At 68.3% G+C, this 55,406-nt stretch carries 55 protein-coding genes, 1 pseudogene and 2 riboswitches (1 of these 58 cut by a window edge); of the genes and pseudogenes, 16 read left to right on the top strand and 40 right to left on the bottom strand.

Features of this window, described 5'->3' with window-relative positions:
• Positions 1-138: 138 nt before the first annotated feature.
• From argR to AAG092_RS18775, 8 genes are all read right to left on the bottom strand, one after another.
• On the bottom strand, positions 139-1,125 hold the full coding sequence (gene argR / locus AAG092_RS18810) for a transcriptional regulator ArgR (protein ID WP_110682143.1): 987 nt from the start codon (positions 1,123-1,125) through the stop codon (positions 139-141).
• Between the two features lie 16 nt (positions 1,126-1,141).
• Positions 1,142-1,906: an arginine/ornithine transport ATP-binding protein AotP gene (gene aotP / locus AAG092_RS18805; protein WP_110682144.1), complete on the bottom strand. Its 765-nt coding sequence runs from the start codon at positions 1,904-1,906 to the stop codon at positions 1,142-1,144.
• Between the two features lie 19 nt (positions 1,907-1,925).
• Complete coding sequence (locus AAG092_RS18800) at positions 1,926-3,038, bottom strand: succinylglutamate desuccinylase/aspartoacylase family protein (protein ID WP_110682145.1); 1,113 nt, start codon at positions 3,036-3,038, stop codon at positions 1,926-1,928.
• A 13-nt stretch (positions 3,039-3,051) separates the two neighbouring features.
• On the bottom strand, positions 3,052-3,750 hold the full coding sequence (locus AAG092_RS18795) for an ABC transporter permease (RefSeq protein ID WP_110682146.1): 699 nt from the start codon (positions 3,748-3,750) through the stop codon (positions 3,052-3,054).
• 10 nt (positions 3,751-3,760) lie between these two features.
• Positions 3,761-4,450, bottom strand: a complete 690-nt coding sequence (locus AAG092_RS18790) for an ABC transporter permease (protein ID WP_110682147.1) — start codon at positions 4,448-4,450, stop codon at positions 3,761-3,763.
• A 114-nt stretch (positions 4,451-4,564) separates the two neighbouring features.
• Positions 4,565-5,341: an ABC transporter substrate-binding protein gene (locus AAG092_RS18785; RefSeq protein ID WP_110682148.1), complete on the bottom strand. Its 777-nt coding sequence runs from the start codon at positions 5,339-5,341 to the stop codon at positions 4,565-4,567.
• Between the two features lie 476 nt (positions 5,342-5,817).
• Positions 5,818-7,773, bottom strand: coding sequence for an acetate--CoA ligase (gene acs / locus AAG092_RS18780; RefSeq protein ID WP_110682149.1), 1,956 nt, complete (start codon positions 7,771-7,773; stop codon positions 5,818-5,820).
• A 322-nt stretch (positions 7,774-8,095) separates the two neighbouring features.
• Positions 8,096-9,649 carry a sigma-54-dependent transcriptional regulator gene (locus AAG092_RS18775; protein ID WP_110682151.1) on the bottom strand — a complete coding sequence of 518 codons (1,554 nt, stop codon included), beginning with the start codon at positions 9,647-9,649 and terminating at the stop codon, positions 8,096-8,098.
• A gap of 218 nt (positions 9,650-9,867) precedes the next feature.
• Between AAG092_RS18775 and phhA the strand changes: the two genes are divergently transcribed.
• From phhA to AAG092_RS18760, 3 genes are all read left to right on the top strand, one after another.
• Positions 9,868-10,692 (top strand): phenylalanine 4-monooxygenase, encoded by an 825-nt coding sequence (gene phhA / locus AAG092_RS18770; RefSeq protein ID WP_258371505.1) that lies wholly within the window; start codon positions 9,868-9,870, stop codon positions 10,690-10,692.
• 167 nt (positions 10,693-10,859) lie between these two features.
• Positions 10,860-11,216: a 4a-hydroxytetrahydrobiopterin dehydratase gene (locus AAG092_RS18765; RefSeq protein WP_110682153.1), complete on the top strand. Its 357-nt coding sequence runs from the start codon at positions 10,860-10,862 to the stop codon at positions 11,214-11,216.
• Positions 11,213-12,412 carry an amino acid aminotransferase gene (locus tag AAG092_RS18760; protein WP_373387879.1) on the top strand — a complete coding sequence of 400 codons (1,200 nt, stop codon included), beginning with the start codon at positions 11,213-11,215 and terminating at the stop codon, positions 12,410-12,412. The genes AAG092_RS18765 and AAG092_RS18760 overlap by 4 nt, the downstream gene beginning before the upstream one ends.
• A 45-nt stretch (positions 12,413-12,457) precedes the next feature.
• Here the strand turns inward: AAG092_RS18760 and AAG092_RS18755 are convergent, their stop codons facing one another.
• From AAG092_RS18755 to selD, 3 genes are read right to left on the bottom strand one after another with little or no spacing between them, the layout of a single operon-like run.
• On the bottom strand, positions 12,458-12,814 hold the full coding sequence (locus AAG092_RS18755) for a hypothetical protein (protein WP_110682155.1): 357 nt from the start codon (positions 12,812-12,814) through the stop codon (positions 12,458-12,460).
• Positions 12,811-13,917: a tRNA 2-selenouridine(34) synthase MnmH gene (gene mnmH / locus AAG092_RS18750; RefSeq protein WP_373387878.1), complete on the bottom strand. Its 1,107-nt coding sequence runs from the start codon at positions 13,915-13,917 to the stop codon at positions 12,811-12,813. Before mnmH ends, AAG092_RS18755 begins: the two co-directional genes overlap by 4 nt.
• Positions 13,917-14,951: a selenide, water dikinase SelD gene (gene selD / locus AAG092_RS18745; protein ID WP_373387877.1), complete on the bottom strand. Its 1,035-nt coding sequence runs from the start codon at positions 14,949-14,951 to the stop codon at positions 13,917-13,919. The genes mnmH and selD overlap by 1 nt, the downstream gene beginning before the upstream one ends.
• 160 nt (positions 14,952-15,111) lie before the next feature.
• Between selD and AAG092_RS18740 the strand changes: the two genes are divergently transcribed.
• The 4 genes from AAG092_RS18740 to phnE are packed head-to-tail and all read left to right on the top strand — an operon-like array spanning position 15,112 to position 18,342.
• Positions 15,112-15,963: a putative selenate ABC transporter substrate-binding protein gene (locus tag AAG092_RS18740; protein WP_373387876.1), complete on the top strand. Its 852-nt coding sequence runs from the start codon at positions 15,112-15,114 to the stop codon at positions 15,961-15,963.
• Entirely contained in the window at positions 15,960-16,757 is a 798-nt protein-coding gene (locus AAG092_RS18735; RefSeq protein ID WP_373387875.1) for a phosphonate ABC transporter ATP-binding protein, read from the top strand. The genes AAG092_RS18740 and AAG092_RS18735 overlap by 4 nt, the downstream gene beginning before the upstream one ends.
• Entirely contained in the window at positions 16,751-17,578 is an 828-nt protein-coding gene (locus tag AAG092_RS18730; protein WP_373387874.1) for a PhnE/PtxC family ABC transporter permease, read from the top strand. The genes AAG092_RS18735 and AAG092_RS18730 overlap by 7 nt, the downstream gene beginning before the upstream one ends.
• Positions 17,575-18,342: a phosphonate ABC transporter, permease protein PhnE gene (gene phnE, locus AAG092_RS18725; RefSeq protein WP_110682161.1), complete on the top strand. Its 768-nt coding sequence runs from the start codon at positions 17,575-17,577 to the stop codon at positions 18,340-18,342. The genes AAG092_RS18730 and phnE overlap by 4 nt, the downstream gene beginning before the upstream one ends.
• Before the next feature lie 188 nt (positions 18,343-18,530).
• Here phnE and AAG092_RS18720 read toward each other — a convergent pair whose 3' ends face one another.
• From AAG092_RS18720 to edd, 7 genes and pseudogenes are all read right to left on the bottom strand, one after another.
• Complete coding sequence (locus AAG092_RS18720) at positions 18,531-19,505, bottom strand: sensor domain-containing diguanylate cyclase (protein WP_373387873.1); 975 nt, start codon at positions 19,503-19,505, stop codon at positions 18,531-18,533.
• A 55-nt stretch (positions 19,506-19,560) separates the two neighbouring features.
• Positions 19,561-19,974 carry an alternative ribosome rescue aminoacyl-tRNA hydrolase ArfB gene (gene arfB / locus AAG092_RS18715; RefSeq protein ID WP_373387872.1) on the bottom strand — a complete coding sequence of 138 codons (414 nt, stop codon included), beginning with the start codon at positions 19,972-19,974 and terminating at the stop codon, positions 19,561-19,563.
• A gap of 39 nt (positions 19,975-20,013) precedes the next feature.
• Entirely contained in the window at positions 20,014-20,442 is a 429-nt protein-coding gene (locus AAG092_RS18710; RefSeq protein WP_373387871.1) for an acyl-CoA thioesterase, read from the bottom strand.
• 121 nt (positions 20,443-20,563) lie between these two features.
• Positions 20,564-20,980 (bottom strand): VOC family protein, encoded by a 417-nt coding sequence (locus tag AAG092_RS18705; protein ID WP_373387870.1) that lies wholly within the window; start codon positions 20,978-20,980, stop codon positions 20,564-20,566.
• Positions 20,981-20,989: 9 nt separating this feature from the next.
• A complete protein-coding gene (locus AAG092_RS18700) occupies positions 20,990-21,412 on the bottom strand; it encodes a YciI family protein (protein WP_110682166.1) in 423 nt (140 codons plus the stop codon).
• 306 nt (positions 21,413-21,718) lie between these two features.
• Positions 21,719-22,431: pseudogene (gene pgl / locus AAG092_RS18695) on the bottom strand (6-phosphogluconolactonase).
• Positions 22,428-24,251: a phosphogluconate dehydratase gene (gene edd / locus AAG092_RS18690; RefSeq protein ID WP_373387869.1), complete on the bottom strand. Its 1,824-nt coding sequence runs from the start codon at positions 24,249-24,251 to the stop codon at positions 22,428-22,430. Before edd ends, pgl begins: the two are co-directional and overlap by 4 nt.
• A 134-nt stretch (positions 24,252-24,385) precedes the next feature.
• Between edd and AAG092_RS18685 the strand changes: the two genes are divergently transcribed.
• Entirely contained in the window at positions 24,386-25,429 is a 1,044-nt protein-coding gene (locus AAG092_RS18685; RefSeq protein ID WP_373387868.1) for a metal-dependent hydrolase, read from the top strand.
• Positions 25,430-25,474: 45 nt separating this feature from the next.
• On the opposite strand, the gene AAG092_RS18680 is transcribed toward AAG092_RS18685, so the two are convergent.
• The 19 genes from AAG092_RS18680 to AAG092_RS18590 form a co-directional block, all read right to left on the bottom strand.
• Positions 25,475-26,863 carry an amino acid permease gene (locus tag AAG092_RS18680; RefSeq protein ID WP_373389620.1) on the bottom strand — a complete coding sequence of 463 codons (1,389 nt, stop codon included), beginning with the start codon at positions 26,861-26,863 and terminating at the stop codon, positions 25,475-25,477.
• Between the two features lie 152 nt (positions 26,864-27,015).
• Positions 27,016-27,753: an adenosylcobinamide-GDP ribazoletransferase gene (locus AAG092_RS18675; protein ID WP_373387867.1), complete on the bottom strand. Its 738-nt coding sequence runs from the start codon at positions 27,751-27,753 to the stop codon at positions 27,016-27,018.
• Entirely contained in the window at positions 27,753-28,325 is a 573-nt protein-coding gene (gene cobC, locus AAG092_RS18670; protein WP_076579136.1) for an alpha-ribazole phosphatase family protein, read from the bottom strand. Before cobC ends, AAG092_RS18675 begins: the two co-directional genes overlap by 1 nt.
• A complete protein-coding gene (gene cobT, locus AAG092_RS18665) occupies positions 28,322-29,377 on the bottom strand; it encodes a nicotinate-nucleotide--dimethylbenzimidazole phosphoribosyltransferase (protein WP_373387866.1) in 1,056 nt (351 codons plus the stop codon). Before cobT ends, cobC begins: the two co-directional genes overlap by 4 nt.
• Positions 29,374-29,895: a bifunctional adenosylcobinamide kinase/adenosylcobinamide-phosphate guanylyltransferase gene (cobU, locus tag AAG092_RS18660; protein ID WP_021701662.1), complete on the bottom strand. Its 522-nt coding sequence runs from the start codon at positions 29,893-29,895 to the stop codon at positions 29,374-29,376. The genes cobT and cobU overlap by 4 nt, the downstream gene beginning before the upstream one ends.
• 10 nt (positions 29,896-29,905) lie before the next feature.
• Positions 29,906-31,357 (bottom strand): cobyric acid synthase, encoded by a 1,452-nt coding sequence (locus AAG092_RS18655; RefSeq protein ID WP_373387865.1) that lies wholly within the window; start codon positions 31,355-31,357, stop codon positions 29,906-29,908.
• Positions 31,345-32,340, bottom strand: a complete 996-nt coding sequence (gene cobD, locus AAG092_RS18650; RefSeq protein WP_373387864.1) for a threonine-phosphate decarboxylase CobD — start codon at positions 32,338-32,340, stop codon at positions 31,345-31,347. The genes AAG092_RS18655 and cobD overlap by 13 nt, the downstream gene beginning before the upstream one ends.
• Positions 32,333-33,238 carry an adenosylcobinamide-phosphate synthase CbiB gene (gene cbiB, locus AAG092_RS18645; RefSeq protein WP_373387863.1) on the bottom strand — a complete coding sequence of 302 codons (906 nt, stop codon included), beginning with the start codon at positions 33,236-33,238 and terminating at the stop codon, positions 32,333-32,335. The genes cobD and cbiB overlap by 8 nt, the downstream gene beginning before the upstream one ends.
• Positions 33,235-33,885 (bottom strand): 5,6-dimethylbenzimidazole synthase, encoded by a 651-nt coding sequence (gene bluB, locus AAG092_RS18640; RefSeq protein WP_373387862.1) that lies wholly within the window; start codon positions 33,883-33,885, stop codon positions 33,235-33,237. Before bluB ends, cbiB begins: the two co-directional genes overlap by 4 nt.
• Positions 33,882-35,174, bottom strand: coding sequence for a cobyrinate a,c-diamide synthase (locus AAG092_RS18635; protein WP_373387861.1), 1,293 nt, complete (start codon positions 35,172-35,174; stop codon positions 33,882-33,884). The genes bluB and AAG092_RS18635 overlap by 4 nt, the downstream gene beginning before the upstream one ends.
• A gap of 115 nt (positions 35,175-35,289) precedes the next feature.
• Entirely contained in the window at positions 35,290-35,901 is a 612-nt protein-coding gene (cobO, locus tag AAG092_RS18630) for a cob(I)yrinic acid a,c-diamide adenosyltransferase (RefSeq protein ID WP_373387860.1), read from the bottom strand.
• 108 nt (positions 35,902-36,009) lie between these two features.
• Positions 36,010-36,216: riboswitch (cobalamin riboswitch) on the bottom strand.
• A 32-nt stretch (positions 36,217-36,248) separates the two neighbouring features.
• Entirely contained in the window at positions 36,249-36,569 is a 321-nt protein-coding gene (locus AAG092_RS18625) for a hypothetical protein (RefSeq protein ID WP_278956646.1), read from the bottom strand.
• A gap of 4 nt (positions 36,570-36,573) precedes the next feature.
• The gene (locus AAG092_RS18620) at positions 36,574-37,236 is read right to left on the bottom strand and encodes a class I SAM-dependent methyltransferase (RefSeq protein ID WP_373387859.1); all 663 of its coding nucleotides are present in this window, start codon (positions 37,234-37,236) and stop codon (positions 36,574-36,576) included.
• Positions 37,233-37,748, bottom strand: a complete 516-nt coding sequence (locus tag AAG092_RS18615) for a C40 family peptidase (protein ID WP_373387858.1) — start codon at positions 37,746-37,748, stop codon at positions 37,233-37,235. Before AAG092_RS18615 ends, AAG092_RS18620 begins: the two co-directional genes overlap by 4 nt.
• A 77-nt stretch (positions 37,749-37,825) precedes the next feature.
• Positions 37,826-38,437, bottom strand: coding sequence for a C40 family peptidase (locus AAG092_RS18610; RefSeq protein WP_110682183.1), 612 nt, complete (start codon positions 38,435-38,437; stop codon positions 37,826-37,828).
• Between the two features lie 69 nt (positions 38,438-38,506).
• Entirely contained in the window at positions 38,507-39,274 is a 768-nt protein-coding gene (locus AAG092_RS18605) for an NAD-dependent deacylase (protein ID WP_373387857.1), read from the bottom strand.
• Positions 39,275-39,306: 32 nt separating this feature from the next.
• Positions 39,307-39,978, bottom strand: coding sequence for a DNA-3-methyladenine glycosylase I (locus tag AAG092_RS18600; RefSeq protein ID WP_142134883.1), 672 nt, complete (start codon positions 39,976-39,978; stop codon positions 39,307-39,309).
• A gap of 46 nt (positions 39,979-40,024) precedes the next feature.
• Positions 40,025-40,774 carry a precorrin-4 C(11)-methyltransferase gene (gene cobM / locus AAG092_RS18595; RefSeq protein ID WP_373387856.1) on the bottom strand — a complete coding sequence of 250 codons (750 nt, stop codon included), beginning with the start codon at positions 40,772-40,774 and terminating at the stop codon, positions 40,025-40,027.
• A complete protein-coding gene (locus tag AAG092_RS18590) occupies positions 40,771-41,175 on the bottom strand; it encodes a cobalamin biosynthesis protein (RefSeq protein WP_373387855.1) in 405 nt (134 codons plus the stop codon). Before AAG092_RS18590 ends, cobM begins: the two co-directional genes overlap by 4 nt.
• A 94-nt stretch (positions 41,176-41,269) precedes the next feature.
• Positions 41,270-41,507, top strand: a riboswitch (cobalamin riboswitch).
• Positions 41,508-41,602: 95 nt separating this feature from the next.
• Between AAG092_RS18590 and cobW the strand changes: the two genes are divergently transcribed.
• The 5 genes from cobW (at position 41,603) to cobF (ending at position 48,940) form a co-directional block, all read left to right on the top strand.
• A complete protein-coding gene (gene cobW, locus AAG092_RS18585; RefSeq protein ID WP_373387854.1) occupies positions 41,603-42,655 on the top strand; it encodes a cobalamin biosynthesis protein CobW in 1,053 nt (350 codons plus the stop codon).
• 1 nt (position 42,656) lies between these two features.
• On the top strand, positions 42,657-46,391 hold the full coding sequence (cobN, locus tag AAG092_RS18580; RefSeq protein ID WP_373387853.1) for a cobaltochelatase subunit CobN: 3,735 nt from the start codon (positions 42,657-42,659) through the stop codon (positions 46,389-46,391).
• A gap of 94 nt (positions 46,392-46,485) precedes the next feature.
• Positions 46,486-47,487 carry an ATP-binding protein gene (locus AAG092_RS18575; RefSeq protein WP_373387852.1) on the top strand — a complete coding sequence of 334 codons (1,002 nt, stop codon included), beginning with the start codon at positions 46,486-46,488 and terminating at the stop codon, positions 47,485-47,487.
• Positions 47,469-48,176 carry a VWA domain-containing protein gene (locus AAG092_RS18570; RefSeq protein WP_373389619.1) on the top strand — a complete coding sequence of 236 codons (708 nt, stop codon included), beginning with the start codon at positions 47,469-47,471 and terminating at the stop codon, positions 48,174-48,176. The genes AAG092_RS18575 and AAG092_RS18570 overlap by 19 nt, the downstream gene beginning before the upstream one ends.
• Positions 48,173-48,940, top strand: a complete 768-nt coding sequence (gene cobF / locus AAG092_RS18565; RefSeq protein WP_373387851.1) for a precorrin-6A synthase (deacetylating) — start codon at positions 48,173-48,175, stop codon at positions 48,938-48,940. The genes AAG092_RS18570 and cobF overlap by 4 nt, the downstream gene beginning before the upstream one ends.
• Before the next feature lie 156 nt (positions 48,941-49,096).
• Here cobF and AAG092_RS18560 read toward each other — a convergent pair whose 3' ends face one another.
• Positions 49,097-50,860, bottom strand: a complete 1,764-nt coding sequence (locus tag AAG092_RS18560) for a PAS domain S-box protein (protein ID WP_181418757.1) — start codon at positions 50,858-50,860, stop codon at positions 49,097-49,099.
• 306 nt (positions 50,861-51,166) lie between these two features.
• On the opposite strand from AAG092_RS18560, the gene AAG092_RS18555 reads away from it, so the two are divergent.
• Both AAG092_RS18555 and AAG092_RS18550 read left to right on the top strand, forming a co-directional pair.
• Entirely contained in the window at positions 51,167-51,676 is a 510-nt protein-coding gene (locus tag AAG092_RS18555; protein ID WP_373387850.1) for a ProQ/FinO family protein, read from the top strand.
• Positions 51,677-52,076: 400 nt separating this feature from the next.
• Positions 52,077-52,646, top strand: coding sequence for a flavin reductase family protein (locus tag AAG092_RS18550; protein WP_373387849.1), 570 nt, complete (start codon positions 52,077-52,079; stop codon positions 52,644-52,646).
• A gap of 4 nt (positions 52,647-52,650) precedes the next feature.
• Here AAG092_RS18550 and AAG092_RS18545 read toward each other — a convergent pair whose 3' ends face one another.
• Positions 52,651-53,262 (bottom strand): LysE family translocator, encoded by a 612-nt coding sequence (locus AAG092_RS18545; protein WP_373387848.1) that lies wholly within the window; start codon positions 53,260-53,262, stop codon positions 52,651-52,653.
• Between the two features lie 94 nt (positions 53,263-53,356).
• On the opposite strand from AAG092_RS18545, the gene AAG092_RS18540 reads away from it, so the two are divergent.
• Entirely contained in the window at positions 53,357-54,331 is a 975-nt protein-coding gene (locus AAG092_RS18540; RefSeq protein ID WP_373387847.1) for a GlxA family transcriptional regulator, read from the top strand.
• 2 nt (positions 54,332-54,333) lie between these two features.
• Here the strand turns inward: AAG092_RS18540 and cobJ are convergent, their stop codons facing one another.
• Positions 54,334-55,406: the 3' portion of a precorrin-3B C(17)-methyltransferase gene (gene cobJ, locus AAG092_RS18535; RefSeq protein WP_373389618.1), read on the bottom strand. It continues 574 nt past the right edge of the window; only the last 1,073 of its 1,647 coding nucleotides appear in the window; the start codon falls outside the window, past its right edge; its stop codon occupies positions 54,334-54,336.

Genomic DNA, 55,406 nt, shown 5'->3' with positions numbered 1-55,406 from the left:
GCCGGATGTCGGGGGCAAGCGTTTTTGGTTACTTTTTCCGCGACTGGAAAAAGTGACCCGCCCAGCAGGGCGGAACAGAAGCATCGAACAGCAAGCTAAACAGCTGCTGCACAAAAAGGCTAGCGCCAGCTGCCAGCCTCAGCCGCGCTCAACGGAAGCAGGAGCAATCTCGAACGGACTGGCACTACGCCGCTGATTGCGATCCTCCCGCGGGGTCGCCCCGAAGAAGTTGCGGTAGGCGCTGGAGAAGTGCGGGCCGGAGGAGAAGCCGCAGGACAGGCCGATCTGGATGATCGACTTGCTGGTCTGCATCAGCAGTTGGCGCGCCTTGTTCAGGCGCAGCTCCAGGTAGTACTGGCTGGGCACGCGATTGAGGTACTGCTTGAAGATGCGCTCCAGCTGACGCCGCGACACGCACACATGCTGGGCGATCTCGTCGGTGGTCAGCGGCTCCTCGATGTTGGCCTCCATCAGCAGCACCGCCTGGGTCAGCTTGGGATGGCTGGAGCCGATGCGGTTCTGCAGCGGAATGCGCTGGCGCTCGCCGCCCTCGCGGATGCGCTCGACCACCAATTCCTCGCTCACCGCGCCGGCCAGTTCGGCACCGTGGTCGCGGGCCAGCACCGCCAGCAGCAGGTCGAGCACGGCCAGGCCACCGCAGGCGCTGAGACGGTCGCGGTCCCAGTCGAACAGGTGGCTGGTGGCGATCACCTTGGGGAAACGCTCAGTGAAGTCGTCCTGCCAGCGCCAGTGCACGGCGGCGCGGTAGCCATCGAGCAGACCGAGCTGGGCCAGCGGGTAGACACCGGCGGACAGGCCACCGATGGCGATGCCACTGCGGGCCAGCTGCTTGAGGGCCGAGGCCAGGGTCGAGGCCATCTGCGCCGGCGGCTCGTCGGCCAGCAGGAACAGCTTGCTGCAGCCTTCCAGGCGCCCGGCCCAGGGCTCGCCAGGCAGACGCCAGCTCCCCTCGGCAGGCGCTTCGGCCTGGAGGAAACGCAGCTCGTAGGACACCTCCGGGTGAACGCGCTGCGCCACGCGCAGGGCCTCCTCGGCCAGGGCCAGGGTCATGGGCCTGGTTTCCGGCCAGATCAGGAAGGCGATGCAGTGGGCAGTCGAAGTCATGGAGGCAGTCTAGTGCTTACTTCAGGCTGCCGGAAAGGAACTGCTTGAGGCGATCCGACTGCGGGTTGGCCAGCACCGTCTTCGGGCAGCCGGTTTCTTCCACCAGGCCCTTGTGCAGGAAGATCAGCTGGTTGGACACCTCGCGGGCGAAGCCCATCTCGTGGGTCACCACCACCATGGTGCGGCCTTCCTGGGCCAGGTCCTGCATCACCTTGAGCACTTCGCCGACCAGCTCGGGGTCGAGCGCCGAGGTCGGCTCGTCGAACAGCATCACTTCCGGCTCCATGGCCAGGGCGCGGGCGATGGCCACGCGCTGCTGCTCGCCGCCGGACATGTGCGCCGGATACGCGTCTTTCCTGTGTGCCACGCCGACCTTGGCCAGGTAGTGCTCGGCCTTCTCCAGGGCTTCCTTCTTCGGCACGCCGAGCACGTGCACCGGCGCCTCGATGACGTTCTCCAGGGCACTCATGTGCGACCACAGGTTGAAGTGCTGAAACACCATGGACAGGCGCGAGCGCATGCGCTGCAGCTGCTTGGCATCGGCGGCCTTGAGCGCGCCGTCCCTGTTGGCCACCAGCTTGAGCTCCTCGCCGTTGAGCAGGATCTTGCCGCCGTGCGGCTGCTCGAGCATGTTGATGCAGCGCAGGAAGGTACTCTTGCCCGAGCCGCTGGAGCCGATGATGCTGATCACGTCGCCGGCCTTGGCGGCCAGGGACACGCCTTTCAGCACTTCGTGGTCGCCGTAGCGTTTGTGCAGATCCTGAACTTCGAGTTTGTACATGGTTGGGCTCTCGTTTGGCTCAGTCGCTCAGCAGGCGACCCTGACGGATGGGTTGTTGGCCGGCCACCTTGGCCAGCCAGAGTCCGGGTTGGGCGAAGCGCAGGCGCTCGCGCACATACAGCACGCCGGAAGTGGACGCACGCACGATGCTGTGGCGGTCCTCCAGCGGATCTATGACTTCGAACAGCGGATCGCCCACCTCGACGCGGGCGCCGACCGGCTGCAGGAAGCTGACCACGCCGGCGTGCGGCGGGTAGGCGTACTGCGCACCGGCGAAGGGTGTCGGCTGGCAGCTGGGCGCCGGCGCGGCCGGCCAGTCACCGCTGATCAGGCCCTGCTCGGCGAGGAAGGCGAGGATGCCCTCGGCGCTGGCCATGGCCCGTTCGCGCTCGGTATCCAGCATGCCGCCCAGCTCCACGGTCGCCGCCTGGCAGGCCAGCGGTACCACGGCCTCGGGGAAGCGCCGCGCCAGGCGCAGCCAGGCCATGGAGCAGGCCTCGTCGAAGGAGCTGCCGCCGGTGTCCTCGGCCACCAGCACGGCGCCGGCACCCAGGCGCGCCGCCAGGCCGGCGAAGGCCGCGGCCTGCTGCGGGATCATGTACAGGTGCACCACGGCATCGAAGTCGCAGTGCAGGTCGAGCACCACATCGGCGTCGCAGGCATGACGGAGCAGCAGGCGCTGCAGGCCCTGCAGCTCGGAGCCAGCCGGCGCCAGGCCGTCCAGCGCGGCCAGCATGGCCTGACGGATCAGCCGCACGTTGGCCGCGCCATCGGCACCCAGGCGCCCATCCAGGGCGGGGGCGACCAGCTCGGCCAGGTCGGCGAAGTCGCGGTTGAAGTTCTTGCCGCTGCCCAGCTCGAAACGCCCCTGGCTGGTGGCCTGGAGCATCTGGCCGAGGCCAATGGGGTTGGCCACCGGCACCAGCTCGATCACCCCGGTCAGGCGCCCCTGCCCTTCCAGCTCGGCCAGACGGCGCTTGAGCTCCACCGCCACGCGCATGCCCGGCAGCTCGTCGGCGTGCAGGCTGGCCTGGATGTAGGCCTTGCGCTCACCCGCACCGAAGCGGAACAGGCTGAGCTTGCGCTCGGTGCCGGGGCAGCCCCAGGGCAGGATGTGGTCGATACGTTGCATGCTCGTCGTGACCTCAGTGCTTGCGCGGGGCCAGGTAGGCCAGCCAGCGACGCTCACCCAGCTTGAACAGGCGCACCAGGACGAAGGTCAGCACCAGGTAGAACAGGCCGGCAGTGATGTAGGCCTCGAACGGCAGGTAGTACTGCGAGTTGACGGTCTTGGCCGCGCCGGTGATGTCGATCAGGGTCACCACCGAGGCCAGGCTGGTGGTGTGCAGCATCATGATCACCTCGTTGCTGTACTGCGGCAGCGCACGGCGCAGCGCAGACGGCAGGAGGATGCGGCGGTACAGCTTGGCGCGCGACATGCCCATGGCCTTGGCCGCCTCGATCTCGCCATGCGGGGTGGCCTTGAGGCTGCCGGCAAGGATCTCGGCGCTATAGGCGCTGGTGTTGATGGCGAAGGCCAGGCAGGCGCAGAAGGTGGCATCGGACAGATAGGGCCACATGAAGCTCTCGCGCACCGCTTCGAACTGGGCCAGGCCGTAGTACAGCAGGTACAGCTGCACCAGCATCGGCGTGCCACGGATCACGTAGGTGTAGAGCCAGGCCGGGAAGTTGATCAGCGGCTGCTTGGACACCCGCATCATCGCCAGCGGCACGGCCGCGAGCAGGCCCAGGGCCAGGGAGATCACCAGCAGTTTGAGGGTGACCAGCACACCGCCGAAATACAGCGGCAGGCTGTCGATTACCACGTTGTAGTCGAAAAGCATGGCGGCTCCCTCAGATTTCCATGGCCTTGACGCCGACCGAATAGCGGCGTTCGAGGTAACGCAGCACCAGCAGCGACACACTGGTCAGCGCCAGGTAGATGGCGGCGGCCAGCAGGATGTAGGTGAACGGCTCGCGGGTCGCGTCGCCGGCGCTCTTGGCGCGGGCCATCATGTCCTGCAGGCCGACCAGGGAGATCAGCGCGGTGGCCTTGACCAGCACCAGCCAGTTGTTGGTCACGCCGGGAATGGCCAGACGCACCATCTGCGGCACCAGGATGCGGAAGAACACCCGCAGCGGGCTCATGCCGTAGGCCATACCGGCCTCGCCCTGTCCCTTGGGGATGGCCATGAAGGCGCCGCGGAAGGTTTCCGACAGGTAGGCGCCGTAGATGAAGCCCAGGGTACCGACACCCGCCACGAAGGGATTGATGTCGATGTAGTCCTCATAGCCCACCAGCGGGGCAATGCGGTTCACCAGATCCTGGCCGCCGTAGAAGATCAGCAGGATCAGCACCAGATCGGGAATGCCGCGGATCACGGTGGCATAGGTTTCGCCCATCAGCGCCAGCCATTTCAGGGGCGACAGGCGGAAGGCCGCGCCAAGCAGGCCGAGCCCGATGGCCACCGCCATCGAGAACAGCGCCAGCTGCACGGTGAGCCAGGCACCGTCGAGAATGGTCGAGCCGTAGCCGTTGAACATGGAATCTATCCTCTGGAACACACAGGAGGAGGCCCTCAGCGAGGGCTGGAGGCGCAGGCACTGGGCCCCGCGACACCCACCCTCCCCACTCCGGGGAGGATGGATGGGACGGCGTTACTCGCCGTAGACGTTGAACTGGAAGTACTTGTCCTGCACTTCCTTGTACTTGCCGTTGGCACGGATGGCGGCGATGGCGGCATTGATCTTCTCGGCAGTGGCGGTGTCGCCCTTGCGCACCGCGATGCCGGCACCGTTGCCGAAGTACTTCTCGTCGGTGTAGTCCGGGCCCACCAGGGCGAAGCCCTTGCCGGCGTCGGTCTTGAGGAAGCCGTCATCGATGTTGACCACGTCAGCCAGGGTGGCGTCCAGGCGGCCGGCGGCCAGATCGAGGAAGATCTCGTTCTGCGAGCTGTAGCGCACCACTTCCACACCGGCCGGGGCGAACACCTCGGTGGCGTAGCGGTCGTAGATGGAGGCGCGCTGCACACCGACCTTCTTGCCCTTCAGGTCGACCAGCGGGTCCTTGATCTCGGTACCGGCCTTCATCGCCAGCTTGGCGGGGGTGTGGTAGTACTTGTTGGTGAAGTCCACGGACTTCAGGCGCTCTTCGGTGATGCTCATCGACGACAGCACGGCATCGAACTTGCGCACCTTGAGGGCCGGGATCAGGCCATCGAACTCCTGCTCGATCCACTGGCACTTGACCTTCATCTCCTCGCACAGGGCGTTGCCGATGTCGTAGTCGAAGCCGGTGATGTTGCCTTCCGGGGTCTTGTAGGCGAAGGGCGGGTAGGCCGCCTCGATACCGATGCGCAGGGGTTTGTCTTCTGCCTGAACCAGCGCACTGAAAGCGCTCAGCGCCAGCGCGCCGAGAAGTACGATCTTCTTCATCTTGTGCTCCTTCGAATGGGTACAGCGTTTGGCAGAATGAAGTTCGCCATGGCCAGGGTGAATTGTAGAAAGTGTCACCGTCTTTGCCGGCTGCAACAGCATGGCAAGAGGGTTGGCCAAGTGGGCGGCATTCTATCGACCGGGGGTAGGTCGATATTTCCTCAAAGCGACAACAAATTACAGAAGCACAGGAGCGGCATCGAAGCCGTATTGACAGGTCAGCCAAAACGTGACCAGCGAGACAAAAAGCACAGCCGATAGATAAAGCAATAGTCGAGCCACATCCGCGAAACCCAATAGATTCGCGGTATTCCTCGATCTTTTACGGACTGCAGCGCCCCCTCAGACGACCGGAGTGTTCCCTCTCGCCCCGAATCGGCGCCCAGTGTTACAGCGAGGTTACATCGGCTCGCCGCCACCCAAAAAACAAACCCCGGCTTGTGGCCGGGGTCGTGCACGTCCGCGAAACCGCCCGGTCAGGCGGCCTGCATGGTGCGATGGGTATCGATGAGGTGCTGGACCACGCCAGGATCGGCCAGCGTGGAGATGTCGCCGAGGGCATCGTATTCGGCGACGGCGATCTTGCGCAGGATGCGGCGCATGATCTTGCCCGAGCGGGTCTTCGGTAATCCCGGAGCCCACTGGATGACGTCCGGCGAGGCGATCGGGCCGATCTCCTTGCGCACCCAGTTCTTCAGTTCCTGACGCAGTTGCTCGGAAGGCTCCTCGCCGGCGTTCAGGGTGACGTAGACGTAGATGCCCTGGCCCTTGATGTCGTGCGGCACGCCGACCACGGCGGCCTCGGCGACTTTCGGGTGGGCGACCATGGCGCTCTCGATCTCGGCGGTGCCCATGCGGTGGCCGGAGACGTTGAGTACGTCGTCCACCCGCCCGGTGATCCACCAGTAGCCGTCCTCGTCGCGGCGCGCGCCGTCGCCGGTGAAGTACATGCCCTTGAAGGTCTTGAAGTAGGTATCGACGAAGCGGTCGTGGTCGCCGTACAGGGTGCGCGCCTGCCCCGGCCAGGAGTCGATGATCACCAGGTTGCCCTCGGCGGGGCCGTCGATGATGTTGCCCAGGTTGTCCACCAGGGCCGGCTGCACGCCGAAGAACGGCCGCGCGGCGGAACCCGGCTTCATCGCATGGGCGCCCGGCAGCGGGGTCATCAGGCAGGCGCCGGTCTCGGTCTGCCACCAGGTATCGACGATCGGGCAGCGGCCCTGGCCGACATTCTCGTAGTACCAGTGCCAGGCCTCGGGGTTGATCGGCTCGCCGACCGAACCGAGCAGGCGCAGGCTGGAGCCGTCGGCGCCCTGCACCGCGGCCTTGCCATCGGCCATCATGGCGCGGATGGCGGTGGGCGCGGTGTAGAGGATATTGACCTTGTGCTTGTCGATGATCTTGGCCACGCGGGTAACGTCCGGGTAGTTCGGCACGCCTTCGAACATCAGGGTGGTGGCGCCGTTGGAGAGCGGGCCGTAGATCAGGTAGGTGTGGCCGGTGACCCAGCCGATGTCGGCGGTGCACCAGAACACCTCGCCCGGACGGTAGTCGAACACCCGCTCATGGGTCAGCGAGGCATACACCAGGTAGCCGCCGGTGGTGTGCAGCACGCCCTTGGGTTTGCCGGTGGAGCCGGAGGTATAGAGGATGAACAGCGGCTCCTCGGCGCCCATTTCCTTCGGTGCGCAGGTGGAGCCTGCGACCTTCATCAGGTCCTCGTACCAGATGTCGCGATGCTGGTTCCACTTGATCGCCGAGCCGGTGCGCTTGACCACGATGATCTTCTGCACGCTGGCGGTTTCCGGGTTGGTCAGCGCGTCGTCGACGTTGCTCTTCAGAGGGACCTTCTTGCCGCCGCGCACGCCTTCGTCGGCGGTGATCACCACCTTCGACTTGCAGTCGATGATGCGTCCGGCCAAGGCCTCCGGCGAGAAGCCGCCGAACACCACCGAGTGGATGGCGCCGATGCGCGCGCAGGCCAGCATGGCCACCGCCGCTTCCGGGATCATCGGCATGTAGATGGTCACCACGTCGCCACGGTGCACGTCCTGGCCACGCAGGGCGTTGGCGAACTTGCACACCTGCTCGTGCAGCTCGCGGTAGGTGATTTCGCGGTGCTCGGACGGGTCGTCGCCTTCCCAGATGATGGCGATCTGGTCGCCACGGGTTTCCAGGTGACGGTCCAGGCAGTTGGCCGAGAGGTTGAGGGTGCCGTCGGCGAACCACTTGATGTCGACATGGTGGTCGTCGAAGGAGGTCTGCTTGACCTTGGTGAACGGCTTGATCCAGTCGATGCGCTTGGCCTGCTCGCGCCAGAAACCGTCCGGGTTGATCACCGACTGCTGGTACATCGCCTTGTAGGTAGCTTCGTCGGTCAGCGTGTTGGCGGCCACCTCGGGGCGGACCGGATAGAGGGAAGCAGCAGTCATGGGGATACCTCGGTGGGGCGGTTGTTTTTGTATGCTGCCTTTTGTATCCCCCGACACCCCGTGGGGCCATTCGACCATGGTCTTACCGCTCTACGACCATGGTCTCGGCCGCGAAGAAGCGTGCCCGGCAACGCCGGGAACCCCTGCCGACGACGCCCCGCACCGGCACGCGGGGCGGACATAAAAAAAGGGCGACCCTAGGGTCGCCCGCCAATTCATTCCGGGGAAGGAATGTCAGAAACGCATCCGGGTATCGCAGGAGCCGGATGCGCACTTTGTACGCCCTCGCCCGCCACGTGGCCATTGCACCAAGGTCGTAGCCTTACTCCTTGCCCAGGCCGTGCTGGCGCAGCTTGTTGGCGATGGTGGTATGCGACACCCCCAGGCGCTTGCCCAGCTGGCGACTGCTCGGATGCTCGGCGTACAGGCGCTCCAGCACCGCTTTCTCGAAGCGGCCGAGGATGGCATCGAGGTCACCGTCGATGGAGAAATCGCCCAGCGGCTGCGGCGCACCGTAGTCCGGCAGACGGATATGCTCGGCCTTCACCGTCCCGCCGTCGCACAGCGACACGGCCTGGAACAACACGTTCTCCAGCTGGCGCACGTTGCCCGGCCAGTGATAGTGGGCCAGGCGCTCGAAGGCCTGCGGCGCCAGCTTGGGCAGCGGGCAGCCGATCTGCCGACTGGCCGAATCGAGGAAGTGCTCGACCAGCGGCGCCAGGCCGTCCAGGCACTCGCGCAGCGGCGGGATATGCAGGCTGAGCACATTAAGGCGGTGATACAGGTCCTGGCGGAATTCGCCCTTGGCGCACAGCTCGGACAGGTCGACCTGGGTGGCGCAGATCACCCGCACATCCAGGTACACCTCCTCGTCGCTGCCCACGCGGCGGAAGCAGCCGTCCTGCAGGAAGCGCAGCAGCTTGGCCTGTAGGCGCGGGCTCATTTCGCCGACGCCGTCGAGGAACAGCGTGCCGCCGGCGGTCAGCTCGAGCAGGCCGAGCTTGCCTTCCGGGCGCGCGCCCTCGAAGGCGCCGGGGCCGTAGCCGAACAGCTCGGTCTCGGCCATGGATTCCGGCAGCCCCGCGCAATTCAGCGCCATGAACGGCGACTGGCCGCGCGGGCTGGCCAGGTGGCACGCGCGCGCCAGCAGTTCCTTGCCGGTGCCGGTCTCGCCCTCGATCAGCAGCGGCGCGTCCAGTGGCGCCATGCGCCGAGCCTCGCGCACCACGGCGGCCATCACCCTGGAGCTCTGGAAGATCGAGTCGAAGCCGCGCAGTTCCTGCTTGCGCACGTGGTAGATGCGCTCGCCGACGCGGTCGGCGCGGTGCAGGGTCAGCACGGCGCCGGCCAGCGCCTCGCTCTCGTCGTGTTCGGACTGCAGCGGCGCGATGTCGGCGAGGAACACGTCGCCCTTGACCTTGACCCGCAGGCCGTTGATCCGCGCCTTATTGGCGCGCACCAGCTCGGGCAGGTCGAAGTCCTCGATATAGCGCGACAGGGCCATGCCCGGTACCTCGTCGACGCGCACGCCAAGCAGCTGCGCCGCGCTGCGGTTGGCGGCGACGATGCTGCCGCCCATGTCGATGGAGAGCACCGGGAAATCCAGCGCGCCGAGCAGCGCGTTGAGCTCCAGGTGGCGGCGTTCGCTGGGCATCAGGCCGACGCGCTTGACGCCGAACACCCCGGGGATGGCCTCCAGCTTGGGGCGCAGCGCCTGGAACTGCAGGTTGATCAGGTTCGGGCAGTGCAGGTAGATGGCGTTGCCCTGCTCGCCGCCCACTTCGCCGCGGGCGACGTTGATGCCGTAGTCGACCAGCAGGTTGAGGATGTCGCGCAGGATGCCGACGCGGTTCTGGCAGTGGACTTTGATGCGCACGCGGAGCCCCTTGAATTTTGATTGTCGGGCGGGAGCGGCCGAGTTTTCGCAAGGCGGCCGTCATTTTTCGTCAAGAATATGTGACAGCCAGGACCAGCAACAAGGTCGCCATCTGTCATTTCCACACAGTCGTAATCAATTCTTTACGAAAAAACCCACACCTGCTGCCTCGACGCGGTTGCCAGCCCCTCCTCAGGTTGCGCCATCGGCGGTATCCCTTGTCCCAGACAAAAACAACAGCCCAGCGGGAGACCTGCATGAAAGGCACGCAGTACGTGGCTCGGCAACCGGACGAGAGCGGCTTCATCCACTACTCGGACAGCGAGCATCAGGTGTGGAACACCCTGATCACCCGGCAGATGAAGGTGCTGGAAGGCCGCGCCTGCCAGGAATACTTCGACGGCATCGAACAGCTCGGCCTGCCTGCCGATCGCATTCCCCAGCTCGGCGAGATCAACAAGGTGCTGAACGCCACCACCGGCTGGAGCGTGGCCCAGGTGCCGGCGCTGATTCCCTTCCAGACCTTCTTCGAGCTGCTGGCCAGCAAGCGCTTCCCGGTCGCCACCTTTATCCGCACCCCGGAAGAGCTGGACTACCTGCAGGAGCCGGACATCTTCCACGAGATCTTCGGTCACTGCCCGCTGCTGACCAATCCCTGGTTCGCCGAATTCACCCACACCTACGGCACGCTCGGCCTGGCCGCGAGCAAGGAACAGCGCGTGTACCTGGCGCGGCTGTACTGGATGACCATCGAATTCGGCCTGGTCGATACGCCTCAGGGCCGACGCATCTACGGCGGCGGCATCCTCTCCTCGCCCAAGGAGACGGTCTACAGCCTGTCCGGTGCGCCCGAGCACCAGCCCTTCGACCCGCTGGAGGCCATGCGCACGCCCTACCGCATCGATATCCTGCAACCGCTGTATTTCGTCCTGCCGGACCTCAAGCGCCTGTTCCAGCTGGCCCAGGAGGACATCATGGGCCTGGTGCAACAGGCCATGACCCTCGGCCTGCACGCGCCGAAGTTCCCGCCCAAGGCGGCGTAGGCTTTAACTCCCCCCTCCCATTGATGGGAGAGGGGCTGGGGGAGAGGGTCGAACCTGACATCACCCTCTCCCTACGCGGGCCGCCCCCTCTCCCGCAAGCGGGAGAGGGGGCTGATCGATGCCCCTCACCTTCTATGCTCTGATCTCGACTATCCAAGGAGCCCGAAATGACCAGCCTTGCCCAAGCCCAATGCGAAGCCTGCCGCGCCGACGCCCCCCATGTCAGCGAAGAAGAGCTGGCCACGCTGATCCGCGAGATCCCCGACTGGAACATCGAAGTACGCGACGGCCACATGGAGCTGGAGCGCCAGTACCTGTTCAAGAACTTCCGCCATGCCCTGGCCTTCACCAACGCGGTGGGCGCCATCGCCGAGGAAGTCGGCCATCATCCGGCCCTGCTCACCGAGTGGGGCAAGGTCACCGTGACCTGGTGGAGCCACGAGATGAAAGGTCTGCACCGCAACGACTTCATCATGGCCGCGCGCACCGATGTGCTGGCCGCCGCAGCCGAGGGGCGCAAGTGAGCCACTTCACCGCCATCGCCCGGGTGCCGGGCGATCCCATTCTCGGCCTGCTCGACGCCTATCGCGCCGATGGTAACCCGGCCAAGCTCGACCTGGGCGTCGGCGTATACAAGGACGCCTCCGGTCTGACGCCCATCCCGCGCGCCGTGAAGCTGGCCGAGCAACGCCTGATCGATGGCGAAACCAGCAAGACCTACATCGGCGGCCACGGCGCACCGGAGTTCGGCGAACGCCTGCTGGAGCTATGCTTCGGCAACGGTAACGCGCTGCTCGCCGATGGCCTGCTCGGCGCCACCCAGACGCCCGGCGGCACCGGCGCCCTGCGCCTGGCCGGCGAATTTATCGCCAGGAATCTTCCGGGTAGAGGCATCTGGCTCAGCGACCCGACCTGGCCGATCCACGAGACGCTGTTCGCCGCCTGCGGCCTCAAGGTCGGCCACTACGCCTATGTCGGCGCGGACAACCGCCTCAACGTCGAGGCCATGCTCGCCGCCCTCGCCCACCTGCCCAAGGGCGATGTGGTACTGCTGCACGCCTGCTGCCACAACCCCACCGGCTTCGACCTCGCCCCGCGCGACTGGAAGCGCGTGCTGGAGGTGGTCAAGGCACGCGAGCTGCTGCCGTTGATCGACTTCGCCTACCAGGGCTTCGGCGATGGCCTGGAGGAGGACGCCTGGGCCGTGCGCCTGTTCGCCGCCGAACTGCCGGAGCTGCTGGTCACCAGCTCCTGCTCGAAGAACTTCGGCCTCTATCGCGAGCGCACCGGCGCGCTGATCGTGCGGGCGGATAACCTCGAGAAGCTGCTCGATATTCGCAGCCAGCTGGCCTTTTTGGCGCGCAACCTGTGGTCCACGCCGCCATCCCACGGCGCCGCGGTGGTGGCGGAGATTCTCGGCGATGTCGAGCTGAAGGCCCTGTGGGCAGCGGAAGTCGATGCCATGCGCCGGCGCGTAGCCGACCTGCGCACGGGCCTGGTCGAGGCCCTGCGTCCGCATGGCCTGGCCGAGCGCTTTGCGCATATCGCCGAGCAGCGTGGCATGTTCTCCTACACCGGCCTGACGCCAGCCCAGGTGCAACGCCTGCGCGACGAGTTCAGCGTGTACCTGGTGAGCAGCGGCCGCGCCAGCGTGGCGGGGATGAACGAGGCGCGCCTGGACTACCTGGCCGGCGCCATCGCCAAGGTCTGTCAGGCCTGAACGAAAACGCCGCCCGAGGGCGGCGTTTTTCATCACGGGCGGCACTCAGTCCAGCTGATCGTCGCGGATCAGCACATAGCTGGCATCGGCGCGGTCGTAGACGTAGTACATCTCCACCTGCAAACCGCGCATCACCGCCACATAGTCACCGGGCTCGGCGACGAAGAAGTCGTTGCTGTCGGCCTTGGCCGGACTCTCGATGCGGGCGGTGAAGAACAGCGCAGGGTCACTGCCGTCGAAGTAGTCCTCGCGCTCGGCGGCATCCCACTCGGCCGGCGCCGCGAAAGGCCCCTCGAACAGTACGTGGCCGTCGCCCAGCTCCAGTTCCTCGGCGTCCGGGTCGTTCTCGTCCGGGCGGTACAGGGTGCAGTCCAGGGCGTCCGGGTGGTCTTTGAGTTTCATGCCTTGCTCCGTGATGCGCGGTCGCGCAGATAGGCCAGCACGGCAGCGTGCTCGCCGGCGAATTCGATGCGCGCGGCCTTGCTCTCGCGCTGGTAGACGTACATCGGGTCGTAGTACTCGTTCAGCAGCGCCTCGATCCAGGCCCGGTGCAGGTCCACCGCGCCGCTGCGCGCCTGCTCGTCCAGTGCCTGCGCCAGGATGGCCCGTAGACGCGCATGGCGCTCGCCGCCCAGGCGCTTCTGGATGTTGTCCATGCTCTGCAGCAGGCGCGCGGCGAACAGGGCGAAGCCCTGCTCCTCGCCATGCACGGCGAGGAACTCGGCGGCCAGGTCGATCACGTAGTCGCGCAGGATGCGCTCGACGCGATCCTCGACGCTGTCCTCCAGCCATACCAGCGGGTACTCCTGCATGCCCTGGTGCAGCGACAGCGGCAGCGAGCAGGTGCCGATCAGGCGGCTCTCGTCCTCCAGCACGAACTGCTGCTGGCCGCGCGCGCGGCGCTTGAGCAGGTCGATGGCCAGACGGTTCTCGAAGTCGATCTGCGCCGGCTGGCCGGTGGCACGCTTGCCGAAGCTGGAGCCACGGTGGTTGGCGTGGCCTTCCAGGTCGATGCTGTTGTCGAGTTCGGCGATCACCTCGGTCTTGCCAGTGCCGGTCATGCCGCCGACGATGACGAAGTCGCACTCGGCCACCGCGCTGTCGAGCGTCTCGATCAGGAAAGTACGCATGGCCTTGTAGCCACCGATCACCCGCGGGTAGTCGATGCCGGCGTCGGCAAGCCACTGCTGGACGATCTGCGAGCGCAGGCCGCCACGGAAGCAGTACAGGTAGCCATTCGGGTTGGCCCTGGCGAAGGCCGCCCAGGCCTCGACGCGCTCGGCCTTGACCTTGCCCGACACCAGCTGGTGGCCGAGCTCGATGGCCGCCTGCTGGCCCTTCTGCTTGTAGCAGGTGCCGACCTTCTGCCGTTCGATGTCGGTCATCAGCGGCAGGCTGATGGCATTGGGGAAGGCGCCCTTGGTGAATTCCACCGGGGCGCGCATATCCATCATCGGCAAGTCGTTGAGGAAGATGTCGCGGTAGTCGGCCGTGTTGTCGCGCATCACAGCACCTCTACCGCGTAACGCTGTCGCGCGGTCAGCTGGCCGATGGGCGCCAGGCTCAGGCCCAGCTCGGCGGCCACGGCGAGGAACTCGGCCTCGCCCTCAGGGCTGACGGCAATCAGCAGGCCGCCACTGGTCTGCGGGTCGCACAGCAGGTTGCGTTGTTCCTCGGAGATCGGCGCGATCTTCTCGCCGTAGCTGTCGAAGTTGCGCAGGGTGCCGCCCGGCACGCAGCCCTCGGCCAGGTAGTAGTCGACGCCCGGCAGGCGCGGCACGGCGGCGTAATCGAGCTGAGCGGTGAGGCCCGCGCCATCGGCCATCTCCACCAGATGACCGAGCAGGCCGAAGCCGGTGACGTCGGTCATCGCCTGCACGCCCGCCAGCTTGCCGAAACGCGCGCCAGGCTTGTTCAGGGTGCACATCCAGTCGCGCGCCAGGCCGACATCCTCGGCGCGCAGTTTGGCCTTCTTCTCGGCGGTGGTGAGGATGCCGATACCCAGCGGTTTGGAGAGATACAGCTTGCAGCCAGCGCTGGCGGTGTCGTTGCGTTTCATGTGTTTCTTGTCGACCACACCGGTCACGGCCAGGCCGAAGATCGGCTCCGGCGCGTCGATCGAGTGGCCGCCGGCCAGCGGGATGCCGGCCGCGTCGCACACCGCGCGGCCGCCGCGGATCACCTCGCGGGCCACTTCCGCCGGCAGCACATTGACCGGCCAGCCGAGGATGGCGATGGCCATCAACGGGTCGCCGCCCATGGCGTAGATGTCGCTGATGGCGTTGGTGGCGGCGATGCGGCCGAAGTCATAGGGATCGTCGACGATCGGCATGAAGAAGTCGGTGGTCGACACCACCCCACGCTCCTCGTCCAGGGCATAGACCGCCGCGTCGTCGCGCGAGGCGTTGCCGACCCAGAGTTTCGGGTCGAGGTTCTGTGCGCCGCTGCCGGCGAGGATCACCTCCAGCACCTTGGGGGAAATCTTGCAGCCGCAGCCGGCGCCATGGCTGTACTGGGTCAGACGGATGGGTTCGCTCATCGCACGCTCTCGGCCATCGGGGAAATCAGGCGGCGGATTCTAGCAAAGCTGCTCTTTGCGCTCGCCCCCCGTATAATCGCCGCGCTCCTAAACATCTGGGCGCTGGCCATCACGCGGGCCGGTGCCTGAACCTTTTCCGCTATTGAACCGGAGAATCTTCATGCTCAAGCGTACTCTGGCGCTCGCCGCCGGCTTTGCCCTGTCCCTGTCCGCCACCCTGACCCAGGCCGCTGACGTGCTGAAGGTCAGCGCCATCCCCGACGAAGCCCCCACCGAACTGCTGCGCAAGTTCAAGCCGCTGGGCGCCTACCTGGAGCAGGAACTGGGCATGAAGGTCGAGTTCGTCCCGGTGGCCGACTACCCGGCGGTGGTCGAGGCGCTGGCCACCGACCGCATCGACCTGGCCTGGCTGGGCGGTTTCACCTTCGTTCAGGTGCGCCTGAAGACCGGCAATGCCATCCCCCTGGTGCAGCGCGAGCAGGACGCCCAGTTCACCAGCAAGTTCATCACCTCGGACGCCAGCGTGAAGTCGCTGGCCGACCTCAAGGGCAAGAGCTTCGCCTTCGGCTCGGTGTCCTCCACCTCCGGCAGCCTGATGCCGCGCTACTTCATGCTGCAGGACGGGATCAAGCCGGAAGCCTTCTTCAGCCGCGTCGGCTACTCCGGCGCGCATGACGCCACCGCCGCCTGGGTGCAGGCCGGCAAGGTCGACGGCGGCGTGCTCAACGCCAGCGTGTGGGACAAGCTGGTCGCCGCCGGCAAGGTCGACACCACCAAGGTCAAGGTGTTCGCCACCACCCCGGCCTACTACGACTACAACTGGACCGTGCGCGGCACCCTCGATGCGGACCTGACCGCCAAGATCAAGGCCGCCTTCCTCGCCCTCGACCCGGCCAACCCTGAGCACAAGGCGATCCTCGACCTGCAGGCCGCCTCGCGCTTCATCGAGACCAAGCCCGAGAACTACAAGGGCATCGAAGACGCCGCCCGCGCCGCCGACCTGCTGAAATGAGCCTGCGCCTGACCGGCGCGCACCTGCAGCACGGCAACGGGGTCCACGCCCTGCGTGGCGTGGACCTGGCCATCGCCGCCGGCGAGCGGGTCGCCATCATCGGCCCGTCCGGCGCCGGCAAGTCCAGCCTCCTGGGCCTGCTGGCCAGCGCGCTGCAACCCAGCAGCGGCGCCGTCGAGCTGCTGGGCGCCGATCCCTGGCGCCTGAACGCCCGCGCCCGCCAGCGCCTGCGTACGCGCATCGGCCTGATCCACCAGGCGCCGCCGCTGCCGCCGCGGCAACGGGTGGTCACCGCCGTGCTGGCCGGCAAGCTCGGCCAGTGGAGCCTGGGCCGCAGCCTGCTCAACCTGCTCTACCCCAGCGATATCGCCGGTGCCCGCGAGGTGCTGGCACGCCTGGACCTGGCCGACAAGCTGTTCGCCCAGTGCCAGCAGCTTTCCGGCGGCCAGCTGCAGCGGGTCGGCATCGCCCGCGTGCTGTACCAGGCGCCCGAGCTGCTGCTGGCCGACGAACCGGTGTCGGCCATGGACCCGGTGCTGGCCGACCACACCCTCGCCGTGCTGTGTCGGCATGCCGAGACGCACGGCGCCACCCTGGTCGCCAGCCTGCATGCGGTGGAGCTGGCCCTGGCGCACTTCCCGCGCATCGTCGGCGTGCGCGACGGGCAGATCGCCTTCGACCGCCCGGCCAGCGAGGTCACCCAGGCGCTGCTCGATGCGCTCTACGCCAACGAGCAGCTGGTCTCGCCACCGCTGCCGACGGTGACCCTGAACCTGCAGATCCCGCGATGCTGAAACCGCACCCGCGCGACCCGGCCGCCCTGCCCCGGCTGTTGCTGACACTGCTGGCCGTGGCCCTGCTGTGGCCGGGCATCCAGCTCGCCGAACTGGACCTGGGCGTGCTGCTGGCCGCCGACAGCCAGAGCGAGATGGGCCGTTTCGTCGCCGCTTTCTGGCCGCCGCAGCACAACCGCGAGTTCCTCGACCTGCTGCTTGCAGCCACCCTGCAGACCCTGGCCATCGCCACCGCCGGCATGGCCCTGGCGCTGCTGGTGGCGGTGCCGGCGGCCCTGCTCGCCAGCCGCGCGCTGTCGCTGTCGGCGGCTTCCCGCGGTGGTCGCCCGAGTGCGCTGGGGCAAACCCTGCGCTGGCCGGTGCGTGGCCTGCTGATCTTCCTGCGCAGCGTCCCGGAAATCGTCTGGGCCCTGCTGTTCGTGCGCGCCGTCGGCCTCGGCCCCACCGCCGGGGTGCTGGCCATCGCCATCACCTACGCCGGCATGCTCGGCAAGGTCTATGCGGAAATCTTCGAGTCGGTCGACCAGCGCCCCATGCACGCCCTGTTGCAGGGCGGCAGCGGCCGGCTGGCCGCCTTCGTCTACGGTATCCTGCCCAATGCCGCCTCGGAGCTGGTGTCCTACACCGTGTACCGCTGGGAATGCGCGATCCGCGCCTCGGTGGTGATGGGCTTCGTCGGCGCCGGTGGCCTGGGCCAGCAGATCGACCTGTCGCTGCGCATGTTCGCCGGCGGCGAGGTGGCCAGCATGCTGCTGACCTTCCTCTTGCTGGTGCTGCTGGCCGATGGCCTCAGCCGCCTGCTGCGCGGGAGGCTGGCATGAGCCGGCTGGTCAACCTGGCGCTGGTCGCCACCATCGTGCTGGCGGTGATCGCCTCCTTCGCCTACCTGGGGCTCGACCTCGGCGCCCTGTTCGGCGCCGGCAGCCTGGCGCACATGGGCGAGTACGTGGTGCGCTTCCTGCAGCCGGACCTGAGCGCCGGGCACCTGGCCGCCATCGGCCGCGGCGCCCTGGAGACCCTGGCCATGTCGGCCCTCGGCACCCTGCTCGCCGCCGCCCTCGGCCTGCTGCTGGCGCTGCCGGCGGCCGGGCGTTTCGGCCTGCTGGCGCAGAGCGTCACGCGCTTGCTGCTCAACGGCCTGCGGGCGATTCCGGAACTGGTGTGGGCGGCGCTGATGGTGCTGGCCGCCGGCCTCGGCCCGAATGCCGGCACCCTGGCCCTGGCCCTGCATACGGCGGGGGTACTCGGGCGGCTGTTCGCCGAGGCGCTGGAAAACACCCCGAAGGCACCGGCCGAAGCGATCCGCCTGCAGGGGGGCAGCCAGCTCGCGGCCTTCTGCTACGGCACCCTGCCCAACCTGTTCCCGCAGCTGCTGGCCTACTCGCTGTACCGCTGGGAGAACAACATCCGTATGGCCAGCGTGCTCGGCTTCGTCGGCGCCGGCGGCCTGGGGCAGATGCTCTACGTCAGCCTCAGCCTGTTCCAGGAGGCGCAGGCCAGCACGGTGATCCTGGCCATGCTGGTGCTGGTGTTCGCGGTCGACGCCCTGAGCGGCTGGACGCGGCAACGCTGGGTGCGCGCCTGAACGCCCCTCTCCCCAACCCTCTCCCGTAAACGGGAGAGGGAGCAAAAGCCCTACGCAGGCACATGGCCGTAGCCCGGATGCAATCCGGGAAACAGGCCGCTAAGACCCCGGATTGCATCCGGGCTACTCTGAGCCTGCAGGCCGGCCTCCACCGCCACAACCCGCCGCACCGCCAGGCGACTAACCACCTACACCTGGCAGGCCCCCGCCTCGCCGCTGCCACAGTGGCCATGCAGCAGGCGGTTGCGGCCTTGCTGCTTGGCCTGGTAGAGCAGGCGGTCCACCGCCTCGATGAAGGCCAGCGGCGAGTCCTGCGCCTCCGGCACTATGGTGCCGACCCCCAGGCTGATGGTCAGCAGGGGGGCGACGTTGGACTGCTCGTGGGGAATCTGCAGCTGGCCGATCAGCCGACGGCAACGCTCGGCCACCTTCTGTGCCGAGTGGGCATCGGTTTCCGGCAGCACCAGGACGAACTCCTCGCCGCCGTAGCGCGCCACGCAGTCGCGCGGGCGGGTCGCCGCCTGGCCGAGGGTCAGGGCCACGCGGCGCAGGCAGTCGTCGCCCTGGATATGCCCGTAGTGGTCGTTGAACTGCTTGAAGAAGTCGATATCCAGCAGGATCAGCGACAGCGGCCGGCGGGTGCGTTGGGCGTTGCTCCACTCGATCTCCATGATCGAGTCGAACATGCGTCGGTTGTTGATGCCGGTCAGGCCGTCCTTGTAGGAGAACTCCTCCAGCTGCTTCTGCAGCGCCAGCAGCTGCTCCTCGGTGCGCTTGCGCTCGCTGATGTCGAACATGAAGCCGATCAGCGCCTCGGGCTCGCCGGCGGCGTTGCGCACCACATGCACCACGTCGCGGATCCACACGTAGTCGCCGTCGCGGGTCAGCGCGCGGTAGTCGGCCTCGTGGTCGATGCCCGACTGCGACTGGGCGATGCAGAAGTTGACCACCTTGTCGCGATCTTCCTCGTGGATGCGCTCGGCCCAGTCGTTGGCGCTGATCCAGCTGTGCTGCGGCCAGCCGAGCAGCTGCTCGATCTGCGGGCCGATATAGGCGAAGGTCATGGTCTGCCAGTCGATCTTCCAGGGAATGGCCCGGGTCGACTCCAGCAGGGTCTTGTATACGGCACTGTCGGCTTGCGCCGCCTGAAGGGGATCGCTCATGACCGGCCTTTCGCTCGCGAGATGGAGTTAGCTGCGAGGCTATGCCGGAGCGGCCCTAGAAGTCCACCTTGCCGCGCCCGGCCTTGATCGCCCCGCGCTTGGCCTTGCCCTCCAGGCGGCGCTTCTTCGAGCCCAGGGTCGGCTTGGTTGGGCGGCGCGCCTTCTCGCTCTTGCCGGCGCTGCGGATCAGCTCGGCCAGGCGCTCCAGGGCGTCAAGCCGGTTCTGCTCCTGGGTGCGGTACTGCTGGGCCTTGATGATCACCACGCCCTCGGCGGTGATGCGGCTGTCGCGCAGCTGCAGCAGGCGCTCCTTGTAGAACGGCGGCAAGGAGGAGGCCTGGCTGTCGAAACGCAGGTGCACGGCGCTGGAGACTTTATTCACGTTCTGCCCGCCGGCACCCTGGGCGCGGATAAAGCTCAGTTCGATCTCGTCATCGGGCAGGTGGACGGAGTTGGAAATCACCAGCATGACAGCGGGCGCCGCGAGGGATGGACGCCCAGCATAGCGTCAAAGCCAGCGGAAATCCTCGCTGCGCTCGGCTGCCTCCATGGCCGCCTTGAGCGCCGGCGGCGGCACGCTGACACGGCGCGTCTCCAGGCTGAACCAGGCGCCGCTGGTGGTCAGGCGGGCACACAGCTCGCCCTTGGCGTTGTTCACCTCGCTGAGCATGGTGAACTTGCTGCCGTCCGCGGACAGCGCACCGACCTGTACCGACACGCTGAAGGGCTGCAGCAGGCGCAACTCCTTGCAGTACTCGATGCGGTCCTCGAACACCACCGGGCCGATCCTCGCCTCGGCGAAGGCCTGCGGGGTGAAGCCGGCGCCGGCCAGGAACAGGAAGCGGGCCTGGGCGGCGTAGTCCTGGTAGCGCGAGTTCTTCAGGTGGGCATTGGAGTCCAGGTCGGCCCAGGTCACCTGGAAATCGAAGCGGGTCATGGCGCGGCTCCTCGTGGTGGCTGGAACAAGCCTAGGCGCCGCGCTCCCCTGGCGAAAGCAGCAGATGCGGCGCAAAAAAGCGGTGCAGACGCGGCGGGACGGCAAGCCGCCCCGCCTTTGCTCAGACCTGGCAGTCGCCGCTGCAGTTGATCATCCAGGGCACGCCGAAGCGGTCGCTGAGCATGGCAAAGCCCTCGGCCCAGAAGGTGCGCTGCAGCGGCATCTGCACCTGGCCACCGGCCGCCAGGGCCTGGAACAGGCGCTCGGCCTGCGCCATGTCCTCGGCCTGCAGCGAGATGTGGCAGCCCTTGATGCCCTCGTAGGGCTGGCCCGGCATGGTGTCGGAGCCCATCAGTAGCTGGCCGTCGCGGCTCAGGCAGGCGTGCATGGTGCGCTCGCGGTGCTCGGGCGGCACGTCAGCGCAGACAGGGCTGTCGGCGAAGGACATCAGCTGCAGCTCGCCGCCGATGGCCTCGGCGTAGAAGTGGAAGGCCTCGGCGCAGCGGCCGTCGAAGATCAGGTAGGCATGGATGTTCATCGCGCTCTCCTATTCCGCGGCGATGCGGGCACGCAGGCGTTCTTCCTGCTCGCGCAGCTCAGGAGTGAACTCGGCGCCGAAGTCCTCGGCCTCGAAGATCTGGCGAATCTCGATCTCCGAGTCGCCCGGCATGGGATTGGGGCAACGCTTGACCCACTCGATGCACTCGGCCAGGGAAGCCACTTCCCACAGCCAGAAACCGGCGATCAGCTCCTTGGTCTCGGCGAAGGGACCGTCGATCACGCTGCGGTTGGCGCCGGAGAAGCGCACGCGCACGCCGCGGCTGCTCGGGTGCAGGCCCTCGCCGGCCTTCATGATGCCGGCCGCGACCAGCTCCTCGTTGTACCTGCCCATGGCCGCCAGCAGCTCCTCGCTGGGCATCACGCCGTTTTCGGAGTCCTCGGTGGCCTTGACTATCACCATGAATCGCATCGTCTTTCTCCCTGATTGGCGCCCGCCACCACGGCGGGTCTGTCCATTGGTCGAACGACAGTCAAGCAGATCGACAGGGGGACGAAAAAATTTTTAACCGAGGGGTCAACCCATCGCAGATTGCATCCGGGCCACTGGCTCCCCTCTCCCAGCAATGGGAGAGGGGCCGGGGGAGAGGGTGATCGCTGACACAGAGCCCCTCTCCCTGCCCCTCTCCCGTAAACGGGAGAGGGGATAACCGGCGAACCCTGTAGCCCGGATGAAATCCGGGGGCGGAGTCGCCTGCTTACCCGGATTGCATTCGGGCTACGGGCACCAGTGGATCTGCAACGGCGGACGCAGCAGTGCGCGAATCGGCAGCGCCTCGGCCAGCCCCGGTTGCAAGGCACGGATCAACGTCGCCAGCTTGGGCTGGCCCTGAATGGCCAGCAGCGCCAGGCGCGCGGCGCGCAGGGGGGCAGGGTCAGGCTCAGGCGCTCGACCGGCGCGCTCGGCGCCAGCATCGGCAGCAGCCGGTGCGGGCAGTCCTCGCGCAGGGCCTCGGCAAGGTTGGGGCTGCCGGGAAACAGCGAGGCGCTATGGCCGTCGTCGCCCATGCCCAGCAGCAGCACGTCGGCCGGTGGCAGCCCGGCCAGACGAGCCTCGGCCCGCTCCGCGGCCTGCGCATGGCTCGCCGCAGGCTGGTACAGACTGACGAAACAGGCCTCGGCCGCCGGCCCCTGCAGCAGGTGACGGCGCACCAGCGCCTCGTTGCTGTCGGGATGTGAGGGTGCCACCCAGCGTTCATCGACCAAGCTCACCAACACCTGCTTCCAGGGCAGCGGCTCGCGCGCCAGGCGCTCGAACAGGGCCACGGGGCTGCGCCCGCCCGAGACCAGCAACAGCGCCCGCCCCCACTCGCCCAGCGCCTGGCGCAGGGCCTCGGCGATGCGCTGCGCCAGGGCCTCGGCCATCTGCGCGGCGCTGTCGTACTGGTAGCCCGGCACGCCGAGCGGCATCTGCAGCGATGCCAGGCTCATTGCAGCGTCGACAGGCTGGCGGAGAACACGCTGGCGCCCTGCTCCGCGCTGCTGAACCCGGCGCGCATGAAGGCGAACAGCTCGCGACCGCTACCGATGGCCGGCGGCGGCGGCGCTACCGGTTCGCGGGCGGCGAACTCGGCGGCCGCCACCAGCACACGCAGCTCGCCCGTGCGCCCGTCGACGCGAATCGGGTCACCGTCGCGCACGCGCGCCAGCGGGCCACCATCGCAAGCCTCGGGGCAGACGTGGATGGCCGCAGGGACCTTGCCCGAGGCGCCGGACATGCGCCCGTCGGTGACCAGCGCGACCTTATAGCCACGCTCCTGCAGCACGCCGAGGAACGGCGTGAGCTTGTGCAGCTCGGGCATGCCGTTGCAGCGCGGGCCCTGGAAGCGCACCACGGCGACAAGGTCGCGGTCCAGCTCGCCGGCCTGGAAGGCGGCGGCCAGTTCGGCCTGGTCATGGAACACCCGCGCCGGTGCCTCCACCACCTGATGCTCCGCAGCCACGGCGGAGACCTTCATCACTGCGCGCCCCAGGTTGCCCTGGAGCAGACGCAGGCCGCCCTCGGCGGAGAACGGCCGCGCCGCCGGGCGCAGGATGCTCTCGTCCAGGCTGGCCGTGGCGCCCGCGCGCCAGACCAGGCGCTCGCCGTCGAGGAAGGGTTCCTCGGTATAACGGCGCAAGCCAGAGCCGGCCACGGTGGCGACATCCTCGTGCAGCAGGCCGGCGTCGAGCAGCTCGCGGATCAGCAGCGCGGTGCCGCCGGCGGCATGGAAGTGATTGATGTCGGCCTTGCCGTTGGGATAGACGTGGGCCAGGGTCGGCACCACCTCGGACAGCTCGGCCATGTCCTGCCAGGTCAGCTGGATGCCGGCGGCCTGGGCGATGGCCGGCAGGTGCAGGCTGTGGTTGGTCGAGCCACCGGTGGCGTGCAGCGCCACCACCGCGTTGACCAGGCAGCGTTCGTCGACCAGCTGCCCCAGCGGCAGGTAGTGCCCACCCTGGCGCGTCAGGCGCGCCGCCTGCTGCGCCGCCGCGCGGGTCAGGGCGTCGCGCAGCGGCGTGCCGGGGTTGACGAAGGAGGCGCCGGGCAGGTGCAGGCCCATCACTTCCATCAGCATCTGGTTGGTGTTGGCGGTGCCATAGAAGGTGCAGGTGCCGGGGCCGTGGTAGGCCTTCATCTCCGACTCGAGCAGTTCGTCGCGACTGGCCTTGCCCTCGGCGAAGCGCTCGCGCACGGCGGCCTTGTCCTTGTTCGACAGACCCGAAGGCATCGGCCCGGCCGGCACGAACAGGGTCGGCAGGTGGCCGAAGCGCAGCGCGCCGATCAGCAGGCCGGGAACGATCTTGTCGCACACGCCCAGGCACAGCGCGGCATCGAACATGTTGTGCGACAGCGCCACGGCGGTGCTCATGGCGATCACCTCGCGGCTGGCCAGGCTCAGCTCCATGCCCGCCTCGCCCTGGGTCACACCGTCGCACATGGCCGGCACCCCGCCCGCCACCTGGCCGACCGAGCCGACCTCGTGCAGTGCCTGCTTGATCAGCGCGGGAAAGCGCTCGTAGGGCTGGTGCGCCGACAAAATGTCGTTGTAGGCGGTCACGATGGCCACGTTGGCCGCATCCGGCAGGCGCAGGGTCTGCTTGTCGTGGCTGCTGCAACCGGCCACGCCGTGGGCGAAGTTGGCGCATTGCAGCTTGCCGCGCTGCGGCCCCTGGGCGGCGGCCGCGGCGATCAGCGCCAGGTAGTGCTGGCGGGTGGCGCGGCTGCGCTCGATCAGGCGCTCGGTGACTTCCAGTACGCGGGGATGCATCGCAAGGCTCCTCTGTTGCATACGCACACTTTACCCCCGCAGGCGGCTGAAATCTTTCGTCGGAATTTCCCGGCTGCCGCCCGCCGCAGGCGGCGCTAAGTTAGCCGCCTGGACTTCCCCCCGCGAGCGACGACATGGACTCGATCACCCAGGCGGTACTCGGCGCCAGCCTCCAGGGCGCCCTGCTCGGCCGTTGGCAGGGCCGCCGCGCCCTGCTCTACGGCGCCATGCTCGGCACCCTGCCGGACCTCGATGTGGTCATCGACTACGGCGACGCCGTGGCCGACATGACCTACCACCGCGGCTTCAGCCACTCGCTGCTGGTGCTCAGCGCCCTGGCCCTGGTCCTGACCCTGCTGATCCGCAAGCTGCGTCCCAACCCCGGCTATTCGGCGCGACGACTGTTCCTGACCCTGTGGCTGGTGTTGATCACCCACCCCTTGCTGGACTCATTCACCAGCTACGGTACCCAGCTGCTGTGGCCCTTCACCCCGCCGCCGGTGGCCTGGTCCTCGGTGTTCATCATCGATCCGCTGTACACCCTGCCGCTGCTGGTGGCGGTAGGCGTCGGCCTGTGGCGCGGCCTGCGCGATCGGCCGCAGTGGCTGGCGATCTCGGCACTGTGCCTGTCCAGCCTGTACCTGGGCTTCAGCGTCGCCGGCAAGTGGATGGCCGAGCAGCGTGTGGAGCAGGTGCTGGCCCAGCGCGGTATCCAGGCCGAGGCCCTGTTCAGCACGCCGACGCCGTTCAACAGCCTGCTGTGGCGGGTCATCGTCATAGAGGGCAACGACTACCACGAGGCCCTAGTCGGCTGGCTGGACGACGCGCCGCCGCGCCTGGAGCGCATTCCCCGCGGCGCCGAGCTGGCCAGGGTGCTGCGCCACTCGCCGCAGCACCAGCGCCTGCAGTGGTTCACCCACGGCGTGCTGCGCTACGACCAGATCGGCGACCGGCTGATCGTGACCGACCTGCGCCTGGGCATGACCGGCTTCCACCCCTTCCGCTTCGTCTTTGCCGAGCGCCGCGACGGCCGCTGGCAACCGCTGCCGCAGGTCGAGCGCCTGCCTTTCAGCCGTGGCGAACCCCAGCACCTGCTGACCCTCTGGCAACGCATCTGGGACGAGGGCGAGCCGATCCAGCTGCTGAGCTGGGCCAACACCCTGAGCCAGCAGCCCTGAATGCAAAAAGCCCGGCAATGCCGGGCTTTTTTCCAGGTGATCCGCTCAGCTCCTGGCCGCCGCCAGCTTGATGCGGTAGCAGACCCAGATGAACAGGATCCAGAACGGGATGGCGTACACCGACACCTGGATGCCCGGGATCATCAGCATCACGCCGAGGATGAACAGCACGAAGGCCAGGCACAGGTAGTTGGCGAAGGGGAACCAGAAGGCCTTGAAGCTCGGTTCCACGCCCTTGGCACGCATGGCCTTACGGAATTTCAGGTGCGAGTAGCTGATCATCGCCCAGTTGATCACCAGCGAGGCCACCACCAGCGACATCAGCAGCTCCAGCGCGCTCTGCGGCGCCAGGTAGTTGACCAGCACGCAGAGCAGGGTCACCGCCGCCGACAGGCCGATGGCCAGCACCGGCACGCCCCGCGCGTTGACCTTCATCAGCGCCCTGGGCGCATCGCCCTGCTCGGCCAGGCCGTAGAGCATGCGGCTGTTGCAGTACACGCCGCTGTTGTAGACCGACAGCGCGGCGGTCAGCACCACGAAGTTGAGCACGTGGGCGGCGGTGTCCTCGCCGATCAGCGAGAAGATCTGCACGAAGGGGCTGCTGCCGTAGGCATCGCCGCCGCTGGTCAGGGTCTTGACCAGGTCGTCCCAGGGGTACAGGGACAGCAGGATGGTCAGCGCGCCGATATAGAAGATCAGGATGCGGTAGACCACCTGGTTGATCGCCTTGGGGATCACCGTCTTCGGCTGGTCGGCCTCGGCGGCGGTGATGCCGACCAGTTCCAGGCCGCCGAAGCTGAACATGATGATGGCCATCATCATCACCAGCCCGGACACCCCGTTGGGGAAGAAGCCGCCATGGCTCCACAGGTTGCTGACGCTGGCCTGCTCGCCGCCGGCGCCGCTGAGCAGCAGGTAGCCGCCGAGCAGGATCATGCCGACGATGGCCACCACCTTGATGATGGCGAACCAGAACTCGGTCTCGCCGAAGGCCTTGACGTTGACCAGGTTGACCAGGTTGATCAGCACGAAGAAGGCCGCCGCCGTGGCCCAGGTGGGAATCTCCGGGTACCAGTACTGCACGTACTTGCCCACCGCCGTGAGTTCGGCCATGCCCACCAGCACGTAGAGCACCCAGTAGTTCCAGCCGGAGAGGAAGCCGGCGAACGGCCCCCAGTAACTATGGGCGAAGTGACTGAAGGAGCCGGCCACCGGCTCCTCGACGATCATCTCGCCGAGCTGGCGCATGATCAGGAAGGCGATGAAGCCGCCGATGGCGTAGCCGAGGATCATCGACGGCCCGGCGCTCTGCAGCACCCCGGCCGAGCCGAGGAACAGGCCGGTGCCGATGGCGCCGCCGAGGGCGATCAGCTGGATATGGCGATTCTTCAGGCCGCGCTTGAGCGGGCCGGTGTGCAGATGCTCGGACATCAGCGAAGGCTCCGGGGCTGGCGGAGGGCAAGGCAAGTGCAAGGCATGGGGTCACCTGTCTGTCGAAAGAGCCGCCGGACTCGTGATCCCGCGGAAACTGCCGCCCACCGTGCGGCGGGCGCCGCGCAGTATACACCCCGGCCGGCGGCGACCGCCTAGCCGAGCAGCGCCAGGCCCAGCAGCACCGCGCACTCGCCCAGCTCGACCAGGGCCCCGGCCGTGTCGCCGGTGGTGCCGCCCAGGCGCGCGACGAAGGCGCGGCGCAGCAGCCAGAACGCCAGCGCGGCGGCGCCCAGGGCCAGCAGGCCGCTCCAGCCGAGCAGCAGCATGGCCAGAGCATGTACGGCCAAAACCCACGGCAGTGGCTGGCGCGGCAGATGCTCGGCCAGCGCGGCGCCCAGGCCACCGGCACGCACGTAAGGGGTAGTCAGCAGCAGCAGCGGCAGCAGCGCCCGGCCCAGCCAGGGCGCCAGCAACAGACCGGCCCAGGCGCCCTGCCCCAGCAACACCACCAACGCGGCGAACTTGAGCAGCAGCACCAGCAACAGCACGACCACGGCGATCGGCCCGCTGCGCGGGTCCTTCATGATGTCCAGCGTGCGCTGGCGATCACCATGCCCGCCGATCCAGGCATCGGCCGTATCGGCCAGGCCGTCCAGGTGCAGGCCACCGGACAAGCCAACCCAGACGGCCAGCAGGATGGCCGCCTGGAGCAACGCCGGCGTATCACCCAGCAACCCGTGCAGCGCCAGCAGCAGGCCGCCGAGCAGCACCCCGACCAGCGGATACCAGAGCAGCGAGCGGCCGATCTGCTCGGGCTCCGGCATGCCGGGCAGGCGCACCGGCAGGCGGGTCAGGAACTGCAGGGCGATCAGCGCGGGCGTCGGCAGCATCAGGCTTCGGTCAGTTGCAGACCGGGCTCGACCTGCAGGCCGTGCAGTGCGCCGTAGCCCACCTCCACCTGCAGCAGCTGGTTTTCCGGCAGGTTGCGCGCGCGCGCCAGCAGCAGGCGCATCACCCCGCCGTGGGTCACCAGCAGCACGCGCTGGCCGTCCAGCTCGGCCTGCAGGCGCTCGACGGCGCCGAGCACGCGTGCGGCGAAGTCACGTACCGGCTCGGCTTCGGGCGGGGTGAAGTGATAGGGATCGTTCCAGAACTGGCCGAGCGCCTCCGGGTCCTCGAGCAGCACCTGCGCCGAGTTGCGCCCTTCCCAGGCGCCGAAGTGCAGCTCGCGCAGGTCGGCCTCGATGCGCAGCGGCAGGCCATTGGCCTCGGCAAACTCGCGGGCGAAGCTCTCGCAGCGCTGCAGTGGCGAGCTGATCACCAGGTCCCAGCCGCCTTTGCCGGCCAGGGCCAGCTGCATCTGCTGGCGGCCCTGCTCGGTCAGGGCGTCGTCACTGCTGCCACGGAAACCGGGGCCGCCATCGGTTACGCCGTGGCGCAACATGTCCAGGGAAAGCGTCATTGTTTGTCCTCAACCAGGGCTTCAGAAAAGGTAGCCATGCCGCCATGCAGCGCGCAGGCAAGTTTGATCAGGGGTAGCGCCAGCGCCGCGCCGCTGCCCTCGCCCAGGCGCAGGCCGAGGTCGAGCAGCGGGACGGCATCCAGTTCGGCCAGCAGCGCGGCGTGGCCCGGCTCGGCGCCGGCATGGGCGAACAGCAGCCAGGGCTGCACACCGGGGTTCAGGCGCACGGCGCACAGCGCGGCGGCCGTGCAGATAAAGCCGTCGACCAGCGCCGGCACACCGGCCTGGGCGCAGGCCAGGTAGGCACCGGCCAGCGCCGCCAGCTCGAAGCCGCCGACCCGGCGCAGAGCCTCGGCGGGGTCCGCAAGGTGTTCGCGGTGCAGGGCCAGGGCACGTTCGATCACGGCCAGCTTGCGCCCCACGCCGGCGCCGTCCAGGCCGGTACCGGGGCCGGTCAGCTGCGCCGGCTGTAGATCGCTCAGGGCACAGGCCAGGGCCGTGGCGGCGCTGGTGTTGCCGATACCCATCTCGCCGGCCAGGAACAGGTCGCAGCCCTCGGCCAGTATCTGCTGCAGGGTGTCGCGACCGGCCTGCAGGGCGGCCGCACACTGCGCCACTGTCATTGCCGGCTGCAGCGCGAAGTTGGCGGTGCCGGCGCCCAGGCGCAGGTGGCGCACGCCGGGCAATTCGAGCGCGGTATCGATGGTGCCGAGGTCGACCAGGCGCAGCGGCACGCCCTGCTCGCGGGCCAACACGCTGATCGCCGCGCCGCCGGCGACGAAGTTGCCGAGCATCTGCGCGGTCACCGCCTGCGGGTAGGCCGACACGCCTTCGGCGACCACGCCGTGGTCGCCGGCGAACAGCGTCAGGTGCGGCTGGTCGATGGCGGGCTTCTCGCGCCCCTGCAGGGCGGCCAGGCGCACAGCCAGCGCCTCCAGCGCGCCGAGGGCGCCGCGCGGCTTGGTCAGCTGCGCCTGGCGCGCCAGAGCAGCGGCCTCGGCGGCGGCATCGGGCTGGCGACAGGTCTGCTGCCACCAGGGTGAAGCGGTCATAGCGGCTCTCCTTTGAGCAGCATGGGCAGGCCGGCGACGGTGAACAGCACCCGCTCGGCGCGTTCGGCCACGGCCTGGTGCAGCCAGCCGGCCTCGTCGACATAGCGCCGGGTCAGTTCGCCCAGCGGCACCACGCCCAGGCCAGTCTCGTTGCTGACCAGGATGATGCGCCCGGGCAGCTCGGCCAATGCCTCGAGAAAGGCATCGCGCTGCATGGCCAGACGCGTGTCGTCGTCCAGCATCAGCAGGTTGGTCAGCCACAGGGTCAGGCAGTCGACCAGCAGGCAGCGGCCGGGGGCGGCATTGTCGCGCAGGGCGCGAGCCAGTTCGAGGGGTTCCTCCACCAGGCCCCAGTCGGCCGGACGGCGCTGGCGGTGGTGCTGGATGCGCGCACTCATCTCGCCGTCCAGCGCCTGGCTGGTGGCGATGTAGGTCACGGCCAGGCCGCTCTGCGTGGCCAGCCGCTCGGCCAGGCGGCTCTTGCCGGAGCGGGCGCCGCCGAGGATCAGTTCGAGCATGGTTTGCCCCTTACAGGCCGCACAGCTCGCGGAGCAGGCGGGTATCCAGGTGCGCCTCGACCAGGTCGGCCAGGCGCTCGATGTCACGTTCGCGGCGCGCATGGTAATCCACTTGCCGCGCCTCGCGCAGGCCCGCCCAGGCGAGCAGCGCGGCGCAGGCGGCCGGCGCCTCGAACAGACCGTGCAGATAGGTGGCCATGACCTGGCCGTCGGCGCTGAGGGCGCCGTCGCTGCGGCCATCGTCCAGGCGCACGGCGGGCGTGGCCAATGCCGGGCCGGCGCTGACCCCGGCATGGATCTCGTAGCCGCTGACCTCCAGATCATCCAGGGCCAGACGGCCACGCACGTTGCGCAGCTGCTTTTCCGGCTCCAGCACGGTGGCGTAGTCGAGCAGGCCGAGACCCGCACTGCTGCCGGCCGGGCCTTCCAGACCGTGGGGATCGTCGATGCGGCTGCCGAGCATCTGCAGCCCGCCGCAGATGCCGAGGACCTTGCCGCCGTAGCGCAGGTGGCGGGCGATGGCGGCGTCCCAGCCGTGCTCGCGCAGGCGCGCCAGGTCGGCGCGCACGCTCTTCGAGCCGGGCAGGATGATCAGGTCGGCCGGTGGTATCGCCTGGCCGGGGCCGATGAACTGCAGATCCACCTGCGGGTGCAGGCGCAGCGGGTCGAAGTCGGTGTGGTTGCTGATGCGCGGCAGCACCGGCACCGCCACGCGCAGCACTTCGCGGCCCTTGTCCGGCTGCAGCACCTGCACCGCATCCTCGGCCTCCAGGTGGAAGTCCATCAGGTACGGCAGCACGCCGAGCACCGGCTTGCCGGTACGCGCTTCCAGCCAGTCCAGCCCCGGCTGCAGCAGGGCGATGTCGCCGCGGAAGCGGTTGATCACGAAGCCCTTGACCCGCGCCTGCTCGCTCGGCGAGAGCAGCTCCAGGGTGCCGACCAGGTGGGCGAACACCCCGCCCTTGTCGATATCGGCGATCAGCAGCACCGGGCAGTCCACCGCCTCGGCGAAGCCCATGTTGGCGATGTCGCCGGCCCTGAGGTTGATCTCGGCCGGCGAACCGGCGCCCTCCACCATCACCACCGGGTACTGCGCGGCGAGGCGCGCGTGGGACTCGAGCACCGCCGCGCGGGCGACCTGCTTGTAGTCGTGGTAGGCCACCGCATGCATGTTGCCGATGGCGCGGCCCTGGATGATCACCTGGGCGCCGGTATCAGAGTTGGGTTTGAGCAATACCGGGTTCATGTCGGTGTGCGGCGCCAGCCCCGCCGCCTGGGCCTGCACCGCCTGGGCGCGGCCGATCTCGCCGCCGTCGGCGGTCACCGCACTGTTCAGCGCCATGTTCTGCGGCTTGAACGGCACCACGCTGACGCCCTGGCGTCTGAGCCAGCGGCACAGGGCGGTCACCAGGGTGCTCTTGCCGGCATCCGAGGTGGTGCCCTGGATCATCAGAGTGGCCATGCGGGTCTCTCCTGCAGCGCCTGCTCCAGGCGCTGCCAGCCAGCCTCGTCGGCCGGCAGGCCGAAACGCAGGCAGCGGCTCTCGGCAAACAGGCGCAACAGGATGCCGCGCCGGGCGAAGTAGCCGTGCAACCCGACCGCGTGCGGGTGGCCGACCAGCTGGAACAGCGCCGTGCCACCGGCCGGCGCCAGACCATGGGCACTGAGCAGCACGGCCAGGCGCAGACCGTCGGCAGACAGGCGCTCACGCTGGCGCTGCTGGCCCTGGCTGTCGGCCAGCAAGGTGCTGGCCACCGCACGAGCCGGACCGCTGACGGTCCAGGGGCCGAGCTGCTCGCCGAGGTGATCGAGCAGCGCCTGTTCGGCCAGGATGAAGCCCAGGCGGATGCCGGCCAGGCCGAAGAACTTGCCGAACGAGCGCAAGACGATCAGGCCCGGCCGCTGGCTCTCGGCGGCCAGGCTGTGCTGCGGCGTGCAGTCCATGAACGCCTCGTCCACCACCAGCCAGCCCCCGCGCTCGGCCAGGCGCGCATGCCAGCGGAGCAGGCGCTCGCGCTCGATCAGCCGGCCGCTGGGGTTGTTCGGGTTGATCACCAGCAGTACGTCGAAGCGCTCCAGCGAGCGCTCCACCGCTCCCTCGCTCAGCTCCTGTACCAGATGCCCCTCGCGGCGCCAGGCCAATGCGTGCTCGGCATAGGCTGGCGACACCACGCCGACCCGCAGGCCGGGGTGGCGCAGGCGCGGCAAGGCCTGGATCGCCGCCTGCGAGCCGGCCACCGGCAGCAGAGCGGCGGCGCCGTAGTAATCGCGGGCCAGCGCTTCCAGGCCATCGTCCTGCTCCGGCAGGCGCTGCCAGGCGTCGGCCGGGATCGGCGGCAGCGGCCAACCATAGGGCGCAATGCCGGTGGACAGATCGAGCCAGTCCGCCACGGCAATGCCATAGCGCTGCGCCGCCGCGCGCAACCGCCCGCCATGCTCAAGCAAGGTACAACTCCCCGATGGCCAGCCCAACCAGCCACAGCAGCACACCGAGGTAGACCAGGTTGAGCGCCCGCTCGATATCGCGCGCCTGCGCCGGTGCCCCCTCGCCCAGCTGCGGGCGCTGCTCCTCGACGCCGTGGTAGATGGCCGAACCACCCAGCTGCACCTGCAGCGCGCCGGCGCCGGCGGCCATTACCGGCCCGGCGTTGGGGCTGTCCCACTGCGGCGCCTGGCGCCGCCAGCAGCGCAGGGCCTCGCGCGAGCGCCCCAGCAGCGCGTAAGTCAGTGCCACCAGCCGCGCCGGCACATAGTTCAGAACATCATCGATCTTCGCCGCAGCCCAGCCGAAGCGCTCGAAACGCTCGTTGCGATAGCCCCACATGGCGTCCAGGGTGTTGCTCAGGCGGTGCAGCAGCACGCCCGGCGCGCCCAGCACGGCGAACCAGAACAGCGAGGCGAACACCGCATCGGCGCCATTCTCCAGTACCGACTCGGTGCCGGCGCGGGCCACGCCGCAGGCATCCAGCTCGCTGGTGCGGCGGCTGACTAGGTAGCCGACGCGGCGGCGCGCCTCGTCGAGATTGCCCAGACGCAGCGCCTGCGCCACCGGCAGCGCATGCTGGGCGAGGCTCTTGAGGCCGAGGGCGAAATACAGCACAAGGATGTCGACCAGCCAGCCCAGGCTGCTCAGGCTCAACAGCCAGGCCAGCAGCACCGGCGGCAGCACCGCCAGGCACCAGCCGCTGACGCCATGGCTGCGCCAGCCGCGCCCGCCCGAGTTGAGGCGCTGCTCGATGCGCTGCGCCAGGTGGCCGAAGCCCACCAGCGGGTGCCAGCGCCGCGGCTCGCCGAGCCAGGCGTCCAGGCCGACGCCGGCCAGGGCGGACAGTGCGACACTCACGAGCGCTGCCCCCAGCGGTCGCTGAACACCAGTTCGTCCAGCGCCTGCTCGCGGGCCCAGCCTTCCTGCACCAACATCGGCTTGTCGTAGAACTCGCTCACCGGGCCCAGACAGAGCACCGCCACCGGTTGGCTACCCGCCGGCATGCCGAGCAACTCGGCCAAGGCGACAGGATCGAACAGCGACACCCAGCCCATCCCCAGCCCCTCGGCACGCGCCGCCAGCCAGAGGTTCTGCAGGGCGCAGGCGAGCGAGGCCAGGTCCATCTGCGGCAGGGTGCGACGGCCGAACACATGAGCCTCGCGACCGTCCATCAGGGCCGCCACCAGCAGCTCGGCACAGTCGCGAATGCCCTCGACCTTGAGCCGCATGAACTCGTCGCTGCGCTCGCCCAGGGCCTCGGCGGTACGCACACGCTCGGCCTCGACCAGGCCATGGATGGCGTCCCGAAGTTCGGGCCGGGTGATGCGGATAAAGCGCCAGGGCTGCATCAGGCCGACGCTCGGTGCCTGGTGCGCCGCCTGCAGCAGCCGGGCCAGCAGCTCCGGGGCTACCTCGCCGCCGGCGAAATGGCGCATGTCGCGGCGCTCGGCAATGGCGCGGTACACCGCGGCGCGTTCCTCGGGGCTGAAGGCGTGGTCGGTCATGGCAGCAACAGCTCGGCCGCCGCCCGTGGGTTGGACGGCAGGTAGAAGTGGATGTAGGAGGCGGTCAGGCGCCCCAGGCGGTACACCGCCTCGGCCACCGGCTTGCCATTCGGGCAAACGCCCCGGGCCAGCGGCGCCAGGGCGCAGTCCAGCACGGAATGGTGGTAAGTATGCCCGCGCAGGGCCCCTTCCGGCAGCTCCACCTGCTGCAGGGCCAGCGCGGCCAGGCGCGGCTGCAGGCGCGCGCTGCCGGGCAGCAGGCCGAGCAGCTCGGCGCTGGCGCCCTGTTTGTCGGTCAGGGCCTCGAGCAGATAGAGCATGCCGCCGCACTCGGCGAGGATCGGCTTGCCGGCGTCATGGTGCGCGCGGATGGCCCGCAGCATTGGCCGGTTATCGGCCAGCGCCTGCAGGTGCAGCTCGGGGTAGCCGCCGGGCAGGTAGAGGCTATCGACATCCGGCAGCGCCGCATCGGCAAGCGGCGAGAAGAACCGTAGCTCGGCGCCCAGCGCGCGCAACAGGTCGAGGTTGGCCTGGTAGAGGAAGGCGAAGCTGGTGTCGCGCGCCACGCCGATGCGCACACCGGCCAACAGCGGCTCGATGCACGGGTCGTCCGCGGCGGCGAAGTTCACCGCCTCGGGCAGCACCTCGCCGGCGCTGGCCAGCAGGGCATCGGCGGCGGCGTCCAGGCGCGCATCGAGGTCGGCCAGCTCCTCGGCCTGGATCAGCCCCAGGTGGCGGCGTGGCAGCTCCAGTGCGGCCGAGCGCGGCAGACCGCCGAACCAGCGGATCGAGGGCGGCAGGCTGGCCTGCAGGATGCCGTTGTGGCGCTCGCTGCCGGTGCGGTTGGCCAGCACCCCGGCGAACGGCAGATCGGCCTGGAAATGCGCCAGGCCGTAGGCCAGGGCGGCAAAGGTCTGGGCCATGGCGCCGGCGTCGATCACCCCGAGCACCGGTATGCCGAAACGGCGCGCCAGGGCAGCGGCCGAGGGCTGGCCGTCGAACAGACCCATGACCCCTTCGATAAGAATCAGGTCGGCCTCCTGCGCCGCCTGCCCGAGCAGACGCCGGCACTCGTCCTCGCCGACCATCCACAGGTCCAGCTGGTACACCGGCGCGCCGCTGGCACGGGCGAGAATCATCGGATCAAGGAAGTCCGGGCCGCACTTGAACACCCGCACGCGGCGCCCGGCGCGGCGGTGCAGGCGTGCCAGGGCGGCGGTGACGGTGGTCTTGCCCTGGCCGGAGGCAGGCGCGGCGATCAGCAGGGCCGAGCAACTGCGAGTGGTCATTGCCCTCTCCCCCGGCCCCTCTCCCATAAATGGGAGAGGGGAGTAGTACGCGAAAGCTTCAGGCTCATATCTCCCTCTCCCGCGTGCGGGAGAGGGCTGGGGAGAGGGTAGCGAGTCAAAACTCGACCCCCTTCTGCGCCTTCACTCCGGCCTTGAAGGCATGCTTGACCAGCGCCATCTCGGTCACCGTATCCGCCGCCTCGACCAGCTCCGGCAGGGCGCCGCGCCCGGTCACCACCACGTGCTGCAGCAGCGGCCGCGCCTCGATGTCGGCGAGCACCTGGTCGAACTGCAGGTAGCCATACTTGAGGGCGATGTTCAGCTCGTCCAGCACCACCAGGCCGATGCCTTCGTCGGCCAGCAGGCGCTGCGCCACCTGCCAGGCCTCGCCGGCCATGGCAATATCGCGCTGGCGGTCCTGGGTCTCCCAGGTGAAGCCCTCGCCCATCACGAACCACTGCACCTCATCGGGAAAGCGGCGGAAGAAGGCCTCCTCGCCGGTGCTGGCGGCGCCCTTGATGAACTGCACCACGCCGACCTTCATGCCGTGGCCGAGGGCGCGGGCGACCATGCCGAAGGCCGAGCTGCTCTTGCCCTTGCCGTTGCCGGCATGCACCAGCAGCAGGCCGTACTCGTCCTGGGCCTGGGCGATCTTCGCGTCGATCAGGGCTTTCTTGCGCTGCATGCGCGCCTGGTGGCGGGCGTCGCGTTCTGCCGATTCGGCCATGCCGCTCTCCTGTCCGGCCCAGGGGCCAGGCATTGGGTGTCGAAAGGCAGAAGACGGACGCACGCAGGAAGGGCCGCAGGCCCTGCCCACCCGCAAAGCCCGCCGCAATGCCGTGGAAGCGCGACAGGCCGGTCTCCGGGCTCGTGAGCCAGGCCATTGGCCTGCGGGTCGCGCCTTCCCGTGCCAAGGCACAGTGGCGTAGGCGACCCTTGTCTCACCTACCGTTGCGGGGGCAGCGCCGGCTTGAATGGACCGGCTTCCCTGTTTCACCCCTCGGCCACGCATGGCGGGGGCACCTGTTGCAGGCGCGCAGGGTAGAGGCTGGGGGCGGGAGCGTCAACGCGTGCTCAGAAGCGCGGGGTGAAACCGGCCGGCTTGCTCGCCAGCCAGGCGACGAAGGTGCGCAGGCGCTCGTCGGCCAACAGGGCCTCGCGGCTGTTGTAGGTCAGCGCCAGCTCCTTCTCGTCGAACAGCCGGTGGATCTGGTTGTGGCAGGCGCGGCAGACCCACAGGGTGGCGGTGATGCGCTCGGCCCTGGCGAAGCGCTTCTGCACATAAGGCTTGTCGTGCAGGGCCTTGGGAATCAGGTGATGGCGGGTCAGCGGCAGCCGGCGGGCACACAGCTCGCAGGCCTCCGGCTGCGGCGGCAGGCGGATCGGCTCGGCCATGGCCTCAGCGCTTGCGACAGAGGGTCAGGCCATCGCCCAGCGGCAGCAGGCTGAGGTCGATGCGCGTGTCGCGGCGCAGGCCGCGGTTGAGCGCCTGGATGGCGCGGGTGTCCTGGCTTTCCGGGTTCGGCTCCAGCACCCGGCCGCTCCACAGCACGTTGTCGAACAGGATCAGCCCGCCCTGGCGCACCAGCACCAGGGCATGCTCCAGGTACACCGGATAGTTGGCCTTGTCGGCATCGATGAAGATCAGGTCGAAGCTCTCGGCCTGGCCGCCGCGCTCCAGCGCATTGAGGGTCTCTAGCGCCGGCGCCAAGCGCAGCTCGATGCGCTCGGCCACACCCGCCTCGTACCAGTAGCGCTCGGCGATGGCGTTGTACTCGCCGGGCAGGTCGCAGCAGATCAGGCGACCGTCCGCCGGCAGGGCCTGGGCCATGCACAGCGCGCTGTAGCCGGTGAAGGTGCCGATCTCGAGGATCCGGCGGGCGCCGGTCAGCTGCACCAGCAGGGCCATGAACTGGCCCTGCTCGGGGGCGATCTGCCAGCGCGCCATGGGCAGCTGCGCGGTTTCCTCGCGCAGGCGCTTGAGCAGCGGCGACTCGCGCAGGGAAACATCCAGCAGGTACTGGTAGAGGGCGTCGTCGAGATTCAGCGTGCGATTGGTCATGGCTGGCGCGCCAGCTGACGGGCGGCCAGCACCCGCTTGGCGCCCAGGTAGCTCTTCTGCCAGTAGGTCTGGCTCAGGTAGTCCAGGCGCACGGTGCCGCCGCTGGACGGCGCATGCACGAAGCGCCCCTCGCCGACGTAGATGCCGGCATGGCTGACCTGGCCACCGCCATTGGTGGCGAAGAACACCAGGTCGCCGCTCTGCAGCTGGTCACGCCCGACGCTGGGCGCGCGCACATGGATCATTTCGCGGGTCGAGCGCGGCAGGGCGATGCCGGCCGAGTTGCGGTAGACGTAGCCGATCAGGCCACTGCAGTCGAAGCCGCTCTCCGGGGTATTGCCGCCGTAGCGATACGGCGTGCCGACCAGGCCGATGGCGCTGATCAGCACGTCGTCGGCACTGCCATCCACGATCGGGAAGGGGTTGCTGGGTTCTTCGGCGGGAGGGTTGCCGGCGCAGGCGGTGAGCAGCGCGGCGAGGGCTAGCAGGGAAAGGCGAGCCGTGAAATGCATGGGCGGGCGTCCTGGCCGGGATGCGCCCTACTCTGCCGGCTCATGGGCGTAGGCGCAAGGCCCACGCCCATGGCGGATCAGCGATGCAGCGCTGCGGGGGCGGCGCCCGACTGCTCCGGAGCCAGGGCCAGCACGCGCTTGGCTTCCATGTAGCTGCGCTTCCAGTAGCTGTCTTCCAGGCTGTCGATGCGCACGCCGCCGCTGCGGCTGCTGCTGGAATGGATGAACTGGTCATCGCCCAGGTAGATGCCGGCGTGGCTGACGCGGCCGCGACCACGGTTGTTGAAGAAGATCAGGTCGCCCGGTTCCAGCTCGTCACGCGAGACCAGCGGTGCGTCGAGGTTGATCATCTCGCGGGTCGAGCGCGGCAGCTGCAGACCGGCCTCTTCCCTGAACAGGTAGCCGATGAAGCCGCTGCAGTCGAAGCCGGTCTTGATCGACGTGCCACCGAAACGGTACTTGGTGCCGACCAGCGACAGCCCCTGGCTGAGGATGCTGTCCGCCAGCGAGGGCAGTTCGTAGGGCTGATCGTCCGTGAAGTCGGCCATCTGCTCGTCGGTCATGTACTCGACCGGCGGCTGTGGCTCCTGTTGGGCCAGATCCATCTGGGACTGCGGCGCCTGGTTGGCGCAGGCCGCCAGCAGGGCTGTGAGTGCAATGGGCACGAGGGGTGCGAAGCGCTTGAGCATGGGCACGACCGTGTCTGTCTGGTTTTTATTGGTGGGCGACTATGCCGTCTGTCGACGTGATTTGCAAATTCAATGCCCGGAAATGTGACTCAGTAGTTCCGGCAAAACGTCTGACGCCCTTCCCGACAGACGGACATCCACCAGGCGGCTGATATCGGTGTGCTGCGGGTTCACTTCCACGGTGAAACCCTTGTTCCTGCGGGCTTCCAGCACCGGCTCGACGATATAGGGGAAGCTCGCCGTGGTGCCCACCGCGATCACCACCTCGAAGCCCTGGCGCACCTGGTCATAAAGCCGACCAATGGCATCCTCGGGCAGCATCTCCTCGAACAGCACCACCGGCGGGCGCAACACGCCCCCGCATTGTGCACAACGTGGCGGCAGCGGACGGCGCAGGTGCTCGGCCAGCTGCGGGTCCTCGGCCCCGCAGGACTGGCAGTACAGCGGCGCCAGTTCGCCGTGAATCTCGATCAGGCGCTCCACCGGCGAACCCACGGCGCGGTGGTAGCCGTCGATGTTCTGCGTCAGCACCCAGCAACCGGGCTTGCGCCGCTGCAGCTCGGCGATGGCGGCATGCCCGGCATTCGGCGCGGCACCCAGGCAGGCTTCGCCCAGCTGTGCCAGGTACTTCCAGCACAGCGCCGGATCGCGCTGCAGCATCGGCCCGGACAGCGCCGCCTCGATCGGCAGGCCCTCGGCAGTCAGACCGTTGTACAGCCCGCCGAGGCCGCGATAGGTCGGCAGCCCGGAGTCGGCCGAGAGACCGGCACCGCTGATGACCAGGATGCGCTCGGCGTTCTGGATGGCCTGGGCGACGCGGAGAATGTCCTGTTGCATGGGTTGCCTCTTCGGGCCACAAAGCGGCTTTGTCAGTGGTTGACCGTATGCGCCAGCATCACCGACAACTGACACAGCGGCCGGCCGCTCTGCGCGTGCCACTGGTTGAAGGCGGCCTGCACCAGGGCCAGGTCCTTCTGGCTGGTCGGCGCCTTGTCGATGATCTCCTGGGCCTTGAGCGCGGCGACCATATCATCGGTCGGAATGAAGGTGTCCTTGCCGACCATGCGCAGGAAGCGCGGCGCCGACAGGCCGCCGAGCTGGTTGCCGTGCTTGGCCAGGTACTTCCACAGGCCGACGATATCGGTCACCGGCCAGTCGGCGATCAGTGCACCGAAGCTGCCTTTTTCCTGGCGCACATCGAGAATGAACTGGGCATTGCGCGGCACGCTCTTGAGCTTGCCCAAATGGCGAATCAGCCGTGCATCCTGCATCAGCCGCTCCAGGTGCTCGGCGCCCATCAGCACCACCTTCTCCGGGTCGAAGCCGAAGAACACCTGCTCGAAGGCCGGCCACTTGGCGTCGACCAGGCTGTGCTTGAGGCCGGCGCGGAACACCCGCAGTGCCAGCAGCGACAGGTAGCGATCGTCACTCAGCGCACGCAGCTCGGCGTCAGAGCGGGGCTGCGGCAGGCGCGCCTCCAGCGCCGCGGCCGAGCCGAAGCGGTTGAGGCAGTACTCGTGGAGCCATTGATAGTCACGCATGCTTGATCTCCCTTGCAGCCGTGAAGGTTGCCCGACGCACGCGGGCTCAGTCCAGGCGATAGAGGTGGCGCGTTGCCTCGGCATACAGGGCCGACTGGGCGAAATCGTCCGTGGCCAGGACCCGCCCGACCAGGATCAGCGCGGTGCGGCGAAAGCCTTTCAGCGCCACCCGCGCCTCGATGTCCGCCAGGGTGCCGCGCACCCAGTCCTGGTCGGGCCAGCTGGCGCGGTACACCACGGCGATCGGGCAGTCGGGGCCGTAGTACGGCAACAGCTCGTCAACAATGCGCGGCAGGTGCTGCACGCCGAGGTGGATGGCCAGGGTCGCGCGGTGGCTGGCCAGAGCGCCCAGCTCCTCCCCCGCCGGCATCGGCGAATTGTGCCCGTAGCGGGTGAGGATCACCGTCTGCGCCACCTCCGGCAGGGTCAGCTCGGCCTCCAACAGCGCCGCGCAGGCGGCGGTCGCGGTGACCCCGGGGATGATCTCGAAGGGAATGTTCAGCGCGCGCAGCTCGCGGATCTGCTCGCCGATGGCGCCATACAGCGAGGGGTCACCGGAATGCACGCGGGCCACATCCTGGCCTCGCGCATGGGCCTCGGCCAGCAGCGCGATGATCTGCGACAGGTGCAGTTCGGCGGTATTCACCACCTGCTCGGCCTGGTGCCAGTCGAGCACGGCCGCCGGCACCAGCGAGCCGGCATAGACGATCACCGGGCAGCTGCGGATCAGGCGCTGGCCCTTGACGGTGATCAGCTCGGGGTCGCCGGGGCCGGCGCCGATGAAATAGACGGTCATGCACAGGGCTCCGAATCGATGCGCGCCAGGGCGCAGGTGGCATTGGCGCTGCGCAGGCGCGGGCCGAGCAGCTGCGCCCGCCCCAGGCGTGCGGCGGCGGCCAGAGCGCTGGGCTCGGCCACCGCCGGGCTGCCGGCCACTTGCTGGGTCAGCGGCTTGGCCTCGGCCTGCCCGGCGAATGCCAGCAGCGCCTCGGCCGCCACATGTTCCAGCGGTAGCCGCAGGCGTTCGGCCAGGGCCTGCAGGCCAGGCTCGTCACGCTTGTGCGCGCTGCTGGCCAGCCCGACCAGTTCGTCCAGCTGCCGGCCGTGGGCAGCCAGGCACTGCTGCAGCAGCGCCTGCAGTTCGTCCACCGGACAACCGCGCCGGCAGCCGAACCCGGCAATCAGGCGAATCGGCATGGGCACTCCCGCTGCGAGCCAAAAGGCCGCGTAGCTCAGCACGCGCGCCGATGCGGGTCAACCGCACGGTTGACCGCTTTCCGGCCGCTGCGTAGCCTTGCGCCCTTTCCGAGGTTCTTCTTCGCCCGACGAAGAAGCTAAGAGGGAACAGGGTTCATGCCCTGGCTGCCCCCGCAACTGTGAACGGATGACGTCCTTCGACATGCCACTGCCCTGACGGGTGGGAAGGCGAAGGATAGAGCCCGAGCCCCCTATGATCTCGCCAGAGATCGCAGGAGGCTTTCGGCCTCACGCCGTGAGCCAGGAGACCTGCCTCGTGAAAGTGTTCGACAACCGGGCGGGGTGATCCGGTGGTGTTCGGCCCTCGCTCGCCTGCGGGAGCCCCGCCCTGCCCGTCCGTCCATTTTCCCGACGCAGCAGGGCCGCCATGCACACTCTCGCCAAACTCCCCGTCACCATCGTCACCGGCTTTCTCGGTGCCGGCAAAACCACCCTGCTGCGCCATCTGCTGAGCCACGCGGGCGGGCGGCGCATCGCAGTGATCGTCAACGAGTTCGGCGAGCTGGGCATCGACGGCGCCATCCTCAAGCAGTGCTCCATCGGCTGCAGCGAGGAAGAAGCCGAGGGCCGCATCTTCGAGCTGGCCAACGGCTGCCTGTGCTGCACCGTGCAGGAAGAGTTCTTCCCGGTGATGCGTGAGCTGGTGGCGCGTCGCGGCGAGCTCGACCATATCCTCATCGAAACCTCCGGCCTGGCCCTGCCCAAGCCGCTGGTACAGGCCTTCAACTGGCCGGAAATCCGCACCGCCTGCACCGTGGATGCGGTGATCACCGTGGTCGACAGCCCGGCCGTGGCTGCCGGCACCTTCGCCGCCTTCCCTGAGCAGGTGGACGCCCAGCGCCAGCAGGACCCGAACCTCGACCACGAGTCGCCGCTGCACGAGCTGTTCGCCGACCAGCTGGCCAGCGCTGACCTGGTGCTGCTGAACAAGACCGACCTGCTGGATGCCGATGCACTGGCCGCCGTGCGCGCCGAAGTGGCCGAGGAACTGCCGCCGGCGGTCAAGGTGATCGAGGCCCAGGGCGGTGAGCTGCCGCTGGAGGTGCTGCTCGGCCTGAACTGCGAGACCGAGCTGCATATCGACAGCCGACGCACTCATCATGACGAGGAAGACGAGGACCACGACCACGACGAGTTCGACGCCTTCGACGTCGTGCTGCCGGAAGCCGAGGAAGCGCGCCTGCTGGCCGCTCTCAAGGACGCCGTGGCCAAGCACGGCATCCTGCGCGTCAAGGGCTTCGCCGCCATCCCCGGCAAGGCCATGCGCCTGCTGGTGCAGGGCGTCGGCCAGCGCTTCGACCGCCACTTCGACCGCGCCTGGGGTGCAGACGAAGCGCGGCAGACGCGCCTGGTACTGATCGGCCAGGACCTCGACCGCACCGCCATCGAGGCGGAGCTGAAGGCCGCACTGGCCGGCTGACATGCACCTGCTCCGCGCCCAGGCCGGCGTCACCCTGCCGGCCGACAGCATCGCCGACCTCGGCCAGACCCCGGCCGAGCTGGTGATCCTCTGCACCGGTGACTCGCACCTCTCCTTGCTGGCCGAGGTGGCGCGCGAGCTGCCCGCGGATTTCCCCAGCCTGCGCCTGGCCAGCCCGGCGCAGCTGCCCAACCATGCTTCGGTGGATTTCTACGTCGAGCAGGTGCTGCGCCACGCCAGGGTCATCCTGATCTCGGTACACGGCGGCGTCAGCTACTGGCGCTACGGCATCGAACGTGTGGTCGAGCTGGGCCGCCTGGGCGCCACCATCATCCTGGTGCCGGGCGACGACCGCGCCGATCCCGAGCTGAGCGAACTGAGCAACGTGGCAAGCGAGAACAGCCAGCGCCTGTGGCAATACCTGCGCCAGGGCGGCGCGGACAATGCGCGCCATCTGCTGCACTGCATCGCCAGCCGCTGGCTGCAGCGCGATTATCCGTGGAGCGAGCCGCGCACTCTGCCGCGCACGCTGATCCATCACCCGCGCCATACTGAGGCAACCCTCGATCACTGGCGCGCCGACTGGCAGCCGGACCAGCCGGTGGCAGCGCTGCTGTTCTACCGCGCCCAGGTACAGGCCGGTAATACCGCCTTCGTCGACGTCTTCTGCCAGCGCCTGCAGGCCCAGGGCCTCAACCCGCTGCCGATTGCCGTGGCCAGTCTCAAGGAAGCCGAATGCCTGGCGCAGGCCGAGGCCTGGCTGGACCAGGCCGAAGCGGCGGTGATCCTCAACACCACCGGCTTCGCCCAGTCCAACCCGGATGCGCCACAGGAACGGCCATTCCGCCGCGACGTACCGGTGCTGCAGGCGCTTTGCGCCCTGGACAGCGAAGAGCAGTGGCAGGCCAGCGCCCAGGGCCTGGGCCCGCGCGACCTGGCCATGCATATCGCCCTGCCCGAGCTGGACGGTCGCCTGATCACCCGGCCGATCAGCTTCAAGGGCGTGGCCGCGCGCAGCGAACGCAGCCAGAGCGACGTGGTGCGCTATCGCCCGCACCTGCCGGGCATGGACTTCGTCGCCGAGCTGGCACGACGCTGGTCCCAGCTTGCCGCCAAGGCCAGCGCCGACAAGCGCGTCGCCCTGATCCTGGCCAACTACCCGACCCGCGACGGCCGCATCGGCAACGGCGTCGGCCTGGACACCCCGGCCGCCGCGCTGAATATCCTGCGCGCCCTGCAGCAGCAGGGTTATCCGGTTGAGGGACTGCCGAACGACGGCACCACGCTGATCCACCAGTTGCTCGGCGGTGTGACCAACGATCTGGACAATCTCGACCTGCGCCCCTGCGCCCAGAGCCTGGCGCTGGACGACTACCAGCACTGGTTCGCCAGTCTGCCCGAGGCCAATCAGCGCGCCGTGACCGAGCGCTGGGGCCAGCCCGAACAGGACCCGATGTACCGCAGCGGCCGCCTGATGATCGCCGGCCTGCGCTTCGGCCTGACTTTCGTCGGCATCCAGCCGGCGCGCGGCTATCAACTCGACGCCGCGGCGGTGTACCACGACCCGGACCTGGTGCCGCCACACGGCTACCTGGCCTTCTACTGCTGGCTGCGCACCACGTTCGCCGTCGACGCGCTGATCCATGTCGGCAAGCACGGCAACCTGGAGTGGCTGCCAGGCAAGAGCGTTGGCCTGTCCGAGGCCTGCTGGCCGAGTGCGATTCTCGGCCCGCTACCCAACCTCTACCCCTTTATCGTCAACGACCCCGGCGAAGGCGCCCAGGCCAAGCGCCGCACGCAGGCGGTGATCCTCGACCACCTGATGCCACCACTGACCCGCGCCGAGAGCTATGGCCCGCTGCGCGATCTGGAGCGCCTGGCCGACGAATACTACGAGGCCAGCCAGCTCGACCCGCGCCGCGCCCTGGAGCTGCGCGGCGAAATCCAGCGCAAGGTGCGCGAAGCCAGCCTCGACCGCGAGCTGGGCCTGCAGGTCAATGACGACCCGGACAGCTGGTTGCCACAGCTGGACGCCTACCTGTGCGACCTCAAGGAATCGCAGATCCGCGACGGCCTGCACTGCTTCGGCGAATCGCCGAGTGGGCGCCTGCGTCGCGACACCCTGCTCTCCCTGGTGCGCATCCCCCGTGGCGACGGCCAGGGCCGGCATGCCAGCCTGTTGCGCGCGTTGGCCCAGGACCTGGCTCTGGACTTCGACCCGCTGGGTGGCGAGCCGGCCGAACCCTGGAACGGACCACGCCCGGATTGCCTGTTACCCCTGAGCGTTGAGCCCTGGCGCAGCCGTGGCGACACCCGCGAGCGCCTGGAACTGCTCGCCCTGCAACTGATCGAGCAGCCCGATTCGCCCGCGCCCGGCCCGGCCAGCGCCGCAGTGTTGAACGAGCTGCGCAGCCATATCGCCCCGCTTCTGGACAGCTGCGGCGCTGCAGAGATGAACGGCCTGCTCGCCGCCCTGCAGGGCCGATTCGTGCCGCCGGGCCCCAGCGGCGCACCCAGCCGTGGACGCCTGGACGTGCTGCCCACCGGGCGCAACTTCTATTCGGTGGACGTACGCCACCTGCCCACCCCCACAGCCTGGCGCATCGGGGTACAGAGCGCCGAGCGCCTGCTCGAACGCCACCTGCAGGACGAGGGCGAACACCTGCAGCGCCTGGGCCTGTCGGTATGGGGCACGGCAACAATGCGCACCGGCGGCGACGACATCGCCCAGGCCCTGGCCCTGCTCGGCGTGCGTCCGGTATGGCAGCCCGGCAGCCAGCGGGTCGAGCGCATCGAGGTGCTGCCGCTGGAGCAACTCGGCCGCCCGCGGGTGGACGTGACCCTGCGCGTGTCAGGCTTCTTCCGCGATGCCTTCGCAAACCTGATCCGCCTGTTCGACCAGGCCGCGCAGGCCGTGGCCGAGCTGGACGAACCCGAGGACATGAACCCGTTGGCCGCGCGCGTCTGGCAGGAAACCCTGGCCCATCAGGACCAGGGGCTGGAGCCGGTCGAGGCACGCCGCCAGGCCGGCTGGCGCATCTTCGGCGCCAAGCCGGGTGCCTATGGCGCCGGCATCCAGAACGCGGTGGAAGAACGCCTGTGGCAGACCCGCGCCGACCTTGCCGAGGTCTACCTGAACTGGGGCGGCTACGCCTACGGCCAGGGCGCCGAGGGCCTGCCGGCCCGCGCGCAGTTCGCCGAACGCTTGCAGCAGCTGCAGGCGGTGCTGCACAACCAGGACAACCGCGAGCACGACATCCTCGATTCCAACGACTACTACCAGTTCCAGGGCGGCATGCTGGCGGCGGTCGAGACCCTGCGCGGCGCCAAGGCCGCCAGTTACTTCGGCGACAGCAGCCAGCCGGACAACCCACGCATTCGCACGCTCAAGGAAGAACTGGGCCGCGTGGTACGCGCTCGCGCGGTGAATCCCAAGTGGATCGCCGGGATGAAGCGCCACGGCTACAAGGGCGCCTTCGAGCTGGCCGCCACGGTCGACTACCTGTTCGGCTTCGACGCCACCAGCGAGCTGGTCGACGACCACCAGTACGCCCTGCTGGCCGATGCCTACCTGCTGGACAAGGACACCCGCGACTTCGTCCAGCAGCACAACCCCGGCGCCCTGCAGGACATGCTCGAACGCCTGCTGGAAGCCCAGCAGCGCGGCCTCTGGCAGCAGCCCGGCGAGTACCGGGCGCAGCTGGAAAACCTGCTGCTGGATGCGGAGGAATCATGAGCCTTCCACCCCGTGGCCCGAATGCAATCCGGGATTGCACCACCCGGATTTTATCCGGCCCACATCGAGCTTCTCTGTCCAAGGGCTACCTGCCATGACCGCACCCCATTTCCCTCTCGCCGCCATCGTCGGCGCCGACGCGCTCAAGCTGGCCCTGTGTCTGGCCGCCATCGATCCCGCTCTGGGCGGCGTGCTGATCGAAGGCCCGCGCGGCATGGCCAAGTCCACCCTGGCGCGCGGCGTGGCCGACCTGCTCGACGGCGGGCGCTTCGTCACCCTGCCGCTGGGCGCCAGCGAGGAACGCATTGTCGGCAGCATCGACCTGGATGCCGCGCTCGGCGAGGGCCGCGTGCGCTTCTCCCCCGGCGTGCTGGCCAACGCCCACGGCGGCGTGCTCTATGTCGACGAGGTCAACCTGCTGCCCGACCATCTGGTGGACCTGCTGCTCGACGTGGCGTCCAGCGGCATCAACCACATCGAACGCGATGGCCTGTCGCACAGCCACCCGGCGCGCTTCGTGCTGATCGGCACCATGAACCCCGAGGAAGGCGAACTGCGCCCGCAGCTGCTCGACCGCTTCGGCCTCAAGGTGCAGCTCGGCGGCACTCCCGGGCCGGCCCAGCGCGCCGAGATCATCCGCCGCCGCCTGGCCTTCGACGACACCCCGGCAGCCTTCCTCGCCCAGTGGCAGGCCGAGCAGGCCGCCCTGCGCCAGCGCTGTAGGGATGCCCGCCAACGCCTGAGCGCAATCGCGCTGGACGACGCCAGCCTGGACGCCATCGCCCAGCGCTGCTTCGCCGCCGCCGTGGACGGCCTGCGCGCCGACCTGGTGTGGCTGCGCGGCGCCCGCGCCCACGCCGCCTGGCGCGGCGCCATCCGCATCGAGGCGCAGGACATCGACGCCCTGGAGCCCTTCGTCCTCGCCCATCGCCGCCGCGAACACACGCCACCGCCCGCCAGCCAGCCGCCGGCATCGAACCAGGCCCAGCAACCCTCGCAGCAGGAGCAGGGTGAAGGCCAGTGGGGCGCCCTGCCACCTCAGTCCGTGGCGGTCGGCGAACGGCGCGAGCCGCCGACCTGGCCAAAAAAGCCCTGAGCATCCGCCCGCGCCAGGCCCCAGGCGCGGATGCCCTCCCCCTACCCGGCCAGGCCCAAGGCGGACGCAGCGGCGCACGCGGCACTGGCACGCCCACGCGTATCGACTGGCCGGCAACCCTCGCCCAGGGCCGCCCACGCAGCCGCGCCGACCTGCACTGGCACGCCCGCCGCCTGCGCCCCGGCGAGCTGTGGCTGGTGATCGTCGATGCCTCGGCCAGCACCCGTCGGCATGGCGCCCTGGCCCAGGCCAAGGGCCTGCTCGCCGAGCTGTTCGCCAGCGCCTACCGCCAGCGCGCGCGCCTGGCCGTGCTCGAAGCCGGTGGTGCCCGACCGCGCTGGCTGTGGCAGGGGCAGAAGGCATCGCCTGAACTGCACGCCTGGCTGGACCAGCTCGGCGCCGGCGGTGGCACCCCGGTCATCGAGGCCCTGCAGCTGGCCAGGCCCTGGCTGTTGCGCCGGCAACGCCACAAACCAGGCGAACAACAGCGTCTGCTGCTGCTCACCGACGGCCGCCTGCGCGACTGGCCGAAACTTACCGCGCTACCCTGCCCCGCCCTGCTGCTGGACATCGAGCGCGCGCCCATCCGCCTCGGCCGCGCCCGCCAGCTGGCCGACGCGCTGGGCGCCGACTACCACCATATCGACGAACTGGCGCCGAGCCGCGCGCCTATCTGGAACAGACCATGAAAGAACTGCTGCTGGTCGGCATCGGCGCCGGCGACCCGGACTACATCACCCAACAGGCGCTCAAGGCCCTGCGCCGCAGCGATGTGATCTTCCTGATGGACAAGGGCCCGGCCAAACACAAGCTCAACGCCCTGCGCCGGGAAATCTGCGAGCGCTTCCTGGGTGGCCACAGCCCACGCTTCGCCGAAGGCCAACAACCGGAACGCGAGCGCGACGCCGCCGACTACCGCGCCAGCGTGGACGAGCTGAACCGCGACAAGCAGGCGGTGTTCGAGCAGCTGATCGACGAGCAGATGAAAGAGGGTGAAGTGGCCGCCTTCATGGTCTGGGGCGACCCTTCGCTGTACGACAGCAGCATCCGCATCGTCGAGGCCATCGCTAGCGCGCGCAGCGACCTGAGCTTCGATGTGATCCCCGGCATCACCAGCCTGCAGGCCCTCACCGCCCGCCACCGCATACCGCTGAACCAGATCGGCCGCGCCGTGGAAATCACCACCGGCCGCCTGCTCGCCGAGGGCTGGCCCTTGGGCGTGGACAGCGTGGCGGTGATGCTCGACGCCAGGGACACCTACCTGCACTTCGTCGGCCAGGGCCTGCAGATCTACTGGGGGGCGTACGTTGGTACGGCGGACGAGATCCTGATTGCCGGGGCGCTGGATGAGGTGGCGGAGCGGATTGCGGCGACGCGCGCGCAGGCGCGGGAGCGGAATGGGTGGATCATGGATAGCTACCTGTTGCGCAGGAGCGGACCCGCGCAGGCGTGAACGGCCCTAGCACGACTGCCGACAGCGCCGTTCCTAGAGCGGTAAGGCCAGAAGCAACCATCCAATGGCTACCAAAGCTTGTGCGATTCAGTTGGTCGCCGCGGCCAGATCAGAAGCCAGATGAGACGATAGGCACATAGGCGCAAGAGCCAGCCTCTACGATGAGGACAGCAAGGCATTCAGGGAGGCGCTCAAGCGGTCGATCCGCTCGGTGCTTTCGGTAACCAGCTGAGTGATCTCTGTTGCCGAATCGGCGGACTGCTGGGCGAGCTTGCGAACCTCATCGGCGACCACGGCGAAGCCGCGTCCGGATTCACCGGCCCTGGCCGCCTCAATGGCGGCATTCAAGGCCAGGAGGTTGGTTCTCTGGGTGATCGAGTTGATCGTTGCGATGATGTTGGCGATCTGGGTGCTCGACTCCTGTACAAGGCGCATCTCGCGATCCGTGACCAGCGAGGCATCATGCTTGGCCTGCTCGTCGATGCCGTAGCTGACCAGGCGCTGAATCCTGCCAACCGAATCGGTGATTGGGCAGACGGCCCCGCTGAATTGGATGGAGCGCCCATCCTTGCCCGGGATCGTATAACCGCCAGCGTATTGCTCACCCTTGAGCAGCCTCGAAAAGACTTCGCCGCCCAGGATATCGCGCAGGTTGAGCTTGAGGCGCAGCAGCTCCGATGCCTGCTGGAAACCCAGGTGCTGGACCAGGTAACCGTTGGCCGAGTACATCAAGCCATCTGTTCCCCATTCAGCTACGGCATTGGTGACGCTGATAGCTTCAAAGCGCTTTTCCGACTCAAGGGACAGCTCCTTGGTTTGGGTGATATTCGCCTGGATTGAGATGTACTGCTCGACCTCACCCGCAGCGTTGAAAATGGGATTGATCGCCAGCGAAATCCAGTAATGCTCGCCCGTTTTCCCGTAGTTCAGGATCTCGTTGTAAATGGGGCGATTGTTACGCAGGTCATCCCTGATCTGCGCGACGGTTTGCATGTCAGTGGCCGGCCCTTGCAGGAAGTTACCCGGTTTCTTCCCCACCACTTCATCCAGGCTGTAGCCGGTGAGCTTGGTGAAACCCTGGTTCACATACTGGATGAAGCCATCCTTGTTGGTGATGACGATGGAGTTGTCGGTCTCGTTGGCGACCAGGGAGAGCAGCTTGAACTCCTGATTGCGCAAAACCTCGGCGGTGATGTCATTGGCGAATTTGATGACTCGCACAACCTCGCCATCGGAGTTGCAAATGGGGTTGTAGGTGGCATGAATCCAGACAGGGCGGCCACTCTTGGTGATCCTCTCGTACTCGGCTGTCTCGAAGTTGCCGGCACGCAGCTTGTTCCAGAATTCGGCGTAAGACCTGGATGTGCGCTCGGACTCACGGACGAAAATCTGGTGCTTCTTGCCGCGAATCTCTGCCAGGGAATAGCCCATCAGATTGAGGAAGTTTTCGTTGGCTTCGAGAATCGTGCCGTCAGGGCCGAACTCGATAACCGCCTGTGAGCGATTGATGGCCTCCATCTGCGCGCGAATGCGGGCGCCCTCGATCACCTGGGCGGTAACGTCGGTGGCAAACTTGATGATCCGCTGGACCCTGCCGCCACGAATAATCGGGGTGTAGGTTGCCTGAATCCAAACAGGCTCCCCGCTTTTGCTGAGCCGCTTGAACTCTCCAGTCTGAGGCCTGCCTTCCCGCAGATCCTGCCAGAAGGCGCGGTACTCCGGGCTCCGGGCGTATTCGGGGGTGGCGAAGATGCTGTGATGGCGGCCACGCACTTCGTCGAGCGAATAGCCCAACAAGCCCAGAAACTTCTGGTTGGCTCGAATTATTTTGCCGTCAAGATCGAACTCGATGACCCCCTGCGTCTGCTCGATAGCATCCATCACATCCAAGGCAGATCTTTTACGAAATAGATTGAGCATCTAGGTTCCTAACCATCCGGATAATTCTGCTTTTTGTTTAACGGCAAGCCGGAGGCGAACATAAGCCCCGTCTGCCAAGTCTAGATGCTCTCGTCGGCAGCACTTGGCTGAGGGGCTGCCGCGAGCACGAGCCATCGGCCGATGACTATCGCCCCTGCCAATCCTCGGGCGTCGTTATCCGGCCAGAGGCCGCCTACCCCCCTATCAGCCCGCAACGGTCAAATACCATGAGCCATCAGGCTGTGCCAAAAGACGCCATAGGGTAACCTTGCGCCACGAATCAACCTCGAGGCGGCGAACTGAACAATGGGTTTTGAGCAACTAGCTGAGCTACGCGATCGCTTGCGGGCTGAAAAGGCACAGATAACCACTGATAACAAGAAGCAGGACAAGCGGAAGTCTTCCCCGCAAGCCAAGCCTCGTGAGCAAGATCCTGCGGTAGAAGCGATCTGGCGCTTGCAGAAGCACTTTCCCTTGGCCTTCCCGGTCAATCCGGCCCCCAAGGTTCCGCTCAAGGAAGGCATCCTCAAGGATGCCGAGCAACACCTTGAACTCCTCGGCATCTCCAGCGAACAGCTCAAGCTGGGCCTCGCCACCTGGTGCCGGGGAAGTCGCTACTGGGCAAGCATGACGGAGAATGCGCCACGCCTGGATTTGCACGGCCAGGTAGCCGGTGCCGTCACGGCCGCCCAGGCGCTGCATGCGAAGCAGCAGGTAAAGCGCCAGCGCGGACAGGCGCGACGTGCGCAGTCCAAGCCGAAAGAGCATACCCAGGCCCCCGCCGCCGATACCGCTGCGGAACAGGTCGCGGATTAAGATCATTCGCGTCCGGCATTCCGGGCCCCCTTCCCTCCGTCACAGGCAAGGCACGCGAGCAGCTGCTAGCCAGCCCACCCGAGTGCGCGTGAGAAGCTGGTATGCGAGTCCCAGGGCGGCCCTGTTCGGAAAGGTGTATCCGCGTGTGAGGAGCTATCGGTTGATAGCCCGGACTGGCTCAGCCCGATGATGCGCGATGCAGGGCTCAGCTGCATGTGGCGTGCCGAGGCCGATGGGGAGGGATTGGGCGATCAGTGCACCACGGGCACAGGACGATGCCCTGAGCATGACCGGGCTGCCGGCAAAAGATGAATGGCCTGCCGTTGCACCACGCAGGCCATTGCCGAACCCTGGCTCGGCAGGCGAGCATCGGCCCATCCCGCAGTTCGGAGCAACAGACATGAATCCCCAGCAAAAACCGGTCGACCTCGCCAAGGCCTATCGCCTCCTCAACCACGGCCCTACCGTCCTGGTCTCCGCCCGCCACGCAGGCGTCGACAACGTCATGGCCGCCGCCTGGGCCTGCATCCTCGACTTCTCGCCAGCCAAGCTCACCGTGGTGCTGGACAAGGCCACCCGCACCCGCGAACTGCTCGAACGCAGCGGCCGCTTCGTCATCCAGGTACCGACCGCCGCCCAGCTGCAGCTGACCAACGCGGTCGGCAGCCACAGCCTCAGGGACGACCCGGACAAGCTGGCCAAGGCCGGTGTCGAGCTGTTCGAGATGCCCGGCCACGACCTGCCCTTCGTCGCCGGCTGCTCAGCCTGGATGGCCTGCCAGCTGATCGCCGAGCCGCACAACCAGAATGCCTACGACCTGTTCATCGGCGAGATAGTCGGCGCCTGGGCAGACGAGCGGGTGTTCCGCGACGGCCGCTGGCACTTCGAGGAGGCCGACCCGGCCTGGCGCAGCCTGCACCATGTGGCCGGTGGGCACTTCTACGCCATCGGCGAGGCGCTCAAGGCCTGAGGGTTCAGCGGGCCAGCGGCAGGGCCAGGCCGAGCAGCACGAACAGCAGGCCGCAGCAGCGGTTGAAGGCGCGCCCGCCACGCTGCAGCCAGGGACGCACGCGGAAAGCCAGCAGGGCCAGGGCCAGCTCGACCAGGAACTCCACCACGGCGAAAGTCGCCGCCATCACCACGAACTGGCCGAGCAGGCAGCGCTGCGGATCGAGGAACTGCGGCAGGAAGGCGCCGTAGAACAGGATCACCTTGGGGTTGGACAGGGCCGACAACAGGCCCTGGCGAAACAGTGCATGGGCGGGTGGCAGCGGTGCCTCGACCGCCAGCCCGGGCAGCAACGCCGGGGTGCGCCACAGCTGCACACCGAGCCACACCAGGTAGGCGCCGCCCAGCCACTTGAGCGCCAGCAGCGCGGCCGGCGCGGCCTTGAGCAGCGCGCTGAGGCCTAACATGGCCAGGGCGATCAGCAGGCTGAAACCGACCACCCCGCCGAGGATGGTGGCCAGCGCATGGCGGGCGCCGTACAGGCCGCCGTGGGTCAGCGCCAGCAGGCTGTTGGGGCCGGGCGTCAGGGCCAGGCCGAGGGTGGCGACGAGATAGATCAGCCAGAGGTCGAAAGCCATGGTGAATCTCCGGAAAACGCGGCCAGTCTAGGCAGACCGGCTGGCCAGACTGCGGTAGATTCTGGACATCTGGCAGACGAATCTGGACAACCCCATGCCCGACCTGCGCTTCCTCCTCCTGCCGCTGCCGGAGTTCGCCCTGCTGCCCTTCGGCGGCTTCCTCGACAAGCTGCGCTTCAGTGCCGACGACGAGGACTACAGCCGCCAGCGCTACTGCGCCTGGACCCTGCTCGGCCTGGCGCCCGGCCATGTCACCTCCAGCAGCGGCGCGGCCGTGCGCATCGAGGCCACGCCGGCCGACGTGCGACTGGCCGAGCATGACTACCTGGTGCTGTTCGGCGGGCGCGCCGCCGAGGCCACCGCCGCGCTGGCACCTCAGTACCGCCCGCTGCTGCAGCAGGCCGTGCGCGCCGGGATGAAGCTGGTGGCGATCGACAATGCCGTGTTCCTCCTGGCCGCCTGTGGCCTGCTCGACGGCCACCGGGTGGCCGTGCACTGGCGCCACGCGGCGGAGTTCCGCGCCGCCTTCCCGCGCGTGCGCCTGGCCCGCGAGCGCCTGTACTGCCTGGACGGCGCACGCATCTCCTGCGCCGGCGGCACCGCCGCCATCGACCTGGCGGTGGAGCTGCTGGCCCGCGGCAGCGGGCGCACGCGGGCGCTCAAGGGACTGGCCGACATGCTGGTGGACGAGACGCGCAGTGGCGAACACTCGCTACGCTCGCTGGACACCACCCTGGCCAGCGCACGCCATGTCGACCGCGCCATCGCCCTGATGCGCCACGGCCTGGCCGGCGGCAGCGTCGAGCAGCTGGCCGCCGGCATCGGCCTCAGCCGGCGTCAGTTGGACCGGTTGTTCCGCGCCAGCCAGGGCATGACCGCACACGAATACTGGCAGGAGCTACGCCTGCAGCACGTGCGCTGGCGCCTGCTCAACTCCAGCCACGGCCTGGCGCTGCTCGCCGACGAGATCGGCGCCAGCGATGCCAGTCATCTGGGTCGCCTGTTCCGTCGGCGCTTCGGTAGCAGCCCGGCGGCGTTCAGACGCCAGGCGCGCGCCGCCGAGGCCTGAACTCAGGCCTGCGGATACCAGCGCGGCGTGTACACCCACTCGCCGCCGCCCTGGCGCGGGAAGCGGCGGGTCTGGCTGGAGCCGATGATCACCAGGGTGCGCATGTCCACCAGCTGCGGGGTCAGCTCGCCAAGGGTGAGCACACGCAGGGCCTCCGCCGGGCGACCGATGTCGCGGCCGAGCACCACCAGGGTCTGCGGTTCGCGGTGCTGGCGCAGCAGGTCGAGGGCGCGGCCGAGCTGCCAGGGACGCGCCCTGGAGATCGGGTTGTAGAAGGCCATGGCCAGGTCGGCGGCGGCGGCGTGCTGCAGGCGCTTCTCGATCACCGTCCAGGGCTTGAGGTTGTCGGACAGCGAGATCAGGCAGAAGTCGTGGCCCAGCGGCGCGCCGGCCTTGGCGGCGGTAGCCAGGGCCGCGGAGATGCCGGGCAGCACCTCCAGTTCGACGCCCTGCCAGCGAGCATCGCCGGAGGCCTCCAGCGCCTCCATCACCGCGGCGGCCATGGCGAACACGCCAGGGTCGCCGGAGGACACCATCACCACCCGGCGGCCCTGCGCGGCCAGCTCGAAGGCATGGGCGGCGCGCTGCAGCTCCTCGCGGTTGTCACTGGCGTGCAGGCACTGGTCTTCGCGATAGGGGCCGGCCATGCTCACGTAGGTCTCGTAGCCGAGCACATCCTCGGCCTGGTCCAGCGCGCGGCGCACCGCCGGGGCCAGCAGCTCGGCGCAGCCGGGGCCGATTCCGACCACGCTGAGGCGGCCACGTGGGCGGCCTGTCTCGGCGGCAATCTGCGGGCTTGCGGCCAGATGCAGATTTAGCCCCGGCGCCTCGTAGCAGGCCGGCGGCAGCGCAGCCGTCGAGTCGATAAAGCGCAACGGTACCTTCAGCTCGGCAGCCGCCTGCTCGGCGAACGGCAACGCACGCCCTTCGCCCTCGACCAGCAACGCGGCCAGGGCCGCCTCGGCCAGACCGGCGTCTGCCAATGCGGCGCGAACGCGTTCGGCGGAAGGCTCGGCACAACGCGCCAGCACCCGCCGCGGATGAATCAGCAGCGCATCGCCTCCACTGGCGGCGG

This window comes from Pseudomonas alcaligenes (assembly GCF_041729615.1).
Lineage (GTDB): Bacteria > Pseudomonadota > Gammaproteobacteria > Pseudomonadales > Pseudomonadaceae > Aquipseudomonas > Aquipseudomonas alcaligenes_B.
The sequence above is the reverse complement of the archived record's forward strand: the minus strand, read 5'-3'. Positions and strand labels throughout refer to the sequence as shown.

Bases quoted from the DNA above. Each gene is read 5' to 3' on its own strand.
- edd (WP_373387869.1), bottom strand. From the start codon at position 24,251: ATGCATCCCCGCGTACTGGAAGTCACCGAGCGCCTGATCGAGCGCAGC.
- AAG092_RS18795 (WP_110682146.1), bottom strand. From the start codon at position 3,750: ATGCTTTTCGACTACAACGTGGTAATCGACAGCCTGCCGCTGTATTTC.
- AAG092_RS18615 (WP_373387858.1), bottom strand. From the start codon at position 37,748: ATGCATTTCACGGCTCGCCTTTCCCTGCTAGCCCTCGCCGCGCTGCTC.
- AAG092_RS18610 (WP_110682183.1), bottom strand. From the start codon at position 38,437: ATGCTCAAGCGCTTCGCACCCCTCGTGCCCATTGCACTCACAGCCCTG.
- AAG092_RS18700 (WP_110682166.1), bottom strand. From the start codon at position 21,412: ATGCGATTCATGGTGATAGTCAAGGCCACCGAGGACTCCGAAAACGGC.
- argR (WP_110682143.1), bottom strand. From the start codon at position 1,125: ATGACTTCGACTGCCCACTGCATCGCCTTCCTGATCTGGCCGGAAACC.
- AAG092_RS18685 (WP_373387868.1), top strand. From the start codon at position 24,386: ATGGACTCGATCACCCAGGCGGTACTCGGCGCCAGCCTCCAGGGCGCC.
- AAG092_RS18605 (WP_373387857.1), bottom strand. From the start codon at position 39,274: ATGCAACAGGACATTCTCCGCGTCGCCCAGGCCATCCAGAACGCCGAG.
- AAG092_RS18755 (WP_110682155.1), bottom strand. From the start codon at position 12,814: ATGAAACTCAAAGACCACCCGGACGCCCTGGACTGCACCCTGTACCGC.
- AAG092_RS18740 (WP_373387876.1), top strand. From the start codon at position 15,112: ATGCTCAAGCGTACTCTGGCGCTCGCCGCCGGCTTTGCCCTGTCCCTG.
- mnmH (WP_373387878.1), bottom strand. From the start codon at position 13,917: ATGCGCGACAACACGGCCGACTACCGCGACATCTTCCTCAACGACTTG.
- AAG092_RS18575 (WP_373387852.1), top strand. From the start codon at position 46,486: ATGACCGCACCCCATTTCCCTCTCGCCGCCATCGTCGGCGCCGACGCG.
- cobU (WP_021701662.1), bottom strand. From the start codon at position 29,895: ATGCTCGAACTGATCCTCGGCGGCGCCCGCTCCGGCAAGAGCCGCCTG.
- cobC (WP_076579136.1), bottom strand. From the start codon at position 28,325: ATGACGCTTTCCCTGGACATGTTGCGCCACGGCGTAACCGATGGCGGC.
- AAG092_RS18710 (WP_373387871.1), bottom strand. From the start codon at position 20,442: ATGACCCGCTTCGATTTCCAGGTGACCTGGGCCGACCTGGACTCCAAT.
- cobM (WP_373387856.1), bottom strand. From the start codon at position 40,774: ATGACCGTCTATTTCATCGGCGCCGGCCCCGGCGACCCCGAGCTGATC.
- acs (WP_110682149.1), bottom strand. From the start codon at position 7,773: ATGACTGCTGCTTCCCTCTATCCGGTCCGCCCCGAGGTGGCCGCCAAC.
- AAG092_RS18735 (WP_373387875.1), top strand. From the start codon at position 15,960: ATGAGCCTGCGCCTGACCGGCGCGCACCTGCAGCACGGCAACGGGGTC.
- AAG092_RS18790 (WP_110682147.1), bottom strand. From the start codon at position 4,450: ATGTTCAACGGCTACGGCTCGACCATTCTCGACGGTGCCTGGCTCACC.
- cobT (WP_373387866.1), bottom strand. From the start codon at position 29,377: ATGACCGCTTCACCCTGGTGGCAGCAGACCTGTCGCCAGCCCGATGCC.
- cobF (WP_373387851.1), top strand. From the start codon at position 48,173: ATGAAAGAACTGCTGCTGGTCGGCATCGGCGCCGGCGACCCGGACTAC.
- AAG092_RS18555 (WP_373387850.1), top strand. From the start codon at position 51,167: ATGGGTTTTGAGCAACTAGCTGAGCTACGCGATCGCTTGCGGGCTGAA.
- AAG092_RS18550 (WP_373387849.1), top strand. From the start codon at position 52,077: ATGAATCCCCAGCAAAAACCGGTCGACCTCGCCAAGGCCTATCGCCTC.
- AAG092_RS18730 (WP_373387874.1), top strand. From the start codon at position 16,751: ATGCTGAAACCGCACCCGCGCGACCCGGCCGCCCTGCCCCGGCTGTTG.
- AAG092_RS18625 (WP_278956646.1), bottom strand. From the start codon at position 36,569: ATGGCCGAGCCGATCCGCCTGCCGCCGCAGCCGGAGGCCTGCGAGCTG.
- AAG092_RS18655 (WP_373387865.1), bottom strand. From the start codon at position 31,357: ATGGCCACTCTGATGATCCAGGGCACCACCTCGGATGCCGGCAAGAGC.
- selD (WP_373387877.1), bottom strand. From the start codon at position 14,951: ATGAGCGAACCCATCCGTCTGACCCAGTACAGCCATGGCGCCGGCTGC.
- cobN (WP_373387853.1), top strand. From the start codon at position 42,657: ATGCACCTGCTCCGCGCCCAGGCCGGCGTCACCCTGCCGGCCGACAGC.
- AAG092_RS18720 (WP_373387873.1), bottom strand. From the start codon at position 19,505: ATGAGCGATCCCCTTCAGGCGGCGCAAGCCGACAGTGCCGTATACAAG.
- aotP (WP_110682144.1), bottom strand. From the start codon at position 1,906: ATGTACAAACTCGAAGTTCAGGATCTGCACAAACGCTACGGCGACCAC.
- AAG092_RS18600 (WP_142134883.1), bottom strand. From the start codon at position 39,978: ATGCGTGACTATCAATGGCTCCACGAGTACTGCCTCAACCGCTTCGGC.
- AAG092_RS18620 (WP_373387859.1), bottom strand. From the start codon at position 37,236: ATGACCAATCGCACGCTGAATCTCGACGACGCCCTCTACCAGTACCTG.
- AAG092_RS18800 (WP_110682145.1), bottom strand. From the start codon at position 3,038: ATGCAACGTATCGACCACATCCTGCCCTGGGGCTGCCCCGGCACCGAG.
- phnE (WP_110682161.1), top strand. From the start codon at position 17,575: ATGAGCCGGCTGGTCAACCTGGCGCTGGTCGCCACCATCGTGCTGGCG.
- cobO (WP_373387860.1), bottom strand. From the start codon at position 35,901: ATGGCCGAATCGGCAGAACGCGACGCCCGCCACCAGGCGCGCATGCAG.
- AAG092_RS18545 (WP_373387848.1), bottom strand. From the start codon at position 53,262: ATGGCTTTCGACCTCTGGCTGATCTATCTCGTCGCCACCCTCGGCCTG.
- AAG092_RS18635 (WP_373387861.1), bottom strand. From the start codon at position 35,174: ATGACCACTCGCAGTTGCTCGGCCCTGCTGATCGCCGCGCCTGCCTCC.
- AAG092_RS18540 (WP_373387847.1), top strand. From the start codon at position 53,357: ATGCCCGACCTGCGCTTCCTCCTCCTGCCGCTGCCGGAGTTCGCCCTG.
- AAG092_RS18705 (WP_373387870.1), bottom strand. From the start codon at position 20,980: ATGAACATCCATGCCTACCTGATCTTCGACGGCCGCTGCGCCGAGGCC.
- AAG092_RS18785 (WP_110682148.1), bottom strand. From the start codon at position 5,341: ATGAAGAAGATCGTACTTCTCGGCGCGCTGGCGCTGAGCGCTTTCAGT.
- cobW (WP_373387854.1), top strand. From the start codon at position 41,603: ATGCACACTCTCGCCAAACTCCCCGTCACCATCGTCACCGGCTTTCTC.
- AAG092_RS18590 (WP_373387855.1), bottom strand. From the start codon at position 41,175: ATGCCGATTCGCCTGATTGCCGGGTTCGGCTGCCGGCGCGGTTGTCCG.
- bluB (WP_373387862.1), bottom strand. From the start codon at position 33,885: ATGACCGACCACGCCTTCAGCCCCGAGGAACGCGCCGCGGTGTACCGC.
- AAG092_RS18560 (WP_181418757.1), bottom strand. From the start codon at position 50,860: ATGCTCAATCTATTTCGTAAAAGATCTGCCTTGGATGTGATGGATGCT.
- AAG092_RS18765 (WP_110682153.1), top strand. From the start codon at position 10,860: ATGACCAGCCTTGCCCAAGCCCAATGCGAAGCCTGCCGCGCCGACGCC.
- AAG092_RS18675 (WP_373387867.1), bottom strand. From the start codon at position 27,753: ATGCTGCCGACGCCCGCGCTGATCGCCCTGCAGTTCCTGACCCGCCTG.
- arfB (WP_373387872.1), bottom strand. From the start codon at position 19,974: ATGCTGGTGATTTCCAACTCCGTCCACCTGCCCGATGACGAGATCGAA.